This window comes from Paenibacillus sp. NPDC058071, from assembly GCF_042885235.1.
In the GTDB taxonomy this organism is placed as follows: domain Bacteria; phylum Bacillota; class Bacilli; order Paenibacillales; family Paenibacillaceae; genus Pristimantibacillus.
Genome location: NZ_JBHVSK010000001.1, coordinates 1 through 57,671, shown reverse-complemented (window position 1 = coordinate 57,671; position 57,671 = coordinate 1). Strand labels below are relative to the sequence as shown.

Sequence of the window (57,671 nt, the reverse complement as noted above, 5' to 3'; positions counted from 1 at the left end):
TTCTCATAGTCGATGCCATGATCCTCCAGCGTCCGTATGAAAGCATCCGTCCGCTCGATGGAAACGGTCATCCGCTCCCCGGCGTTCAGAAACATAATGTTACGGTGGCCGAGCCCGATTAAATAATCGCAAATATCGCGTATGATTTGCTCATTGTCGTTATTGACCGTCAACACATTCTGAAGGCCTTCATTAATAATTTTACCGACCGTTACAAACGGCAGCTGATTCTGATGCAGCAGTTGAATCCGCTTGTCTTCTGCCGTCGGACCGAGCACGATTGCTCCGTCGATCGGATAGCTTGCCAGGGAAGGTGTCTTTACTTCTTCTGCGGCGATCATATCGAGGAGTACGCGGTAACCATAACGGGAAGCTTCCAATATAACACCATTAATAAATTGATTATGAAAGACACTGAAGAAAAAATTGCCGTGTGGAATGGTCAATCCGATTGCCATCGTTTTCTTGGTCACCAAGCTCCGTGCAATATGATTGGGCACATAATTTAATTCCTTCGAAATTCTCAGCACTTTCTCGGTCACTTTTTTGCTGGTCGGCCTCTTCTGGCTGAAAACGTTCGATACCGTTCCTTTCGACACGCCCGCCATGCGGGCAACATCGTCAATCTTCGCCATACTACCGTTCACAACTCCTCAAACCGTGTGTCAACGGCAAACGGGAAGCGATCCTCCTTGCGGATTGCCGATTCCCGTCGTCCGTTTATTTTCCCGGTTACATGCCTGCAGCGTCCTCAGTCGGTACGCCTTTCAACTGCAATTCCTCAGCGTAATGGCATGCTACAAAATGATTATAACCGATATCCCTTAAATCTGGTACTTCTTGGGTACATTTCTCCGTCCGATATCTGCAGCGCGGATGGAAATGGCAGCCGCTTGGAGGATTAGCCGGATTCGGCACCTCTCCCTCCAAAATGATCCGCTCCTTCTTCACTTCAGGATCAGGATGCGGAACGGCCGACATCAGCGCTTCCGTGTAAGGATGTCTCGGTTGTCCGAAAAGCGATTCGCTCGAGGCGAGCTCGACGATTCGGCCAAGGTGCATAACCGCCACGCGGTCGGAAATATTTTGCACGATCGAAAGATCGTGAGAGATGAAAATATACGTAATTTTGTATTGATCCTGCAAATCCTTCAGCAGGTTAATGATTTGCGCTTGGATCGATACGTCCAGGGCCGACACCGCTTCATCGCAAACAATCAATCTAGGTTGCGTGATAAGCGCTCTGGCAATGGCGATACGCTGACGCTGACCGCCTGAAAACGCATGCGGGAACCGCTTTAAGAAGCCGGCATTCAAGCCGGTCTTCTCGGCAATCTCGGTCACTTTCGCTTCGATCTCCGCCCGGCTCAGCTTAAAGTTGGCAATCAGCGGCTCGGCAATAATGTCGAATACGCTCATTCGCGGACTAAGCGAAGAATAGGGGTCCTGGAAAATCATCTGTATATCTTTGCGGTAAGTTTTTGTTTCCTTCTTATTCATTTGAAGGAAATTGACCTCTTCGCCGCCCTCCGCATGATAGATGACCTCACCGGAGGAGGCGCTTACGCCTCTGACGATACAGCGGCCGAGCGTCGTTTTGCCGCAGCCCGATTCGCCGACGATACTGAGCGTCTCCCCTTCCAGCAATTCGAACGAAATGTTGTTCAGTATTTGGACTTGTTTTGGCTTTTGAAACAAAGCTTTTTTGGATTTCACCTGAAAGCTTTTGTTCATTTTAGTCACTTGAAGTATAGGTTTGCTCATTTCGCTGCCGCTCCTTCCCCTTGGTCCGAGTACAGGAAGCATCTAACGGTATGATCGTCGGATACTTGCGTGTTTGGTACCGCTCTCGTGTTGCACACGCCTTCGATCCGATCTTTACAGCGATCATAGAAACCGCACATCGGCGGCATGTCGATCGGCAGCGGAACGGAGCCTTCAATGGAATCGAGCCGTTTGGTTTTGCCGCCGCCAAGCCTTGGCATCGACTTCATCAACCCTTTAGTATACGGATGCTTCGGATTGGCGAAAATTTCTTTTACCGGCGCTTGCTCTACGATTTTGCCCAAGTACATGACGGCAACTTCGTCACACATTTCCGCAATAATGCCGAGGTCATGCGTTACGAGCAGAATGGCCATGCCGTACTCCGCCTGGAGGCTCTTCATCAGCTCTAGAACCTGCGCTTGAATCGTTACGTCGAGCGCTGTTGTCGGTTCGTCCGCGATCAGTATTTCCGGGTTGCAGGACAGCGCCATCGAGATCATCGCGCGCTGCCTCATCCCGCCGGAAAACTCGTGCGGAAATTGATCAAATCGCTTCTCCTGGTCGGAAATGCCCACTTTCGCGAGCATTTCCAGCGCGATTTGCTTGGCTTTCTTTTTGTCCTTCGTTTGGTGGATGCGGATCGCTTCCACAATTTGATTGCCGATTGTATACATTGGCGAGAAAGCAGTCATCGGCTCTTGGAAGATCATCGAGATTTTGCGTCCCCGAATGGAGCGGATTTGCTTGCCCGTCGGCTTCAGCGACAACAGGTTCGTGCCGTTCAGCTCAGGCTCCGTTGGCGAATGATATTCAACATTCCCCGTCGTTACGCATTCCTTCGGATTGATGCTAATAATCGAGCGGCTGGTCAAACTCTTGCCGCAGCCCGATTCGCCGACCAGACCGAGTGTCTTGCCTTTATAAATATTAAAATCGACCCCGTCTACCGCGTTCATAATCCCATTATCCATTTTGATCTTGATTTTGAGATCTTTTACAGATAAGATGGGTTGCTCTTGCTGAGCAGCTTGAGTCATGCTAATCCCTCGCTTGCTTATGATTTAGTCGATTATAATCGATTATTTTTTGTATGGATCCGCAGCGTCGCGCATGCCGTCGCCAAGGAAGTTGAAAGCCAAAACCGTCAAGATGACTGCACCAAGCGGGATCAGTTTCCATGGATAAAGGGCAACGTTTTCAATTTTTTGGGCTTCTTGGAGCAATACGCCCCAGCTCGTTGCCGGCGAACGCACGCCGAGACCTAGAAAGCTCATCGCCGTTTCGCCAAGAATCATTGCTGGAATAGCTAGTGTAGTGGAAACAACCAAATAACTCATAAATCCTGGCAAAAGATGCTTCACGATTATTTTTGTATTGCCCACACCGGCGATTCTCGCCGCGACGATATAATCTTCGTTTTTAAGCGAAATAAATTTACCCCGTACTACACGGGCCAAGTCGGTCCAACCGATTAAGGCCATAATGATGACAATGTATAAATACATCGTAACGACCGGTATCCGCGGCGGAATGGCGGCCGATAAAGCCATCCACAAAGGCAGCGTCGGGAACGATCGAATGATTTCAATAATCCGTTGAATAAGCGAATCGATCCAGCCGCCGAAGTAGCCGGAAATGCCGCCGATCATCAAGCCGAGTACAAAGCTGATGCCAACGCCGACGAGCGGGATGCTTAGCGAGATTTGACTGCCGAGTACAATCCGGGAGAACATGTCGCGGCCCATGCCGTCCGTTCCGAGCAAGAAGATGCGGCCCGGCTGTTCTACGCCGAATAAATGAATATCCGTAGGGATGAGACCGAGAAATTTATACGACTCCCCTTTAACGAAAAATTGCAGTTTATACTTCTGACTAGTATCCGGCACGAAAATTTTGCGCATCGTTTCCGGGTCGCGTTCCGATTTCAATTCATAGACGAAAGGCTGAATATGAAACTTGCCGTCTGCATCGATGAAGCGAACACCCATTGGAGAAGCGTTTACATATTTACTGTCGTAGCTTTGCAGACTGTAAGGCGCGATAAACTGCGCGAGCAAGGCTACAAGGTAAAGCGTCGCTAAAATATACATGCTGAATCGGGCCAACTTATGTTTCTTGAACCTTTGATAGATCAACTTCCACTGCGAGCTGTAATCGGTATCCTTTAACGGAGCTCCGTTCAGCGCCAACTTTTGCGGTTTGAATAATGATAGTAGTGTTCTCATTGTTTACGATCCCCTGAACTCTGTACGGATTTTTGGATCAAGCCATGCGAGCAAGATGTCGGAAATGAGTGTTCCGAGTACGGTCAGCATTGCCATGAACAGCAGCCAAGATCCCGCCAGATACATGTCCTGACCAAGCAAGGCGTTGTGCATGACCGGCCCTTGAATCGGAAGATTGAGTACGATTGCTGTGATAGTCGCACCAGTAAAGATGGAAGAAAGCGACCAGCCCAGCGTACTGGCAATCGGGTTCAATGCGGCACGCGTCGGATATTTGAACAAAATGCGCATTTCCGACAAGCCTTTCGCTCTCGCCGTTACTACGTTCGGGCGGTTCAGTTCGTCGAGCATTTGTCCGCGCATAATCCGAATCAGATCAGCCGTACCGGAAAGACCAATAACGATAACCGGAATGATCATATGCTGCATGAGATCTTTCACCTTGTCCCAGGACCACGGCGCATTGACATACTCCGGCGAGAACAAGCCGAGCAGCGGATCGCCAAACCATTTGTAGGACAAGAACATTAGGAGAATCGCCAGAAGGAAGTTCGGTGTTGCCATGCCTATAAAGCTAATGCCGGAGAAGAAATAATCGCCCGCCGAATATTGCTTGACGGCGGTATAGATGCCTACCGGTATCGCAATGATGTAATGGAAGAGCATTGTGACGATCGAGACGACTAGCGTCAGTCCCATATACTGCTTAACGACATCGAGAACCGGCTTATTGTAATTGAACGAGAAGCCGAAGTCGCCCTGTACAATAATTTTCTTCATCCAAACGTAATATTGTTCGTAGATCGGACGATCCAGTCCGAGATTCGCCCGCATCTCATCCATCTCAGCCTGCGTCATAATGTCGCCGGAAGCGGACATTTTAGCCGAATACGACGAAACATAATCGCCTGGCGGCAGCTGGATAATGTAGAAGACGATGAACGAGATAATGAAAACAACCGGTATCGCCAACAAAATGCGCTTTAAAATGTATTGAAGCATCTCAATTTCTCTCCTCTGCAAACCGCTTGAATCATAGAAGGGAAGCAGTGACAGGGAAGTGTTCCCCTCCCCGCCGCTGCCTCCTTCGATTCATTTGTTATTGCTTAATGAAAAACTGTGCCGGGTGACCGTGACCAAGTCCGCGATACTCATCGGACCAGATTCTGTCGCCAGGGATGTTGCGCAAATTGTTCGAAGCAGTAACGAGTACCGGCGTAGGACCGGCGTAACCGATTACCCATTGGTTCTTCTGGTGAAGCTTCACAATTTCGTTGCCAAGCTCGTTGATTTCGTCAAACGATTTGCTTGCTTTGATTTTGTTCCAGATGTTCAAAATTTCAGCAACGTCGCCTTCAGGCTTCACGCCTTCTTTGCCGGCGGATTGCGAGTACAGGCCGTAATGACCGAACCAAGGTGTAATGACGCGAAGCGGAACCATTGTGTCCGGACGGAAAGCTACGTTAACGACCGAGATGTTTTCCGTTGTAATCGGCACTTTGTTTGCGTATTTCATGTCGAAATGCGTACCGCCGTCTACGACTTTCACGTTCGTTTTCAGACCCATGTCCTCGAAGTACTTTTTCAGCAATTCAAGGAATGGAGCTGTGTCTGTTGTCGACTCGATAACAGTCAGCGTTAGGTCGGAACCGTCAGCGTTTGTACGGAAGCCGTCCTTGTCACGGTTCGTCAGGCCAAGCTCATCAAGAATTTGGTTGGCGCGCTCTGGATCATATTTCGTCCATTGCTCTGCCCAGCCTTCTTGATAGCCTTGTACGCCTTTCGGCACAGACGCTTGGACTGCTTCAGCCAATCCGTTGGAGACGATTTCCGATACTTGCGTACGATCTACACCGATCGAAAGCGCTTCCCGGAAACGGATGTCTTGGAACAACTTGCGCAGGTTCGGGTCTTCTGTCGTTTGGTTCAGCTGAATGCCAGCGCTAGACCAAGTCGGCTGTGTCCAAGGGATAAGGCGGTAGTTTCCTTTTTTCTCGTTTTCTTTCAGTACTGTAAAGTCTTTCGCGTCGAACGTGACGAGGTTGTAGTCGCCTGCCATCGTACCGAGCGTTTTTTGGCTAGGGTCTTGAATTTTCGTAGCTACGATACGGTCGAGGTAAGGAAGCTGCTTGCCAGTCTCATCCGTTTTCCAGTAGTACGGGTTACGTTCCATAACGAATTGGTCGCCGTTTGCATCGTTAGTCGGCACCCATGCGCGAAGCGTTGGGATTTGATGGTGCAACCAGTCATAGTAACCGGTTTCAGTCAGGAACACTTTAGGATCCTCATAGCCCCATTGTTTCGTAATTTCCAGCGTCTTAGCATCGCCTACGAATTCCGGAAGAATCGTTTCGTGGAAATGCTTCGGAGCGAAGAACCATTTGTTATCGATCGCTACGCGCTCCAGGAACATTACGCTTGGATATTTATGTGTAACCGTGAATGTGTAATCGTCGACTTTCTTCACTTCGGCCATCGCCTTGTCGCCAGTTACCGGATCAACCGAGTAATAAGCGTCATAGACTTTTTTACCGAACGTTTCTTTCTTCAGCATGTGCTCCCAGTAGAAGATCACGTCGTCAGCTGTGAAAGGAACGCCGTCCGACCATTTCATGCCTTCGCGAAGATGAATCGTAAATACGGTCGAGTCTTCGTTCACTTCATAACCTTTTGCTACGTTCGGTTCAACCTTGTTGCCCTCTTTGTTAAAGCGGAACAGTGCTTCCTCTGTTGGTTGGCCGATGCCCCATTTGTCCGGAACGCCCATCCAAGGCATTTTCCAGTCGCCGCCGTATTGGCCGAGTTCTTCAATGACCGGCTCGATCATGATGTCTTCTTGCTTCGGCATACGCTCTTCGAGCGCCGGGAGCGCACCTTCGCTTACGCGCTTCGCGAGCATTGGCGCTTCTTTCGCACCGTCGTCAGTTACAGCCGGCTTGTTCGTTGATGAGTTTTTGGAGCCGTCAGCCGGAGCGTTGGAGCCTGAGTTCGAGCAACCTGCAGCAATAACGGATATAGCAAGAGTAAGAACGAGCAAAAGCTTACTTCTTTTCAAGTTAACCCCTCCATGAATGATTTATCATTTCTCTGTTTCCCCTGCTGCCTTGCGAAAGTTGTATCTTCACCTCCTTGATTTATTAAACCGGTTTAATTCCAGGGTAAAAATGGTTTGTTGCTTTCTCTGAAGTAGGACCCCGACGAATTAAACCGGTTTAATAGATTTCCAAGTTAAGCGCTTAATGTAAACGCTTTATTTGTATGATACATGGCTTCTCTCTTTCGCGCAACACCTATTTTGCATTCTTGCCAAATATTTTTTTAATGAACTGCGCCCCGCCTCGCTTTCCGGTTAATCGGTTTAATCTCTATCTGTCGCCCCGTGCTTGTCCTCCTTTCAGAACAACCAGAGTCAAATCCCATTCTAAATGCCAATTGTAAGAACGGTATTTTCTTGATGTGGATATTATGTAAAAAAAGCGGGTTTTTCCGTATTCGGAAAAACCCGCCATTGTTACATTTATTATTTGCGGTTAGACTTCAGCTCCGTACGGAACCGGAATTTCGAATCTTCCCCGTACCACATCGGGAAGTTCGTACCCCAAATATTGTTGTGCAGATTGAAATGGAAACCGCCGTCCAGCGAGACGAAGGAATTATCAAATTGCAGCAGACGCTTCTGCCCTGGCGCGACGAGCGCCGAATCGAGCGCTTCGATCGTTGCAGATCCATCCGTTCCTTCGTAGCTCACGCCGCGGTTCAACGCATGCAGGTTACGGTTTCCGTCTTTTACGACGCGCAGCGGCGAAATAGGCGCACCTAACTTGTCCATCGTCCATAGATTCGGATTGTCGACGTTGAGAGCGCAAGCAAACCAGCTCGCTTCAGGCAGACGATTCGCCTCTTTTCCGAACCATTGCAGCGAAACGTCGATCGTACCCGTTTCTTTGAATTGATAGATCAATTCCAGCTCCTTCGGCGCTCCGTACAGCTCATTCGCTTCCACAGGCATGCGGAGCTGCAGCGCAAAGCGGCCGTCGCTCAACTGACGGATATCCGTCAGCACAGGCTTGTAGATCTTATTGCTAGGCAGCGGACGAACGAATTCGAAGCCCGGCTTGCTGAAATCGGCATCCGACCATGGATGCGTGAAAGGAAGATTTTGCATGTAGGTACGGAAATAACGGCCATAATCCTCCGTTCCGAACGTCTCGTAAGCATACGCGCCGAACGAATGGCTTTCGTCCGCCCAACGTTTGCCGTTGCCGTCAACGAGAAGTGCAAGCGATCCGTCTCCAGCGAACGACAGCTGGAAGCCGCCTGCCGTGTACGTCTCATGCGGCAATACCGGACTGCCCGACTCTTCTGTACGGACAGGCTTCAATTGCTCGAACGCTTTTGCAGCTTCCGCTTGTTTCTGTTCATCTAGATAAGAGACGGCCGAATCCACATAGGCTCTTTGCTCTTCCCACGAACGCTCTATCAGGGAATAAGTCCGTTTAGCCGTCTCGGATGCAAACAGACCGCTGGAGTGCTTATCGAACTCATCCATTGCAAACGCGCCGATATAACCGAATTTAGCAGGCATATCGTCCACGTCGATATCGTCGACAACTCGTGCCGCATTGAAATCCTTTTTCGCATAGTTGCGGAAATCAGGCAGCCATTTCTTTACATCCAAGCCCCAAGTATGCTCGGCAACGAGCAGCAAGTCATCGCTCATCGCCTTGTATTCCGCGCTCGATTCCAGCAGTGTTCCTTCGGATACCCATTTGTCGCGCAGGCGCAGCAATTCACGGAATCTTGCAACCTTCATCGGATCGGTGCCTACGCCATGAATCCACGTATCCCCCAATTCCTCACGAACGATAGGCAGTGTGGAGCGTACCGTCTCCAGGCTCGCGGCAAACGCATCTAGCGAAGAGGCTACGATGTCGGCATCCGGATAACGCGCTTGGATTTCCTGGAACTGCTCTTCGATCTCCTGGACGGTCGGTGGGCCGCAGTTGTCTCCGGTATGAGCGAATATCAAAATATCGTCGATGCCGTTGACTTCGACAGCTTCACCGTAAGTGCCTGCATAGTTGACGATGATCTCGCTGCCGTCGTCCGCCTGCCAGCGGAACAATTTCGGCACGTCGGGACGCATCGAGGCGGGATTGACTCCCAAATGCATATATTTAATGCCCGCTTGCTGCATATAAGGAACCATGGATAAGGTATGGCCCGGAACGTCGGTCATTTTCGACGCAATGGTCTGTTTGCCGAATTGCTTGTCCAGCTCTTGGCTGATCGACAGCCCGTAACGGAACAAAGCCGGGTCCATCAGCTCTGTATGCGTTGTGAACGGCAAACCATGCCATACGATATGGCCTCTGCGAATAGCCTTCTCCATTTTTCCCTTGTCTTCTGCGGACGCATTTTCCAAGTAATGACGAATCAGCCATGAGCCCGTCGTCCATACAAATTGAGCTTGACCGCCCTCGGCTTCCAGCCGGTCGGCCAATTCGATTGCTTTCGGAATGTACTCTTCCATATATTGCTTCAGCACATGTGCCGCCAAATTCGTAAACCCGATGTCTAGATGCGTCTTAAAGACGACATGCACTTTTTTTCTGTTATTCATTTGATGTCTTCCTCCGTTAGTATGATTTCCCAGCCGCATGAAGCTTTCTCTCCCCATCCTGTTGTACAGCCATGCCGGCCTTTTGCCCGATTGCAACGGATGCCGAAAGCGCGCTCCCGGCGACGGGAACGGCTTTCGGCACTTTTGCATTGGATAAGCTTATTGGGATATTCGCGTTCTAATCCAGAACGACGTCATTCGTTAAACCGTATTTCTCCTGCGGTCCGGTAGGTCCGTACGCCAGCAGCGGCTGCCCGAAAAAGGAGCCTTCGTTCGGATTGCCCCACCGGTACACCGACAGGCTGTCCGGATTCGTATAGTCTTTATCCAGCCATGTCGGCCACGCATTGCCGAGACCGTTGCCGGTCTCTAAATTCGGATAGTATTGGAACGCTTGCACATTGTTCCATGTATCCCATGCCGTGCCTTGGTTTGTCACATCGATCAATTGAGCGACAACCAACTCTTTGTACACATGGTTGCCCGCATCCTTCCACATCCCGTGAGATCCGAAAGCCGAGTAACCGACCGGATGCGTACCGTTCACTTTCGTCACATCATCCCAACGATAAGTCGTGCCGAACGAATGCGCTCCATAAAACACCTGTACCGGCTTCACGTAATTCGTGCCGTTGTCGGTAAATTTGGCCAGACGGACGGTTATCCGTTCCCAATCGCCGACGTGATCGCCCGCTTCCGTTCCAAGCACCGTTTTGCCCAGATCGTACGGACTGAATTGGAAATACACCAGATCGACGTTGTTGTATTCCTTCTCTACCCAGAACGAGTAAATCGGGGCATTAGCCAAATCTCCCGAGAAATACGGAAGCTTAAGATTGTAAGGAACAAGCGGTGTTTTCGTCTTAATTTCATATTTGCCCGAATTCGCGTTCAAATACCTGTCCACGTATGGAAATGTATATTCGACGGAAGAAGGGAAATATTTCTCGCCCTGCGCGAACCAAATGCGCGGCGCAAAGGTTTCGAGCAGCTCCCGCTTGGAAGTGTCGCTATATGCGTTGCCGGCTACGGCAACGGACGTCGCGTCGAGCGGTGAGATCGCTTCTACCCTAAGGCTTGTTGTCTTGTCGTTGAAGTCGTCCAGGTAGATCGTGTCTGCTGTAACAACCTTTGACGCGCCTTTAAAATTGTAATCATTGTAGAGCGTTACTTTGTAGCCCGGCGCTACGCGGAGCGAAGAAATGTTATCGTTTCCGACGCCGGCCTGCAGATCAGCCCAATCGTACTCGCCAACATCAAAGGTTTGCTCGAACCCTCCGTACGGAGCGTTCGCATAGACCGTCACCGGCAGGTGAGGACCGCCGATCACTTCGACCTTTATGCTCGATGTTGCGTCGTTGAAGTCGTCCAGCCATCCCGCATCCTTCGTCAGCATCTTCTGATCGCCGTTGAAGTTGGAATCTCTGTAAAGCGTTACGCGGTATCCTGGCGCGACCCGAACGGATGATACTTTGTCGTTGCCGACCGTAGAAAGCTGATTGACATTGTAAAAGCCTGGCGATAATTCTTGCGATACGCCGGTAAAGTCGCCGTCCCTGTAAATCGTTACAGGTCCTGCCGCATTGGCTTGCTTGGGCAGCGGCAAAGATGCGGATGCCGCCAAAAGCGAAGCTAACAATACCCATTTGAGTGTTCTCATCATCGGTCTCCTCTACGGAAATGTTATGTCTTCGAATTCCATTGCGGGTCGCTCTAAGTTGTCCAATCGACTTACCTTTACGAAATATCAAACAAAAAATGACAGCGCTTTCTTCTGAATCTCCTCCCCTGCGACAAAGTATCGCTTGCACATTCTCAGACTAATATATGTTACTGATATATACAATCCCTATTTCCGTTGTTTTTCAATGATTTTATTTAAATAATTTATGAAATACAGCTTTATTGTTGATTATTTTCAATAAAACTTGATATAAACTTAATTATGTCACTGATATATAAAAAGACTTCCGACGTCATTTTAACGAGCGCCGGAAGTCTTTTTATGCGTCAAAACTTATCCATTTCGCTGCTTGACTGAGGCCCGTTCCACGATCTCCGTGTTCACCTTAATCGTGACCGCCCCTTCGCGCGAATTTTCCATCCGCTTGAACAATAGGCTTACTGCCGCTTGGCCGAGCTGCTCAGTCGTCTGCCTGGCTGTTGTTAGCGGCACAGGCAGCAGACTGGCGAGCTGAATATCGGAAAATCCGATGATCGACAAGTCGTCCGGCACCTTTTTACCAAGCTCGAACGCTGTATAAAGACAAGAAGTAGCCAAGTAATCGTCTGCGCATAAGACGGCGGTAAGCGCCGGGTTTTGAGAAAGATACGAGGCAATCTGCGGATTGGAGCCGCCGAGACGCTCCATATAATCTTCAGAGCAATTCAGGCAAATGTTGCGGCCGTTCACCGGCAGCGCATGATCTAGCAGCGCTTGCACATATCCGCGATAGCGGTCTTCCCGGCTTGTAACACCGTCAAAGCCCATCGAGATATAGCCGATTTCCTGATGCCCTTTCTCGATTAAATATTGCGTCAAATTGTAGGCGCCTTGATAATGGTCGTGATAAACGCAATCGATCTGGACTTCGCGAAAGATGCGGTCGATAATGACCAGCGGATAATGCAGCAGGTTCAACTCCAGCACTTTCTCGCTGCATTGCGTCCTTCCCCTCGGATACAAAATGATTCCGTCTACCCCGTCGTCGTATAGCGCCTGCAAACTATCGCTTTCGTCCTCTTTGCTCTTCGTCATGCGAACGATAAGGTGGCAATCGGACTTGCGAGCCTCACGCTCGGCGGAAACAATTATTCTCGCGATATAATCGTCCATATTAGGAAAGACGAGCGCAATTCTTCTGAGCGGCTTTTGGACCGCCGCAGCCTCCTTCGAGAGAGCGGTTTCCTGCCAATCGTGTCCGTCATAATCGCCGGAAACGAATGTGCCCCTGCGGGCGAGACGGTACACGATGCCTTCCTTCTCCAATATTTGCAAGGCAAGCTTCGCGGTCATGCGGCTGACGCCGTACAGCTTCGCGATCTCTCCTTCGGACGGAACGGGTTCATGCGGCCGCAGCTTGCGGTTCGCAATTTCTTCCATCACCCTTTTCGCCGTTTGCACATAAAGAAGCGGCTTGCGCTCCGCCTCCCGAGGCTCCTTATCCATGCGGTCCTTCACTCCTTGTCCCCGGCGTTTCTTAGCCGAGCTCGGCGTTCAATCGCTCAACCAGTTCAATCAGCTGCAACGGCTCGCCGATTGTGTAGTCCGGACGTTCCGATTCGTCGGCCGGCGTATGCGGATAACGCGGCGTCCAGTTTTGGAATACGCTCTTAATGCCGAGAGCATTCGCCCCTTTAACGTCTCTGCTCAAGTTGTTGCCGACCATTACGGTGCGGGCAAAATCCGCTTCGGACAAATCAAGAGAACCGATTGCCGCCTTGAACATGCGCGGGCTCGGCTTCTCCACTTTCAGCGGCTCCGAAATAATCATCGTCGTAAAATAGTCGATTAGGCCATGCTGAATAAACACGTTTTTGAATGATTGCACTAATCCGTCCGCTACCAGCGCGATCGTATAGCCTTTCTCGTGAAGCGTTTGCAGCATTTCTTTCGCACCAGGAATGAGATCAGCGCTTACAACAACGCCTTCCTCATCCCGAATTTCCGTCGATTCGTCAACAAGCGTATCCCCGCTATCCAAAAATACAATCAGTTTCTTCTCACTCATGTTTTTCAGCTCCGTCTCTTAGGGTTATTTACTGCCTTAGAGCGCCCGTAGATTCCCTGACGACCATTTCCGGCTGCATGACGATTCGTTGCTTGATTTCATCCGGTTCCGACTGGCCGATCAGCAAACCGAACGCCAGCTTGACCATCTGGTCGATAGGCTGTGCGATCGTCGTAAGCGTCGGATTCGTTACCGTCGATAAAATCGTGTCGTCAAAGCCGATGACCGACATTTGGTCCGGCACTCGCAATCTTGCTTCTTTAGCCGCTTGCAGCGCTCCGATCGCAAGCATATCGTTGCAGCAAAAAAGCGCCGTTGGCCGTTGATCGAACTTCAAAAGCGCAGCCGCGGCCCGCTTTCCATCCTTAATGCTAGACTCGCAGGAAAGAATGCTGTCCTCGCTAAGCGTTATACCTGCTTCGAACAAGCCGAAGCGAAAGCCTCGCACACGCTCCAAGCTGCTGGTCACTTTCATGTTCTCGGCCAATACCGCCATTCGAACATGACCTTTCTCCAACAAATGCTTTGCGGCCAGCGCGCCTCCCCGGAAATCGTCAGTAACGACGCTATGAACGCCGATGGACGACGCTTCCCGCGCAATCATAACGATTGGCAACGACTTCTCCGCCAGCTGCGATAAAATATCGCCGTTTTCCATCCCCGTACCGATGAGAATGCCGTCCACGTTCTTCTGTTCCAGAAGGCGTATATATTTCTCGACTCTTTCGTCGCGATTATCCGTGCTGCACACAATGACGCTATAACCTTCCGAATGGGCCAAATCTTCAACCGATCTGGCGATTTCGGAGAAAAAGGGGTTGGATACGTCGGGAATAAGCAGCCCAATTGTATACGTTTTCTTTCCCATCAACGCAGAAGCGATGACGCTAGGCTGATAGTTCAGCCGCTCCATCACTTTTAATATTTCGTCGCGTCGTTTCTTGCTTACTTTCCCTTTGCCGTTAATCGCGTTGGAGACGGTAGCGATTGAAACGCCCGCCTCCTTCGCGACATCATATATCGTGGTCGCTTTCATGGACAACCTCATTAATATCGCATAGTTAAGGGTTTAACCTAAAACCCTTACTTGGTCAATTATCCGATTATTCCGTTCACTTTGCAACAATTAATCGCGTTCGCGCCGTGAAACGGCAATCGTTAAACCGGCTTTACAATCCACTCGTGATCGGGATCGTTACGGAACTTCCAAACGCGAGTCGGACCGGCCATAACGTTCAAATAATAGACCTGATAGCCCGGAGGCGCCGATACCGGGTGGTAGCCCTTCGGCACGAGTACGACTTCGCCGTCACGGACGGCAAGCGTTTCGTCAAGCGAACGGTCATCCGTATAGACGCGCTGCACAGCAAAGCCCTGCTCCGGCTGAACATGATAGTAATACGTTTCCTCAAGGAACGATTCTTCCGGCAAGTTATCCTGATCGTGCTTATGCGGCGGATAGCTGGACCAGTGACCTTGCGGCGTAAACACTTCAACGACCAGCAGGCTGTCCGCAGCTTTTTGCTCCGGCAAAATGTTATGAATATAACGCTGCGTAACCCCTTCTCCCCGCACCTCTACGCCGACGTCCGACGGAGCGATGAGCCGGGAAGGAAGATTGCCCTTGCCCGGCGCCTTGCACACTGCCAGTTCCAGAGCTGTATTGGCCTTTACTTCGAAACGGTTGTCGTTCGGCACGTATACGGAATAAGGCGGAATTTGTTCGAACACGCTCATACGTTGTCCGATATTGGACCAGGAGCCGTCCGCCGTCGACACATCGGCTTTGCCGCTAAGCAGGACGAGACATACCTCGTCGCCGCCTGTTTCTTGGCTAAGCGCTTCTCCTTCGTTCAAACGGTACACTTCAAATCCGACATAGTCCCAGCCCGCAGATTGAGGCGTCACAGATACAACGGGAACGTCCGCGGAAGCCGGCTGCTTAGGGCTGACAATCAGTTTATTCATAACTTAAGCTCACGGCCTTTCTTTCCATATTTAAATCAATAATTGCTATAAGAGCTATTAGATTTCCGACAATTTAACAGGACGGTTTTCTTGCAACGACAGCTTTGCTGCGCGGGCAATTCTTTCCGCCTGCCAGCCGTCTTCGCCCGTAACCGCTACAGCGTCGCCGCGAACCAGGCTGTTGATGAATTGTTCTGTCTCTTCGATATAAGCAACATTGTAGCGCTCCAGGAAGAAGTGAAGCGGTTTGTCGCTGACAATGCCTTCTGCTGTGCTTAGTACAGCCGTATTAGGGAAATCGTTTCCAGCCACAGAGGAACCTTTGGAGCCGAATGCTTCCACTCGTTGGTCGTAGCCGTATACAGCTTTCCGGCTGCAGTCGATAACGCCAAGCGCGCCGTTAGCGAACTTGAGCGATACGGTTGCCGTGTCGACGTCGCCATGAACGGCGAATACCGGATCGACGAGCACGCTGCCTTGCGCGTATACTTCTTCAACTTCGCTGCCAGACAAAAATCTAGCCATGTCGAAGTCGTGAATCATCATATCCATGAAGATGCCGCCCGACACTTTAATGTAAGCTTCTGGCGGTGGAGCCGGGTCGCGGGACGTAATCTTGATCAGATGCGCATCGCCGATCGCTCCCGATTGGATATGCTCGCGCACGCGTTTGAAGTTGTGGTCGAAACGGCGGTTGAAACCGACTTGCAGCTGAACGCCAGCGTTGCGTACCGCTTCGATCGCTTCTTCCGTCTGCTTAATATCCATGCTCAGCGGCTTCTCGCAGAAAATATGCTTGCCTTGCGCTGCGGCTTGTTTGATTAACGGTACATGCGTATCGGTCGAGGAGCAAATGAAAACGGCGTCGATGTCCGGGTTGTTCAAAATCTCCTCGCTGTTTTTCGTAACGATGGCGATGCCTCTTGCTTGTGCCCATTCCTCTAGCTCAGGGCCTGCGAACAAATCGCTGATAGCCGCAATTTCCGCTTGAGGATGTCTTAATAAATTGTCGGCGTGGATTTTGCCAATTCGGCCTGCGCCGATAATACCGATTTTAACTTTGTTCATGCTCGTCCGCCTCTCTCTATTTCCGCGCTATTCCCGCGCTGCCGAACAGCCGCATTTTGTCGCGTGCCGCCGCTTTAATCGCCTCGCGTGCCGGATTCAAATAATGCCGTGGATCGTAAGTTTCAGGATTCGCCGCAAGGTACTCCCCTACCGCTTTAGTAAATGCGATCTGATTATCGGTATTGACGTTGATTTTGGCTGTTCCGGCCGCAATCGCCTGCCGAATTTCGTCATCAGGCAAGCCGCTGCCGCCGTGCAGCACGAGCGGAAGCCCTGTGCGCTCACGAATTTCTTTCATGCGGTCCAAGCCGAGCTTCGGCTGTCCCCGGTAAGGTCCGTGAACCGAGCCAAGCGCCGGAGCGATGCAATCGATGCCCGTCTCGCGCACCATCAGCACGCAATCCTCCGTCTCTGCGTAGGACGCTTCTGCCTCAAGTACTTCCAGATCATCCTCACGTCCGCCGATTCGGCCAAGCTCCGCTTCAACCGACGCGCCCAGCACGTGAGCAACATCCGTCACCCGCTTCGTAATCTCGATGTTTTCCTCCAACGAATGGTGCGAGGCGTCGATCATGACGGACGTAAAGCCCGCTTTCAGCGCCCGGATGCATACGTCGTAGGAAGAGCCGTGATCCAGATGCAGAGCAACCGGAACGGTGATGTTGTAATGCTCGATTAACGAATTGACCATGCCGGTGATGAACGGCAAGCCGCCCATATAAGGGATGTAGGCTTCGCTCACGCCGAGAATGATTGGAGAAGCTTCCTCCTGCGCGGTCGTTAGAAACGCTTGCGTAAACTCCAGATTGTTCAAGTTGAATTGACCGACGGCGTAGCCGCCCGCATTCGCATCGCGTAGCATGCCGGTCATCGAAACCAATGCCATAATGGGTATTCCCCTTCCTAGCTATGTGAAGCTGTTCGGCCGCCTTTCGGCGGCCTTCCGATTACCAGCGAGTTGTTACCATTTTTTTACGAGTGAAGAACTCTACGCCGTCCGTGCCATTGGCATGAAGATCGCCGTAGAACGATTTTTTCCAGCCCGAGAACGGGAAGAATGCCATTGGCGCCGGTACGCCGAGGTTAACGCCGAGCATGCCCGCGTCGATCGTTTCGCGGAATTGACGCATGTTAGCGCCGCTGCGAGTGAACAGGCAAGCGCCGTTCGCGAACTCGGAGCGGTTAGCCACTTCAATTGCTTCTTCCAGCGTTTCAACGCGCATAACGGACAATACGGGTGCGAAAATTTCGTCTTTCCAAATTTTCATTTCGCTGCTAACGCGGTCGAAGATTGTAGGACCAACGAAGTAGCCTTTCGATTGAGTCGCATCGTCTTTACGGCCGTCGCGTACGAGTACGCCGCCTTCCGACTCGCCGGACTCGATATAACCAAGCGTTCTTTCTTTGTGCGGAGCGCGGATAACCGGTCCGAGGAACGTTCCTTCTTCAAGGCCGTTGCCGATTGTAATGCTGTCAGCTGCAGCCGACAAGCGGTCAACCAGTTCATCAGCAACATCGCCGACAGCGACTACAACGGCGCAAGCCATGCAGCGCTCGCCTGCGGAGCCGAATGCTGCATTGACGATTTCTTTAACCGTCAGATCGAGATCGGCGTCAGGCATAACGATGGAGTGGTTTTTCGCGCCAGCCAGTGCTTGCACGCGTTTGCCGTGAGCTGTACCCGTCGTGTAGACGTACTCGGCAACCGGCTGCGAGCCAACGAACGAAATCGCTTGAATGTTCGGATGCTTCAGAATGCCGTTAACGACATCATGCGCGCCATGAACGATGTTCAGCACGCCTGCAGGCAAGCCTGCTTCGTGGAACAGCTCAGCAAGACGGTTCGCCAGCAATGGCGTACGCTCAGACGGCTTCAGCACGAATGTGTTGCCGACAGCGATCGCAAGCGGGAACATCCAGCAAGGAACCATCATTGGGAAGTTGAACGGCGTGATGCCGCCGACAACGCCGATTGGATAACGGTACATGCCCGACTCCAGGTTGGAAGCGATGTCTGGAAGCTGCTTGCCCATCATGAGATTTGGTGCGCCAGCTGCGAACTCGACGCACTCGATACCGCGTTGTACTTCGCCGCGAGCTTCTGCAAAGCTTTTGCCATTCTCGATCGTGATCAATTTGGCCAGCTCGTCCCAGTTATCAACCAACAATTGCTGGTATTTGAACAAAACGCGAGCGCGGCGCGGAACCGGCGTACGGCTCCACTTTTCAAATGCTTTACGCGCCGTTTGAACGGCTGCGTCTACGTCCTCGTTTGTGGAAAGCGGCACCTCTGCGATTACTTCTTCCGTTGCCGGGTTATACACGTTGTCATATTGCGTTGCGGACGAATCTACCCATTGTCCGCCGATCCAGTTTTTCAACTTCGTTGTCATTGCAATCCCTCGTTTCGATTCTTTTGTTTCGTTCATAAGATGTGTGCTTGTATTTACGTTAGTTTGCGACAATTTCGCCGCGATTGCATTTCTCGATGTATTCTTCAACTTGCTGGACAGAAGGCATCGCGTCCGAACAGCTATGGCTGGAAATGACGATGCATGCCGCCGCGCTGCCGAACTCCATGCTTTTCTCGATCGACAGACCGGACATCAGGCCGTGAATGAAGCCTGCTGCGTACGAATCGCCCGCTCCAAACGTTTTAACCACTTGTGCCGGGTACGATTTCGCGCGCTGTTCTGCGCCATCGGCCGTATAAGCGATCGAGCCGCCTTTGCCGTGCTTAATGATGACGATTTTAGCGAAATGATCGAACCACTTCGAAGCTGTGAAACGGTCGCTATGGTCCGGATTATGCTCAAAACGTTCCATGCTGTCGAATTCTTCTCTCGTGCCGATAATGATGTCGCTCTTCGAGGCAGCCAGGTTGTAATAGACAGCTGTTTCTTCAGCCGACTTCCACGTATATGGACGGTAGTCGATGTCGAGAATAACTGTCGTGCCGTGCTTGCGAGCGTAATCGAGCGCCAGCAGAACAGCTTCGCGCGACGGGCTTGCAGCAAGCGCTGTACCCGAGACGAGCAGCGCCTTGCTGTTCGCAATCAGTTCCTCGTTTACTTCCAGCGAGTTCAAAAGCAAGTCAGCGACGTTGTCACGGTACATCAGAATGCTGCAGTCGGATGGACTTTTAATTTCGGTAAAAGCAAGGCCGGTTACCGCACCTGTTTTATCCGTCACCACATTGCTGGTGTCCATGCCTTCGTTCTCCAAATAACTCTTAATAAAACGACCCATTTGATCGTCGGCGATTTTGCCGATGAACGCCGTTTTATGGCCAAGGCGGCTCATCCCGATAGCGATGTTCGCCGGCGATCCGCCGACATACTTCGTGAACGTCATCGTTTGCTCCATCGGACGGTTGATCTCGTTGGCGTTCAAATCGATGCACAGCCGGCCGATGGCCGTAAAGTCAAACTTCCTTCCGGAAGGAAAATAGTTAGCCGTCATATTATGCGCGCTCCTTCCGCTCCGCAATAGCGTTTAAATGTTGTAATGCTTTCTCTGCATATTCGCGAGCCGGACATACAGCGGGATCCTGTTCGCCTTCAAGAAGCGCCCAGCCGTTATACTTCCGGTCGATCAGTTCGCCGATAATCGGTTCGAAATCGATGTTGCCATCCCCCGGCACTGTAAATACGCCGTTGCGGATGCAGGTGACGAAATCGGAACCTGCCGCTTTTTCTTTTTCCAATCTGTCGACGCGAACGTCCTTCAGATGAACGTAGGCAACGCGAGCGTAATGCTTGCGCAGCAAGCTGACTGGGTCCGCACCGCCGTAAAGCGCATGTCCGGAATCGAACAGCAGGTAGACCGACTCAGGATCCGTCAGCTCCATCAGCTTGTCGATTTCTTCCGGCGTTTCAATCGCAGTACCGCCGTGGTGGTGATACGTCAGCTTCAGACCGTATTCTTGTGCAATGCGTCCTGCTGCGTTCAAACCTTCTACTAAACTCGCCCAACCCGCCTCGTCGAGCGGAATAATTTCCTTCTCGTTCGGCGTGCGGCGCGGATCGAAGTGCAGCGATCCGCCAACCTCGCAGGTACTGATTACTTTACTGCCCATATGCTGCAAAAATTTCGCATGGTCACGGAAAGCTTCCAGCTCTTGCTCACGGTAAGCCGGATCGGAGAACAGAACCGATTTCCACTGCGAGACGAGTTGAATGTTGCGCTTCGACAGCTCTGCTTTCAACACCTCAACGTCGGTCGGGAACTTGCGTCCCATCTCCGTGCCTGTCAGACCGAGCGACTGGATATCGTCAAAAATTTGTTCGTAAGTCGTGTTGTCGCCATGCTCTTTCACGTCTTCTCCGACCCAGTTGATCGGATGAACGCCCAATTGAAACGGAAACTTCGACATTCACTTTTCCTCCTCTATACGCTCGTGCTAGTAAACTCTGGCTTCAGACAGCTTTTCATTCATCGCTTGATGGGCGTCGGTTACTTTCTTGCTCTCGGACACCGCCGGAACACCGACATTCCACCACGATTCATAGCCGCTTGTATTCGTTCCCGCCAAAACCGGAATTTCGATCAGCGTGGTACGCGTTTCAGCCTTCGCCGCGATCAAAGCGTCCCGCAATTGCTCGGCGTTCTCAGCTCTATACGTTGCTGCGCCCAGCGCCTTCGCATGCGCCGAGAAATCGATTGGAAGCGATTCTCCCGTATAACGGCCGGTCGACGCTTCTTTATAGCGGAATTCGTTGCCGAAGCCGTCGCTGCCATTGCCGCGCTGCAAGTTGTGAATGCATTGATATCCGTGATTATCAAATAATAGAATGGTGAACTTGCGTCCTTCTTGCAAGCTGGTCACGAGTTCGGAATGAAGCATCAGGTAGCTGCCGTCGCCTACAACCGCATAGACTTCGCGATCCGGTTCAGCCAACGCCGCACCGAACGCGCCGCTTACTTCGTAGCCCATACAGGAGAAGCCATACTCCATGTGGTAGCCGTGAGGACCAGCTGCGCGCCACAGGCGATGCAAGTCGCCCGGCAAACTGCCCGCCGCGCAGACGATAACGGCTTCTTCACCGATCGTCTCGTTGATGACGCCGAGCGCACGAGTTTGAACGAAGCCATCCTCGCGTTCCAGCGCATACAAGCGGTCAACTTCCGCTTTCCATTCGGCGTTCAACTCCGCTACTTCGCCAGTCTCGTAAGACGTCGAGTAACCTGAGTTTTGAAGCGCTTCGCTTAACAGCTTGATGGACTCTTTCGCGTCGCCGGCGAGCGATGCGCCGTCCAGCTTCACTCCGTCCATCCGATTGATGTTCAAGTTAAGGAACGCTGCTTCTTCGGCGAACGCCCATTTGGAGGACGTCGTGAAATCCGAATACCGCGTACCAATGCCGATAATAAGATCGGCTTGACGAGCAAGGCGGTTAGCCGCGATCGAACCGGTTACGCCAACGCCGCCGACGTTTTGCGGATTCGCCCAATGAAGCGAGCCTTTACCTGCCTGAGTCTCCGCTACCGGAATGCCGAATTGCTCTGCAAATTTGGCGAGTTCAGCCGAAGCCTCCGAGTATTTCACGCCGCCGCCGGCAATAATCAGCGGTTTGCGCTTCGATGCGACAAGTGCGAGCGCGCGGCTCAGCGACTCGGCAGAAGGCTGCTGGCGCTCGATATAGTGAACGCGTTTCTCGAAGAAGGATACTGGATAATCATAGGCTTCCGCCTGTACGTCCTGCGGCAGCGCAAGCGTAACCGCTCCCGTCTCCGCTGGATCAGTCAATACGCGCAGCGCATTGATCGCCGAGCTCATCAGCTGTTCTGGACGAACGATGCGGTCCCAGAATTTGCTGACCGGCTTAAAGCTGTCAGCCGCCGAAATCGTATAATCGTGACCAACCTCCAGCTGCTGCAATACCGGATCCGGCTGTCTTGTTGCGAAGTTGTCGCCTGGAAGCAGCAACAGCGGAATGCGGTTAACCGAAGCTGTGCCAGCTGCAGTGACCATATTCAATGCACCCGGTCCAATGGACGTCGTGCAAGCATAAATTTGTCTACGATTCAATTGTTTCGCGTAGGCAGTGGCAGCGTGCGCCATCCCCTGCTCGTTCTTCCCTTGTACAAACTCCAAGCTGCCCGGACTTCTCTCCAGCGCTTCGCCGATGCCTGTTACGTTACCGTGGCCGAAAATGCCCATAACACCCTTCACAAACTTCGTTTCAACGCCGTCAAAGGAAACGTACTGCTGATCTAGAAATTTCAATAAGGCTTGTGCCATTGTTAAACGAATCGTTTTCATCGTATCCTCCTCGCTATATCAGTAAAGCGCTTCTAGTAATACCGCTTTCATTTTCTTTACATTTCATTTATAATAACAGGTAAAGCGCTTAATCAAATCTTACAACGAACGAATAGGGAAATCAATCATTATTTCGAGGAGGAATTTATTTTATGTCCGTTTCCGCACAGCAGACGCCACACTGGGATACTGTTCTCCGCGTCTCTCCGATTTTGCTCATGGATCGTCTGGAGCCGTTTGATCCGATTCGAGTCGGCGTAACCGTTTTTGAAGCGACTGCTCCGTCGCCGTCGTTCGATCGGACCATCGTCGTCGATCCTGAGAAATATGCCATGGTCATTGAATACGCGATTTATTGGGATTACGACATTCAGCATATTTACGACTTGGAGCATGTATGGATCTATCTGGATCACGAAGGCCAGGTGGCCAACTGCGAAGCAAGCTTCCACGGACAATATAAAATCGGACTGCTGCGGGATCGCAGCAATCTGTCTGAGGACGGTCGCGTGAAGCTGTTCTCGCAGCCAGGCAAGCACGCCATGTCTCCGTTGGAAGAATTGTTCCGTCTACTGCCGAACGTCGAAAGCTGCTGTCAAGCTGAAGCCGGCGTTGACGGCGTTTTGGAAAACGAGCTGTTCCGCGGCCAATTCAAGTTCGGCGAACAAATCGACCAAATCGCGGAAGACCATCTGCGTACGTTCTGCTTCCAGCCAAGCTTCGACTACATTCCTTTCGAATGGAAACCTGGTACGTTCGTAACTTGGGATGAGCTGCGTGCGGAAATTCCGGGGCGGATGAAAGCTTTGCTGGCTACTTTGCAGTAGAAAATCGGATGATAGAGCAAAAAAAAACACGGAACGCCGTTGGCGCACCGTGTTTTTTTGCGTTTGAGGATTAGGGATGCTGTTGCTGCTGCTGCTGCTGATGCTGTTGCTGTTGCTGTTGCTGTTGCTGCTGCTCTACTGCAGCTAGTGCGCTCTACTGGCTGCTACTGACTGCGAATGTGAAACTCCCAGCCCAGCCAGCGCAAATTTTGCAGTAGCAAATCGCAGTATATTGGAATTAGGAACAACTCCAGACTTCTGGAACGAAATAATCGGCTCGGCTTAAACTATAAATCAGTGCTGACGGAAAAAGAAAGAACAGCGGAGGAACAGAGAATTCTGGAGAAACGAAAGTGGTCGCATTTAAAGCCAGATATTCACCGAAGTATACTTAAAACAAAGGGCTTTTACAGTAACGGAGAAACTCCCTGTCCCACAGCGCTCCCGCTCACTTGTAGTCAAGCACTGATTCCGTTTTAAAGCGGAATAACTGCATAAACGCATTTATTCCCTTCAGTTCTACCGACTTTCCGAGAAATAAATGCTGAAACGCAGTTATTTCCTTCACACTTCTATACCAAAGGATAATTCATCAAGAATAACTGCATTTTGGCAGTTATTCTTCCGTTTTCCTATTCTAGCGCTACAATAACTGCAAAAATGCAGTTATTTCTTCCAGAAACTGAAGCAGTGGTGGATGGGGTCCCACCTCTACGCTGAAAGATACGAGAGGTGACAAAAAGCTAGCAAGTATTCATTCTTCATTTTACTTAACGACGACGGACGGAGGCTTACTATATGGATATGGATTGTTTAGGCTGCAGAATCGCGAACGGCATAGAGGCGGGCGTACAAATCGTATATGAAAACGAAAAGATTGCCTGCATACTTGATATCGCTCCATTTAACGAGGGACATCTGCTCATACTGCCGAAAAAACATGTACTCGATGTCGAGGAATTGGATGACGAGACAGCCTCTGCCGTGATGAAAGCGTCGCAAAAGCTTTCCACTGCGCTGAAAAGCCTGTTTCGGCCAGACGGCATTACCATCTGTCAAAACGGCGGCAAATTTAACGATTTGCATCATTGTCATATGCATCTCATTCCTCGCTACGAAAGAGATGGATTCACCTGGAGCGAACCGCTCCATGCCCACGGGGCGGAGAAAAGACTCCGCGAGACGAAGGATAAATTGACGGGCTGGCTTGCCCATTCCTGATCTTTTCGCGCGCTTCTCCCAGCGCACGTTAAGGCGCCGAAGGCGCCGTGCGTCAGGACGCAGCACGATGGCGGCGATCGCACACCATCTAAAAAGCCGCGATCTGCGGAACCTCTTTTTAGGGAGGTTCCGCAGATCGCGGCTTTCTTATTACTCTACTTTATTGTCCGCGACCGTTACGTCGCTGCAAGCCGTTAGCCGAATGGCCGACAGTATGCCTGAGTGATCAGCAGCCTCAGTCGCTTTTGCAGAAGCGGCATCTGCTGTGGTCGCAATAGAAATTGTTCCGGTATCCGGACTTTTGCTCGCTTGCTCCCGTTCCGGCCTATCCTCGCCCCATACCACCGTATTCCCCTCAAACGTCAGTCCTTTGACGCTTTTCGCGTCCAAGACGAGCGTTGCCTCTTCCATCTCGAACCGGTTGTCCAAAATACGAATGCCGGTGTGCACCGGATTCCGCTCATCGACCTCCTCGTTCTCCGACAGCAGAGAAATGACCGCCAGCTCCTCCGTCCCGCAGCCGATAAAGCGGTTATACCTCACGGTCAGATCACGGACCGGCCCCGATTCAAACCAGTCAGCGGCATCGCCTGCTACAAGCACCCCGCTCATCCGCATCCGCTCGAACGTATTCCGCTCTACGACGGCCTTCCGCCCGCTCGTCACCAAAACGCCCCTTGTCGGGATGCGGGCGAAATGATTGTCCGTAACGACTACTTCCGGCGTCCAAGTCACGTTCTCAATGACATCGCCTTCCTTGATCCTGTCCGGTTTATTCCCTGAAAAGGTCAACAGCATATCCCGAAGGCCGATCATTTCGGCTCGTTCTACCCGATCTCTTCCTGCGCACACGAGCGAATGCGCCTTCACCCATTCGATTTCGTCGCCCGCTTCGAACGCGACAAAGCCGTACGTTTGCGGATGCATAAATCGGACAAGCGCCTGATTCGAAGCTGGAAAATCGATTATCCGAAGATAAGTGCCGTGTACATTGATTGCGTCATCATGCGCTCCGGCGAATCGGCTGCCGTCCACTTCTACCGTTCCTTTGCAGCCGGATAAATGGACAAAATCGGCGAATGCTGCAGCCGTTCTGCCCGTTTCCGCACGCGGCGACAAATCGATCCGCCGGAACGTCAAATTTTCGCTAAACTGACCGACAATTCCGAGTCCGTGCATAAAATGAACGCCGACCTCTTCCAAGCGGATATCCCGGCTGCGGTTAATGAACATCCCCACTTGATCGCGAATGCCGTCGCGAGATTGCACGACCCAGCCTTCTGCAAGCCGCGGAAGCCGCTCGCCGTACAACCGGATGCGTCCCGGCTCAAGCTCCTCGGCACGATCGGCTTCCTTGACAAAGTTATCGACGCGCCATGTCGTATTGCGTGCAGGGTCGCATAGCTGCACCGGTCCGTCGTCGAAGCGCCAGCCGTCGCCGGTCCAGAACAACCTGCCTCCGCTAATTTCATAGTGCGAGTCCGAGTGAACGCGGAAATCGGCATACCCTTCTCCCTGCTCATCCACTGTCATTTCTGTCACGGTCGGACGGGCGAAATCGGTGTGCAAACGTTGAATGACAACACGCTCGCAGCCGTCGAGCGCAAACATCGTCATTTTACCATGGAAGACAAATAGTGCTCCGCTGCCGTCAAGCGTAAAATCAGTTAAACCTTTCATATGAACGGCAATTGTTTTCGTGACATCGGGATTTTCCGATTCGCTCGCCGTATTTGTAATATAGTACAATGCCCTCGTTGCCTGCTCGGGATAAAAATCGTATCGTCCCGGCCGCACAACCAGCTTGACCGGTCCCGAAGCGGCAGCCGCTGCTTCCAGCGCCTGCCTCATAGCCGGCACGGCGTCCTGTCCGGTATCGGGAATGATGCCGAATTGATCGAATTGCAGTTCGGTAATCTCATTATTGCGCGTACTTGTCACGTTATGCTCCAGTCCTCTCCCCAGATGGTAATAATGCTCCGCCCGTAAGGCGGAGCATTCGCACAGCTGACGTTGCCGTTCAACCGCTTACTTGTTAAATTGTGCCATGGCTTCTGTCACTTCTGCAATTGCTTTTTGCAATCCTTTTGCTTCGTACCCTTTCAGTACCTCTTTCCACATCACGACCGGATCGTCGTTGCCGAGGATTACCCGCTTGAAATCATCGTCGAAGTTGATCGTCGACAGCTTATCTTTCGCCGGCGTGCTGAGCGTATAGATTTCGAATGCAGTTGGGATTGGTTCGGTATTTTCTTTCATCCATTTCAGCTCATCCTGTACAAATTGCACCGTTTCGTCGCCGAATGCAGCGCGGTTCGCCGCATTGTCTTCCAGAATCGCCGCGTTCCGCCAAGCAGCCAGCTGCGAAACGATGTCCATAGACGGATAGAGCTTTTTCAAATCGGTACCTTCTGGACGCGTAATCGTATAAGTGCCGTCGCTGGTTTTCGTGTAATCCTTGCCTTCGATGCCGTAATCGAACAGCTCCTTGCCTTCCGGCGAGAGCAGCCAGTCGTAAATACGCAAAATGCGTTCCAGCTTCTTGTCGTCGACATTCGCATTAATCATGCTTTCCGACCACCACGGGCTGTTGACGTTGCGGTATTTGACGCCGTTCGCGTCAGCCCATGGATGCAACACTTTTACATGGTCGAAGAAGTTTAGGCCCGGGTTATTTTTCTCCCATTCCGCTTTAATGCCCGATGAGCCAAATACGCTGTTCGTAGCGAAGGAAAGAGCACCCGCTTTGTTCTGATAAAACTTCTGATTGCTTTCTCCCGCTTTCGCAACCGCGAAGTCCGGATCGAGCGCTTTCTCTTTATAGAGAGCTCGCGCTTGGCGCAGCACCTCATCCATTTTCGCAGACGTATAGAAAGGCTTCCATTGTCCGTCTTCCTTCACCCATCCCTTGTTGCCGAATTCCGGGAACGTAGGCGCAAATACGTTTTTGAAATAACCAAACGTGTTCATAACGATACCTGTCGTATCGTTTTTGTTATTGCCGTCCGGATCTTTTTCGGCAAACGCTTTCAGCATCGCTTTAAATTCATCAAAGTTTTGCGGATCGGAAATGCCCAGCTTCTCCATCCAGTCTTTGCGGACAAATACCGCTCCGTCAACAGCCCATACTGCCCACATATCGTCACGCGGGAACGTCATGCGAGGAATCGCATAAAGCTTGCCGTCGCGTTTGATGCCGTCAATGCCTTCCGTTTGCATCGCGTCTTTCAGGTTTGGATAAGCGCTCAAGTCTTCCGGCAGCGCCTTGATCAGGTCTTGATTGACCCATTCGTTGTAAACGGCAGGCGTATCGCTGGTCAAGCTGTGCGTAATGATATCCGGCAATTGATCGGAAGCCGCCCATACCTGCGATTTTTCTTTATAGTTGTCCCAGCCGATGTCAATTGGCTTAAATGTCACGTTGAAATCGCTTTCGATCTTTTTCACCACATCGTCATGCGGCTCGAAGCCGACGCCGATCCCCCACCAAGATAACGATATATTCATATGCTCCTTGTAAGGACCGTCTACGGATGAACCTTCCGCTGACTGATTGATGTTCTCCGCTTTGTTGCCGGACCCGCATCCCGCCAGAAGCGACAGGATGAGGGCCGACGACAAGCCGACTGATGCAAGAAACTTCATTTTTTTCATGTCTCATATCCCCTTGTTGTCTTATTTTATAATAAAAGCAAGAAAGCTTCTATTACCCTTTTATGGAACCGATCATAACGCCCTTCGCGAAATGCTTTTGCATAAACGGATAGAGGCAAACGATCGGCAGTACGCTGACGACGAGCACCGCCATTTTCAGCATTTCCGGATGAAGGCCGCTGCTGCTTTGGACAACGATGCTGGTTGAAATGCTTGACAGCACCTGCTGATAGTTCGTCAGCAGCTCTCTTAACAGCGCTTGAAGCGGCAGCAAATTGACATTCGTCATAAACAGTACGCCGTGCCACCATTCATTCCAACGATCCACCGCATAGAACAGCGTAATGGTCGCCACCATCGGCATCGAAATCGGCAATACGATTTTGTACAGGATTTGAATGTCGTTGGCTCCGTCGATTTTGGCCGATTCTTCCAAACCGACAGGAAGCGTGCGGAAAAACGATATACAAATAATGAGGTAAAACGTGTTGATGGCAACCGGTAAAATCATGACGAACAAATTGTTGATCAAATGCAGGTTTTTCATCGTCAAGTAAAACGGAATGAGACCTCCGTTGAAAAACATCGTGAAGATGATACCCGACATGACAATCTTTTTACCTGGAAAACCGCCTTTGGACAGGACGTAGGCGCCGGTCAGCGTCACGAACAGGTTGACGAGGGTGCCCACGACCGTTACGAACAGCGTGACGAGGAACGCTTTCAGAAAGCGAGGCTCGTTGAAAATATAGCTGTACGCCGAGAAATCGAACGCCGTCGGAATCAGATAGACGACTTGCTTCGAGACGGCTACCGATGTGCTGAAAGACATCAGGAATACGTTGTAGAACGGGAAAATTGTACATATCGTCAACAGCATCAATACAGCATGAATGATGAGATCGGGGACGCTTATTTTTTTACGCTTCGCGGAAGGCCGTTGTACGACTTTATCGCTCTTTGGTTGTTGGACCGCTTCCATTACACGAGTCCCTCCTCGCCTAATTTTTTAACCACAAAGTTAGCTGTATAAAGCAGTGCGAAATTGAGAATTGCTTTGAAAAGGCCGACTGCCGTCGATACGCCGAAGCTTGCGCCCTCCGCAAAGGTTGAGCGGTACACGTACGTATCAATAATATCTCCGGTGCTGTATACAGCCGCGTTATACAAGTTGAATACTTGTTCGAACCCGCCGTTCATCGTGCTGCCAACAGCCAGAATGAGCAAGATCGCCGCTGTTCCCCGAATGGAAGGCCAGGTGATGGCGCGCAGCTGCTGGAATCGGTTTGCACCGTCCACTCTTGCGGCTTCGTATAGCTCCGGGTTGATCCCGGCGATAGCGGCCAAATAAATAATCGCGCTCCAGCCGACCTCTTTCCAAATATTCGAGAGAAAAATAAGCGGCCGGAACAGGTCCGGGTCTGTCAAAAACGGATGCTTCTCGTAGCCTAAAAAAGCAATCAGCTGATTCAAAACGCCCTCGGCGCTTAAAAAGTTGAACATGATGCCGCTTACAATGACCCACGAAATAAAATGCGGGAACGTGTAAACCGTCTGATAAACCCGCTTCAGCCTCCGCCCAGCCACTTCGTTAATAAGCAGCGCAAGAACGATTGCCGCAGGAAACTCCAGCGCGATGCGTCCGATACTGATAATGATTGTGTTGCGGAACGCCCGCCAGAAATCGCTTTGGCCGATCACTTCCCTGAAGTTGTCGAGCCCGATCCACGGACTGTTCAGAATGCCTTCTCGAATGTGATATTCCTTGAAGGCGAGCACGACGCCGTACATCGGTACATACTGAAAGATGATGAAGTAAAGTACGGTCGGAAGGAGCAACAAGTACAAGTATCTATTTTTGTACAGTTCCTTTCCTAATCTGAGCTTCATGATGGTTTCTCCTCCTAACAGTTGCGAAAAACGTTTCGATGAGGTTCATTATCCGCTCTGAAAGGGTTTTCAGGTATGTACGCGTTTTATCGAAATGTATTGAAATTGAAACCGCTCACAAAAAAAGAAAACCTCCCTAAGGAGATTTTCTAAAATAAATCCATATTGGTCTAAAATAAAGACATAGCATTATTCAGGCGTATGCCCTTCCCTGTATTGCGTCGGCGTTTGAGCGGTCAATTTTTTAAACAATCGCGTAAAATAAAAATAGTCGCGGTAGCCGATTTGCTCGGCAATTTCCTGTACGTTCGCGTCGCTTCGGACCAGCAGCTCGCAAGCATGATCGATGCGCAGGCGCGCCACGTAGGCTGTCAGCGTCTCGCCCGTCTCCTTCTTGAACAGCTGGCTAATGTAGCTTGGATTCAAGAAGAAACGGCTGGACAGCTGCTGCAGCGACAAATCGCTTGCGAAATTTTCGGTTACATACTGCAAAATCGGATTAAAGGCTTGATTTCTCGATTCCGTGACAGGAAACGCCTGCTGCTGAGATAAGCTGGCGTCAGCCATTCGGCTCAGTTCCTCCAGCATGGCGAATATGTCTGCAAACGTGCGGACTAATTGCTCGTAGCCGTACAGAATCGTCTCCTTCCGCTCCAAGTCGTACAGCAGCGATGCCGTCAAATTGTAAACTTTGAAGGCGTGACGTATATTCAGCTCCCCAGCGGCGAACAGTTCGCCGATTTGAACGAGCGACTCTTTAACCCCCTTGCCGTCTTTCCCTTCCGCCGCGGCGCGCAGCACAGCCAATCGGCCGTTCAACTCGCCCTCTCCCGCATTTCGCAGCCTGCTGACGCCAGTCGTGCCGGACACGAAGGATTGGTATGCAGCCGTATCCGCTTCCTGGAGCGCATTCGTTAGCGCTTGCCACTCCATCGTTTCGCTGCCGATCCCGATGCCGGACAAACCTTCAGGCAGAGCGGAACGCCATACGGGCAGCATGGACTCGGCTTGCTCGCGACTCATCATATAGGCGGCCTTGGCTGTACCAGTAACCAGCCTGACGATTCCGCTCTCCGGTAACGGCAGCTTCTCGGAGCCGAGAGCGACCACCGGAACGATGCCTTTCCGTATCCAGTCAAGCACGCCGGCCTCGCCGAGCGTCTTCAGCAGCCTCTCCTGCCGTTCGCCTTCCGGCTCGTCCAGCAGCCGTTGAAGCAGCTGTTCCTTGTCTGGTTTTGCGCCGCCGTCCAGCATTCCTTTCAGCTTGAGCAACACGCCGGCAATTTCCATCTCATCGAACGGTTTCAAGCAGTAGGCAACCGCGCCATACGACAGCGCCTTCTGCGCATAGGCGAACTCGGCGTAACCGCTGACCACGACGAACCGGATCGGCCGGTCCAGCGATTTTCCGCGGCGAATCAGTTCCAATCCGTTCATTTCGGGCATTCGAATGTCGGTAAAGACAACGTCCGGCTGACGCTCGCGAATCACGTCCAGCGCTTCGCCGCCGCTCGTCGCTTGTCCAACCACTTCAAAGCCGTACTGCCCCCAGTCGATTAAATCCTTCAAACTTTCGATGACCCAGCTTTCGTCGTCCACGATCAATGCTCTATACATGATTGTCTTCTCTCCTTTGACCGAACCTTAATCGGACTAACGTGCCTTGTCCAAGCTCACTATCGATTTCCATACCGTACGACTGGCCAAACATCAGCCTGATTCGGTTGTTCACGTTGACCATGCCAATGCTTCTGCGCATCTCCTCAGCTTCGCTGTAACCTGCAGGCGGTTGAGCGAGCATGGCGCGTATGTCCATGAGCCGTTCGGCTTCCATGCCCACCCCGTCGTCCTTAACTTCGATCACCAGCGTGCCTGCTTCGTCAATGAAACCTGCAATTTCGAGCGAGCAGCGCTTCAAGGTCGTCTCGATGCCGTGATAAACGGCGTTTTCGACGAGCGGTTGAAGAATCATTTTCGGAACGGTACGTTTGAGCGCATCATCTGTAAAACGGTACGTCGCCTCGAACCGGTCGGCAAAGCGAATTTGCTGAATTTGCACATACGATTTAATCATCAGCAATTCCTGCTGCAGCTCAATGACATCGGTGCCTTTCACGCTATACCGGAAAATGCTGGACAGCGAACGCGTCATCTTCTTAATTTTATCTTGTCCCTCAACGGCTGCCATACCCGTTATCGCTTCGAGCGTATTGTACAGAAAATGCGGATTGATCTGGCTTCTCAGAAAAGCGAGCTCTGACTTTTGGCGGGCCAGTTCCGTTCCGTACAGTTGCGTATTCGTCTCAAGCAGCTTTTGCGACAAGCTTTCGATTTCGCCCAGCATTCGGTTGAACTCGTAAGCCATCGTGCTGATTTCCATGTAGCCTTTCAGCGACAGCCGCTTGCCGAAGCTTAATTGGCCGCCTTGCTGAACGGTCGTCATGAACAGAATCATTTTTTTGAGCGGGCGCAAAATATTGTTAATAATAACGACAAACGGAATGGCCAGCAGCAGCAGACCAATGGCCAATATAATAAGCTCTTGCTTGCGGATCACCGCGAGATCGCGCAGCAATTCGTTTTTGGGCGCAACGCTCATAATGGAGGCGTCAATGGCCGGTATATCGACCGTTTGGACAACAAATTGCTTGCCCTGCCACCAGACGCTCCGGTCGTCGCTTTGTTTTCCGGGAAATTGCATCTCCGGCAGACTGCTGCCGGTCTCTGCGTCCGTATTGCTCGTAATGACTTTGAAGTAGCGGTCCAGCAAATAAATTTGCGTATTCGTTTGCTTGGTCGCATACTCCCTTTCGCCTACAAGCGCACGCGGACTGATAATAAAATAAAGCGTGCCCAGCTTGTCGTTAAACCGCTCGCCTTGCTGCACGTATGAAATCGTTGTCGCAAAGACGAGTCCGGTGCTCGTGCCATAAAGCGGACCAAACGGCTGCATCCCAACATAGTAAGCGTTTACTTTACCGGGCAACTGGTTGTTGAGCCGATCAGCGTACACGCCCCCTCCGTTAATATCGACATTTAGCCCGTTATCGCCGGCGATGACAATATCGAGAATGCCGTCCTTCAGCTCCTTCTGGCTGGAAAGCAGCACGTTCAGCTTCTTGAACAGCTCGAAGCGCGCGAGCGGGTCTGTCTCAACAAGATAGCTCTGGACTTCCGGATCGTATGAAATCGTTTGCATGATCCGGAACAGTACATCTTTGTTAGACGTCACATTGCGCTTTATCTCCGAAATCGTTTGCTCGACATACTCCTCATGGCTGCGGGTGATTACGCCGGACATCGTCGTGTACGAATGGTAAATAATAACGAGTATGACGAGAACGGCCGAAGCGGCCAACATTAGCAGCTGCGACCGGATCGACAATTTTCTTAGAAAAGTCATGTTGATTCATCCCCACAGACATATTGGCGAAACATATCGCCTATTATCGTCCCGGGAAGCGCATACGTCAAGACTTGACTAACGTATGCAAAAAAGCGCCCCCTTTGCGGGAGGCGCCGAATCCGCATAGTACTAATACTTCTTGCGTTTTAGTCGATTTCAGCTCAAAGCCGAAATTTGTGCTTGACTTGAATGAGAGGAAAGCGCTGCGGGACAAAGGATTCTTCCGATCGCCATAGCGGCAACTACCGTTTCTTCAGCATCCCTCTGACCCTCCACTTTTTCTCCTTTTCCGTCTATCGCTGATTTAGGTTTAATCCTGTAACTCTTTTGTTTCGATCAATTTATTCACTTTCCACCCAAAGTCATCTAAGTCTGCAACAACAAGGTGAATGCTGCGAAATGTTTTATTTTTGACGGAACCGTCGCCATAATAGATCGTGTAGCTCTCTTTTGTCGTTACCTCGTAACGGTCGTCTGCCTTTTTCATTACGTCCTCAACTTCGTAGCTAAGCAATTCTTCAGTAATTCCTTTTTTCTTAAGATACAAAATATAACTCGACTGTTCGTTATACACGTCACCCGAAGGATCTATGAATGGCTCGACGATCGAAAAATCGGAGGCGTTTACCGCTTCAATGCTTTTGTAACCGTAATCGCTCATAAACGAAGCAATCTCCTTTTCCGCACCCGTGAATTCATTGGCGGAGGAAGCCGGTGTCAATTGAATGACAATTTGGTGCATATAGCTTTTCATATCTTTCGTTACTTTCATATCGGAGAAATCCATGACGATCATTCGAATCAACCCATCTTGAATCTTGTAGTCGGACATCCAAGTATTGGTTTGCTCCGGCTGGATTTGGAGATTGCCATACAACTCGTCAACGATGCTTCGCGAATCGCCAGTAGGATTGAGATAGCGGACAACCGATCTCGCCAGTCTAAAAAAATCGGAGGAAACCTCATCGTTTGAGCTTTGCATGACGCTTGCTGTATCGATACCGTTTGGCCCGAAATGCACAGCAACGGAAGAGTCACCCATTTTCGCTGAATAGCTGTTTGGAGCTGCATCTCCGAAATCGGTCCAGTTTAAAATGCGCATTGTCGAACCTTCTTCCATGAGAAAGGAATTCACATCGACTCGAAATCGTTCCAATAGTTCCTCTTCTGTCAACGGGTTCTCGCTGGTTGCTGCGGCATCGTCATCCTGCAAGCGTTCAGCCGCTGAGTCGGAACTTCGAAGCTCGTTAGAGCGGCTGGCTGATGAGTCTGAGGTCCTGAGCTCCTTGCTTTTAGCAATTGCCCGATTCAAATAATCATTCGCTTCCGACGTGGGACGCAAACGTTTGGCTTCCTTAAAATATTCGACCGACTGTTCAAACTGGTCGTTGATGTAGGCGTCCTTTCCTTTTTGCATCAACGTGTCGTAATCCGTATCGTTATCGTTCCCGGAGCATCCCGCAATAAGAAGAAGGACAACGGATAACCAGAGGAAGCTGCGTACGCCTCTCATTCGTTACCGCCCTTCTTTTCTTTTTCATTTTCTTTTTCTTGTGCCGATCTCACTTTATTTATTTTTTGCTCGGCTCTGTCTTTCATGTCTTTACTTCCCAACAATTTCGCCTGCGTATAGGCATATTCGGCATGTTTATACTGCCGCTCCGCCTCAAGCGCATTGCCTGCAACCCAGAATTGCTCAGCACTTTGTGCATAGTTGATCAGAATAGCAGGATCGATATCGGCTATTTTACTGTACAAATTTTTACGGGTATCGCCTTCCAATTGATCGGCCAAATACAAACTGTAGTACATAGACGATTTCGATTTTAATTGCTCGGCCTTATCCGCCTTCATCTCTGAAAGCTTAAGCAGGTCGCCTGATTCCTGCAGCAATACGGCGGTATCAACGAGCGCGAACGCGTATTCCAAATAAATTTGTCCATTTTTCGGTTCATTCTTTTGCTTCTCGTCATACCATTTTTTTACCGTTTGAATCAATTGCTTTTTGCTGTTCTCCAACGCCTTATTCGCTTGGTTCGCTTGTGTTTTCGCAGCGGTTAGATTGCGGTTTGCCTGATCTAATTTCTTCTTGACGGTTGCCGGAGCGCCGCCAAACACAAAAACAGGTACATCTTGTCCAAATCTTCCTTTTGCCGTCGTTCGACCTATGTAATAATGCACACCCATCACGTAGCTGCCGTAAGCGATTTTTCCGCTGTCCGGATTTTTGACTAAAATATTGGTGCTGCTGCTTCCAGTCCAGCCCGGATGATTAACCGCTGCATTCGGGCTGAAAGCGCTGCCCCATACATAGAACGGGTCGCGTGAATTAATTTCTCCCGATATATAAAACACGGGTTCGCTATTGATGGCCGACTGATAATTGGCCTCCGCCGTTTTTACTTTCGATAATGCCGCCCCATACGCCTTCAATGACGAAGAATAGGCATTTCTCGCCTTTGTTTCCGCATCGCTAAGTTTGCGGCTTGAGTACGCCGGATACGGTATCGTACTGAAGGAAAACGGCAATTTTTCCGCAGCTTCTCTAAGCGACACCATCTTGGTCCCGGCAATTTCCACCGTTTTCAGCGTAACGCTCTCCCTTCCGCTGTTGATTATCGCTTTATCGCTTCCAGCGATCGACCAATTAACGCCAAACGCTTCCATAACGGCCCGTAGAGGGATAAATGTTTCGCCGTTTACGACTTGCGGCGTTGCGGTGGTGATGACGAGTTCACCATTGACCATCATCAGTTTTCCTTGCAGCAGCAGATGATTGTTCACTGCTTTCTCCTCAGAAACAACAGACGAACCTTGCTCCGTCGCTTCTTGGCTGTCTGCTCCATTTTCCGCGGATACGCCTGCAGAAAACAGTGTCCCTGTAAGGAGTATAAATGCGAGTCCCACTATCCCCAGTTTTCTTCCTATTGCTGTCATGCCGAACACTCTCCTTAGTCATGCGTGTAAGCAAAATACCGCCTGTTCAATTCGACATTGTAGCAAAGCAGCGCATTGCAATACGCTGTTGTAAATAAAAAAACGTTGTCGTTCAACCAACGACAACGTTTCTCCTTATTCAACTTCCGTATTCTTTAAGTGGCTCAAACTTTAAATCAGTGCTTGACGGAAAAAGTGAGAAAAGCGAAGGGGCAGAGGGATTCTCGAGAAACGATAGTGTTCGCCTTTAAAGCCCCGATTCCTACTACAAACTACGATTAAATAAAGGAATCGGGCTTTAACAGCGATCGCAAGAACCCTCTACCCCGCAGCGTTCCCTCTCATTGGAAGTCAAGCTCTGATTTCAGTTTTTAGCCCTTAAAATACATTTCCATCATCTTGGACAAAAAATGTTTAACTCGATCCCGAAGCCAGAGCGGCGACAGCAGCTCTACCCAATGCCGTTCTGAAAAGATCCAGAACAAAGCGCTCTCGGCATGTGCGACCGTGCATTCGTAGACGAGCCACTCTTCATCGGCTTCGATCATCCGGTGAACCGGAAATTTCGCTTTAAAATATGATTCAATAAAGGGTCTCATTCGCAGCTTGATCACGGTGCTGTTTTCGCCATAATGCATAAAAAAAGCGTAATTCGCGAATTCACCTGGTTTAAAATAATCGTTCCCATGCTGACTTATGGCAAATGACTCAGTGGTCGCTTCGCAACTCATGATTTGATCGATTCGAAAAATATTCCCTTCCACCCGCTTCGCTCCGACCGGTTCAGCGATTAAATAATAATAGCCTTCGTCATAGATAAGCGAATAAGGCTGCACTTCGAAATACTGCGTTTCCTTGTGGATGGTCCTATAGACAATTCGCATGGTTTGCTGTCTGACGATGCACTGGAACGACTTATCAATCAACTCAAACACCGGCCGCTCTAAAATCGGCTTGTAATGAAAGCGGTAGCTGCTTGCAAACTTCCTCAGCTTTTTTTGCTGTTCTGCCGAAAATGAACCGATAATAAAGCTTTCAGCTTGCTGCATCTCCTCGCTGCATAGTCCCCTGCTCCCATACAAAGTCATTAACGTAATTAATGCGCTGCTGAAACGACTGCTTGCGTCTGTTTCATCCACACCGACCAGCTTATAACTTTTTTGCGAGCGTTTGTAGGCAATTTCGTATGGCTGATGCATCAGTTCGTTCCGAATGATAGCGATATCTTTCTTGATCGTCTCGGCATGTTTGCCATATGTAGCGCATAACTCTTGCACAGACAGCTCCTCGCCGTCAAGCAGTCGCAATAAGATTTGCACGACGCGGCTTAATGAGTTCGTGGATTCCATCACCGTTACTTCCCATCTCCCGAAATACTCTCCGTTTTTTTCGCCAATATTTCCTTCATTGTCTGCTCCGCATCGGCCAACCCTTGTTTAATGGGCTTGCGGCCGCGAAGCATCGCTTCCATCTCCCTGCCCAGAGCCGCCTCGAATGAGGTCGCGTAAGGCACACGGACCGGGTAGCGCTCCGCCAGCAGTTGGGCTTGCGCAGCCGCTTGGACGGGATTCCGTTCCAGAAACGCCTGGTGACTGTCCAACTTTTCAACACTAACACGAACGGGCAAATACCCCGTTTGCTCCGACCAATAAGCGCTGTTTTCGGATTCGGTCAAATAAGTCATGTAGGCCCAGGCGCCAAGCTTCGCTTCTTCCGAGGCGGAGTTGAACAGGGTCAAATTAGCACCTTGAATATAGGCGACGCTAACCTTGCCTTTCGGCAAAACGGCCGTCGACCATTCAAAGCTATCGCCTACCGCCTTGCCTACAAACGGAATTCCGGCAGACGAGCCGACATACATAGCCACATCACCACGGCCAAACGGTACCGACATATATTGGTCCTCTCCGGCGAGCCGCGCAATTCCTTCCTCCAGCATGTCCTTGACGAAAGCAACGCCCGCATACCCTTCCGGTGTATGAAAAGCGGGCTGCTTCGCAGACGGATCGAAAAACTCGCCCCCCGCCTGCCAGACGTAATTGGAAAGCTCCATAAAAATCGCATTTTCAAAGCCGGTGCCTGTAACTTTGCCCGCTCCTCCAGGCTTCGTCATCGTCAGCTTGCGCGCCGCTTCATTCCATTCCTCCCATGTGGAAGGTACGCTGATGCCGACTGCCTCCAGCATCGTTTTATTGTAGTAAAGAATCTGTACGCTTTTGTTAAACGGCAAGCTGTAATAACGTCCGTCCCACTTGTTTTCTGCTCGAAAAGCCGGATAAATATCATTAATGCGCGCTTGGTCCCATCCTACTAGCGGATCTTCCATGTATAGACTTAAACTTTGAACCAAACCGGCTTGAACGAACTCGTCGTTCCACTCGGCATAAGTTTGAGCGATCACGGGAAGATCGCCTGAACGGGCTGCGGCGGCAAGCTTCTGCTGGAGCACGCTGTAATTCCCTTGATTTACAAGCTTTATATGTACATCTGTGGAAGTAGCGTTAAAACGTTCTGTCAGCTGCTGCAGCGTTTTTTCCAAATCGCCGCTCATCGCATGCCAGAAAACAACGTCTACCGGCTCTTCTGTTTGCCGATTGCCAGCTGCATCTTTGCTTGCCGAACAGCCGGAAAGGCCAACTAGCACCAAAATCAACAGCAATATCTTTATGTGTTTTATATTCATGCTGCAATGTAGCTCCTTAGAGTAATTGAAAAAAAAATCAATGTCTTTTTTCCCGTTTGATCGGACTGTTCAAAACGAGGCTTATTCTTTTAGAAAGCAACCCAAATAAAATAATAATAGGCAAAACCGTCATCACTGAGGCTGCCATCAACAGCTCGTATGCCGTGCCGGCTTCATGGCTGAACGCCTGCAAGCCGGCCTGCAGCGTCCTCATTTCAACACGATTCGTAACCATCACTGGCCACATAAACGCATTCCAGCTTGCGATAGCTTTCAACATCATCAGCATATGAATCACAGGCACAGATAATGGAAGCAGCACTTTGGTCAAATAGTAAAATGGACCAACACCGTCTGCGCGTGCTGCATAATCGTATTGCCGCGGAATGGAAGAAAAATGTTGTACGAGCATAAATACCGATACGCCGTTCGTCAGCCAAGGCACAATCATCGCCTCATACCGGTCAATCCACCCCAGCCGCATAGCGGTCAAATAGTTTGGTAGAAGAAGCAGTTCTTCCGGCAAAAACATGGAAGCGATGAATAAGGCGAAAATCGTTTTTTTGCCGTAAAAATGTAGTTTGGCAAAGGCGAAGGCGGCAAATACAGTGATTGCCGTCCCGCCTATCGCGCTTACTGCCGTAACGAACAAACTATTTCCCATATAGGTTAAAAATGGCATGCTTTCGAAAACAGTCATATAGTTTTCCCAAACCGGACGGGCGGGCAGCCACACAAACCGGAACACTTCTTTGCCTGATTTCAAGGAAGTCGATATCATCCAAAAAAAGGGCATTGCCATTAATCCGGCGCTTGCAACTAGTGCGGCATCAAGCAAATATCCGCTTAGTTTTCGGCTGAAGGCGTGCATTCGCAAGTCGAACATCCCCATTCTCAGTAAAAGTTCCTGCCCATTCGTTTGCGAAACAGCCAGAACTGCCAAAGCGACATGCTGAACATGACCGCAAAAAGGATGTAAGCGGCGGCTGATGCGATGCCGTAATTCGACTGTCCATAAAATTTCTCATACACATAAAACATGACCGTCATCGCGCTGTCCATCGGTCCCGAACCGCCGCCAAATAAAGCATAAGCTTCGTCGAACGTTTTTCCGGCATGTACGATCGCATTGACGACACAAAATAATAGCGTAGGCGCAAGTAAAGGCAATGTTACCTTGGTCCAGCGAGACCAAACCGTCACCCCGTCTGCGCGGGCCGCTCTCTCGAATTCGGATGGAATGCTTTGCAGCCCGATCCATAACAAGAGGACGTTATAACCGAGACTTCTCCAAATGATAAATAGAATAAGCGCAGGAAGAGCCCATTCGGAAGAAGTCAGCCATGAGACGGCCGGCAATCCGATACGACTCAGTCCCGTATTTATCAATCCGTATTCCGTATGATACAGCCACCGCCAAGCCAGAGAGGCGGCAACCACAGAGGTAACAAGAGGAAGAAAATAGGCGGACTGGACGTAGCGCTTCAAATGAATTCGCGCCCGCAGACCGCTGGCAATGACTAACGCAAGTAGAAGCGAAACGGGCACGACACCCGCAATCACTATCAACGTATTTTTCATTGCAGCGTGGAACAGCGGATCGCTCCATACGATTTTATAATTGCCGATACCGCGCTCGGCTTCAGCTCCGTAGATGAATTCGCCGTTCACGTTTAAGCTTTCGTCGAACGTATAATAGACCGGATAAATACAAAACAAACCAATAACAATAGCGGCTGGAAGCAAATAAAGCAACGCATGCAATGTACTGCTCCAAGTCGGTTTCCCGTTCATCGTCGTCCCTCGAAAGCTGCAAGTATGCCTGACCAACTTGGCAAGCTCTCCAGTCTAAGTCCAGACTTGCGGTCAAACGGATGCCGCTTTTCCTTTATAGCACCAAGCTGAACAGTTTGTCCCACGATTACGTCCGTATCTTTAGCGCACACCCAGTTGATTGTCGATTCGCCAGGACCATTAATCTTTACCAGTAAGTCTCTGCCCGATAACTGGACTGATCTGACTTCACCCGAGATCAAAGCTTCATCTCGTGTTGTCATCATCCAATCCTCTGGACGAACTCCGACGACGAATGCCTCCTCTGCCATCAATAAATTGATGGGAGGATGACCGAGCAGCATAGCTGTCTCTACACATTGCGGGCAATCGTATAAATTGTTGGGCTTGCCATATTGAAGCAATCTGCCGCCCGACATCACCATAATCGAATCGGATAGGCTAAGCGCTTCTTCTTGATCATGCGTAACGAAAAGCGTCGTAATACCTGATTCTCGCTGAATACGGCGCAGCTCGTCCCGCAATTCGAAACGCAACTGGCTGTCTATACTCGAAAAAGGCTCGTCCATCAGCAAGACGTCCGGCTGTTTGACGAGCGCTCTCGCAATAGCCGCTCGCTGCTGCTGTCCTCCTGATAGCTGCCGCGGCTTGCGCTCCAACAAATGCTCGATGCGCAGCATTTCAGCGACCGATTTGATTTGTTTTGCTTTCTCCGCTTTCGTTCCTTTTCTCGCTGACAAAGGAAATCCGATATTTTCATAGACCGTCATATGCGGATAAAGCGAGTACTGTTGAAAGACCATGCCGACATTGCGCTTTTCCGTCTTTTTCGCATTGACAAGCTCGTCGTCAAATCGAATTTCGCCGCCTGATAAATCAACCAAACCCGCAATCGCCAGCAGTGTAGTGCTCTTTCCGCAACCGCTTGGCCCGAGCAAAGATACAAACGATCCGCTAGGGATCGTTGCGGTCAATCCCTCGATGGCGGGATCTCCCCCGTAGGATACGGTCAAGTCCGTCAATTGAAGCTCCAGCTGTTCTGCACCTCCAGGCCCCTTACCTTTATGTATTAAACTATTTTTTTGATAGGCATAAAAGTTACTTTTTTCCTGCCAAATCGTATTATATCGGACAAATGCAAGTATGAATATACCGATTCTTTCCATATGCGCAGAAAAACAAGTGAAGTCTACTTATACCCGCTTAAGGCAATCCACTTTGTTCTATAATCTCGCATGGTTTCAGAAAAACGAAACGACCTCTTCCCGGTAAAATACCGAGAAGAGGTCGTAGAAAAACGCAAACCTAGCAGCATAAAGTGTGGACACAGCCCTATTTAATACGTATAAACAAGCTCCTTGCCGCTCGCCCACAACAGCTCGTTGTCAGGCAGCCACCCGAGCAGCGTACCCGCTCCGGCAAACGTGATCGAGCGGTCTTTTCGGTCATACACCCAAATCCTCTTCCCGCTCGTCTGGTAGGCGGCATAACGGGAGTCCGGCGACCATTGTGCCCCGGCAATCAGGTAGTAATCTTCGTAGCCTTCCTTCATTTTCTCATGAGCGAACAGATCGGCAATCATTTGCTTGGTTACTCGTTCGTCTTTTAAAGGAACGCTGCTCTTGTTCGTCAGATCAAATACCAGCTTGCCCAGTGGATTGTCCGGACCAGTTCCCGCAGGCAAAATAATTCGCCGATTGTCCTGCCATTCGATCGGATACATAAACAAAAAGCCGTCGCTATGGCTCAGGTAGACAGCTCTCGAGCGACTGAATATCGTTTGTCCTTTATCGTTCAGAACGATAAGATCGGCATCCGGTCCCAAATACTCGTCGCTCGCCATCAACACGGCAATTTTCTTGCCATCTGGGGACGACGACATGCCATAGACCGGCCTCTTGAAGGAACGAAGCTTGCTCAGCGCCTGACGCCCTGTCGTGTTTGCTTTGTATAATGTTTTATTTCCGCTCACCATGTAAGTGTAACCGTTGTAAAACCGGTCCGAGAACATATCTTTATAGCCGTAATCGTTGTCGTACCCTGCAGGCGGCTCCGCCGGCGAGCGGAGTTTTAACACTTCACCGTTTGCGGGTTTATACAGTTGATGCTCTTCCTTGTCGTAAAAAAGATAAGAATCGATCGTGTTCTTGTCGGCTGAACGAATCGGCTTGATCCAGCCGGTGCGCCACGCCGGAACGAACTTGCTCTCGCCCTTCGGCCATTTTTTCAACGTTAATCTGGGCTCTATGCCTTCGTATTGAACCGTCACCTGATTTCGCTGCGGATTGTCGTCGTTGCTGAAATAACCGCCCGAAACCGTCTTCGCGTCGTCTAAATCGAAAGCGAACGAAAAGATTTTATCCTCCGATACAAGGTGAAACCGGATTTGCAGGAAAGTCGAAGAAATCCAATCCAGATTGTAGTTCAGCTGCTCCTCTTTGCTTTTGACCAAACTTTTATTAATGGCCTGTTCGACCGAATTCCGATCCATGTCGGCGTTTGCCCTAACTTGGACAACCTTGTCCCCGCCATCGTCTGTCTCCAGCCGCTGGATATACAAATACGGCGTCTCTTCGGGCAATGGAGCAGCCGTCTCCCTCAATTGGATCGCCGCACCCGGCGTACCGCCCGGAGATTCCAAGCCATTAGCCAGCATCCCAGACGCTTCAATCGGTGCCGCAGTTACGGAGTCACGGCTTTCCGGCACCCTTCCGTCCGTTTCGCTGCATCCTGCCAGCAATATCGCCATAATCGCAATGAATAGGATTGGACGCATCTAACTCCTCTCCACCTCTCCGCTTGTTTATTGATATCTAGGTATTTTGTTTGTATGAAAGTATACACTAGACGATCCAAAGGTGGAAAAATGTTGCAAAACAAGCAGCAAACAAACCGGCTAGAAAATAGCGGTCCGGTTTAATGAAACCGCTGTTAAAGCAAAAAGCGCAAGCTTCAGTGTGGTGATACCCTGAAAGCTTGCGCTGATTTTATACATGTATTCAACAATCTTTGCGATTAATTGCCAGGAGCATACTCTTCGTCAATAATCAAAATGGGTTTAATGACAGCACCCGACAGAGAATCGCTCGACGCGTCGTTAATATTTTCGAATTTATAATATTTCACCAATTGATCAAATGAGAATGCGCCAGCTTCGAAAAACTCAATCAGCTGCGGGATCGACAACTGCGGAATGCTGTTGCCCATCAGAACGCCTTTGATCGAACGGTTAACTCCAGCCAAGTCGTTAAACGTATAAATTTCTACAGGATTTTTGGAAGCACCAACTGGTGCAGCTACACCGCCGCTGGCCAGCACTTCGATGGATGTCCGAATTACTTGCGGCACGCCTGTCGTATCTACGGTGTAGTTGACGCCGTTGCCGTCTGTCAGTTTATTGATTTCCGATTGCACATCCTGTGTTTTGCTGTTAATGACATGCGTCGCCCCTAGCTGTTTTGCCGTTTCAAGGCGGCTGTCATGAATATCGATACCGATAATTTTCGTGCAGCCGGAAATTTTGGCCGCCATCATCGCCGCAAGACCGACCGCTCCGGTGCCGAATACGGCTACGCTGGAGCCTGGTTCAGGCTTCAGACCGTTCAGAATCGTGCCGCTGCCAGTCAAGAATCCGCAGCCAAGCGGACCGACTAGACGCAAATCGACGCTTTTCTTCACCTTGGTCAGATTGCGTTCACGCGCCAGCGTATACGTGCTGAATGAGGATTGGCTAAAGTAAAAATTAACCGGAGTGCCGTCTTCCCGATGGAAAAAGTACGATTCATCCTCGCGGGTACCTCTCATGTTCAAGTTATTCCACTCGACGCATGACGCGGGAACACCCGTCAGGCAGTTTTTACAATGTCCGCAATAATCGAATGAGAGAACAACATGATCGCCGGGCTCGAAGCCTTGCACGGCTTGGCCTACTCTTTCCACAATGCCTGAGCCTTCATGGCCGAGGACAATCGGGAATTGCAGCGGCGTATCGCCTCTGCGTACGACATCGTCGGAGTGACATATGCCGGAGGCAACCATTTTAACTAAAATTTCGTCATCGCGCATTTGACCAAGCGTTAGTTCTTCTATCACATAAGGAGCTTTCTGTTCATTAACGACAGCTGCTTTAATTTTCATATCCGATCCCTCTCTCTATGGATAATGAGTGACACCCGAAATGATCAGTTTCGGCATTACGCCACAGCCTTTTTCTCGCGAGGAATGCACACAAGACCGCGGACGGTTTGTGTTTAATTAGGCCTGTGCAATTGATAAAAACGTTTTCTTGCTTATAATAAAATTAAATGTCAGCTTATTCAATCGACAGCGGAAGCGAATGTGTTGAACCATCGACAATTCGACGGCATTTGTGCAAACGATGCCAAAATCCAAACAAAAGGAGCGAGATTGTTGAATTACAGTTCACGCCGCCAGAAGAGTCAGCATCAAACCATAACGCTGCTCAAACAGGCTCTGATCGATCTTATATTAGAAAATGGCACAATCGATAATATTACAGTAAGTGAAATTGCCGGCAAAGCGGATTTGAATCGCGGAACGTTCTATACCCATTTCAAGGATAAAAACGAGCTGTTGGAAGCGTTGTTCATTGACGCTATCGTCGGAAATAAACAAGCGCTCACGGAGCCTTATAAGCAAGTTCGCAGAGTAGCGCTGGACGGTGTTGTTCCGTCAACGAAATTAATATTTGACCATATCGAAAAAAATAAAAAATTGTTTAAAGCGCTTGATCTCATTAACGAGATGCCCAATTTATACGAGCGATTAGAATCAATGTACCGGCAATTGTTCACCGAAGATATCTACATTGAACGGGCGAATGGCAACTCGGACACGGATTACGAGATGATGGTCAGCTACGAAAGCAATTCGACGCTGGGCGTGATTAAATACTGGGTGAGAGGAAACTTCAAATATTCCGCGGACTATATGTGCGAACAGTTAACGACTTTTTATGCGTACCCCGTTACGGCTCTCGTATTTAAACATCGCGTTTGAACGCAAAAAAGAACGGCCTCCTTCTGCGGAGGGCCGTTCTTTTTCCTTATATAAGCTTATGCTTGTACCATTTCTTTCCTCGGAAGCGCCACAGAAAGATAAGGCCTCTTATGCCCCATTCACAGTTCATGGCGATGAAGACGCCCATAATGCCCATTCCAAACGGAATGGCTAGCAAGTAGCCGAGAATGACGCGGAACAGCCACATGCTGAGCATCGAGGAAATCGAAGTGAATTTCGAATCGCCTGCCGCCCGAAGCGCCGACGGCAATACAAAGCTTACCGGCCATAGCGCGACTTGGCATATCGCCGTCAAGAGAAGCAGCGCAAATATATCGTCGACAATTTCGGCCGGAGGATTAAACAATCCGACCAGCGGCTGGAAAAACGGGAAGAAGATTAGACCGCTCAGCAGCAACAGTATAGAGCCCAGCCACAGAAAAGATCGAATAAACTTCTTCGCGTCGTCTACGTGACCGCGGCCGATGCATTGGCCGACTACAGTAACGATCGTAAGCGACAACGCCGCTGCCGGCACTTGAAAGAAACCGGCCAGCGTATTTGCAATGGCATTCGTCGCGATCGCGTAAGTGCCCAGGCTGACGATAAAGACTTGGGTGAGCAGCTTGCCGCCGTTAAAAAACATTTGCTCAGCGGCAAACGGCAGACCGATAAACATAATTTTTCGCAGCATGGAGAACGGCACGTGGAACAGCTCTCGTAACCGGATATGAAGCGTATGGTCCATGCGGAACAAATAATAGAGCGCGCAAGCAGCGCCTGCGAATCGGGCGATATTGATCGCGATCGTCATCCCCATGACGCCCATATTCAGCATCGCAACAAAAAGGATATTCAATAACACGTACAACAAATTCATAATGAGCGAGAGCGCCAGCGACGCCCGGCTTTTCCCTACTCCCCGAAGAGCACCGCAGATCGCTTGTACGACCGCCAAGCCGACAAAGGAAATGCCGCTGCCGATCAAATAGACCTTTGCGCTGCTCATTACCTCCCCCGACGCCGAGCCAAACAGTATTTGCAGCAGTGGATGATGGAATGAAATAATGAGCATGCCAATGACTAAAGCGAGCAGCGAAACGGCGGCTATGCTGCTGCTCGTTGCCCGCGAAACCATCAGCCCGTTCCCGCTTCCCTTGTACTGCGCAACGACGACTGTCCCGCCGGTCGCTACAGCGACGAATACGTTAATGAGAAAGACGTTCAATGAATCGACCATATTGACGGCACTGACCGCCGCCACTCCCGAAGAGCTTATCATTGCCGTATTGACCAAATTCAGCCCGACGATAAACAACTGGTCGATCAGAATAGGAAAGTAGAGAGCGAATATTTGCCGATAATCCATCGTTTCGCCCGTAAAATATTTATTTAGACAGGCTTCCGTCCATGCCTTAAACCGAAGCAGCATCCGCCATCACATTCTTTTCATCGTAGTAGAGTTCCGTTCATACTTGTCAGTTTGGAGGATACTACTCTAATGGCTTTCTGTCAACAAAACGAGGTAAATACTGGTTAAAGGAAAATGCCCTAGCTGCCGGACGGGTAATTCTATGGTTGGAGTGCCTCCTGGTCAATAACGATTTCAGCCAAAAGCTCATCCAGCGTACTTTTCTTTGCTACCAATTCTTTCTCATTAAATAAGAGGTAAACGGGATACTGTTTGAGGTTTAACTTTGTTGCCTGTCTCTTGCCTTCTTCCGTGTTCGTATCGTATACCATGGCCCGAGCATATTGAAATAATGCCTTAGAACATATATCCACTCTGATTATATTCCAATTATAAGGAGGTGAATATGGATCATTTGCAGATTCTAACAATGACAGGCTCGCAATCGGAAACAAAAAATAGACGAAAAAGAAGCTTGACTTTCAATCGATTACTTTGTTATTAATTATATAGACCGATTGCTATAATTATAATCGAAGAGGTGTTCACGAATGCGGCAAAATCGAACGCGAGACGCCATCATTCACTGCGCAGCCCAATTGTTTCATAAGCAAGGCTACCACGGAACGGGCTTAAGTCAGATAATTAAAGATAGCTCTTGCCCGAAAGGCTCCTTGTATTATTATTTTCCGGAGGGGAAGGAACAATTGGCACTGGCTTGTATTGAACATACACACCAGCTAGTTGCAGAGAAATGGGAAGCGATATTCAAGCAAACGGACAATCCGGGTATAGCGGTGGAAACGTTCATCGCCACGATGGTCGACGAAGCGGAAGCTTCCGGCTTTGATTGCTTCTTCCCTGTCGGGTCCTGGGTCGCCGTAGAGGCCTCAGGAGTCAGCAATCAACTGCAGGAAGCTTGCCAGAACGTCGTCAACCGTTGGCACTTCTTCCTATCCGAGCAGCTTCGGAAAGCTGGACTGCCCGATTCTGCTGCCGAAGAAGCGGCGCTTACCGTCCTTTCTCTAACGGAAGGCGCGCTTCATATCGCTTTAATCTATCGCGATCCGAAGCCGTTCTTGAACGCCTCCAAGCATTCTAAATTACTGATCGATCATTTGCTTGCAACCCACAAGCAACAAAACAACTAGTTTATCGGAGGCAGAACAAGACATGCAAGCACAAGCATCTTCCGCAGGTCCGGCACAAACCGGCCAAACCTATAAAGTCGTGCCGATCATGTTGGCGCTAATGATCAGCGGTTTTATCGGGATGTTTAACGAAACGTCGCTCAACGTTGCGCTTACAAAATTGATGGATATTTTGCAAATTACGCCAGCCACCGCACAGTGGCTGACGACCGGTTATTTACTTACGCTTGGTATACTGGTGCCTGTATCCGGGCTGCTGCTCCAATGGTTCACGACGAGGCAGCTGTTTATAGCGTCAGCCATCTTTTCTATTATCGGCACGCTGACGGCGGCGCTGTCGCCGAACTTTGAAATGCTCCTCATTGCGCGCGTCATCCAAGCGATCGGCACCGGCTTGATGCTTCCGCTCATGTTCAATACCATTTTGGTTATCTTTCCGCCTGAGAAGCGCGGATCCGCCATGGGGATCATCGGTCTCGTCATTATGTTCGCACCGGCCGTAGGCCCAACGATTGCCGGTCTTCTTATCCAACAGCTAAGCTGGCATTGGATATTCTGGTTGTCGCTGCCGTTTCTCGTCATCGCCTTGCTTTGCGGCATTTTGTTCATGAAGAACGTCTCGACGATTACGAAGCCGCCCATCGACCTTATGTCTATACTTCTTTCAACAATTGGTTTTGGCGGCATCGTCTTCGGCTTTAGCAGCGCCGGCGAAGGAGAAGGCGGCTGGACAAGCCCTAAGGTAGTGATCTCGATTGTCATCGGTGTTGCCGCGTTGATTCTGTTCTCCATTCGTCAATTTAGAATGGAGAGGCCGATGATCAACCTGCGCGCCTTCAAGTATCCGATGTTCTCGATCGGACTGCTTTCCGTCTTTATTACGATGATGATTATTTTATCGTCGATGCTCGTGCTCCCCATTTATTTACAAAATGGATTCGGCATGTCGGCGTTCGAAGCCGGACTTCTCATGCTTCCTGGCGGCATCATCAACGGAATTATGTCGCCGATTATGGGACGCCTGTTCGATAAATACGGACCGAAGTGGCTCGTTATCCCTGGCTTTCTCATTGCAGCCGCGGCGCTCTGGTTCTTCTCCGGCATTACGCCGGCATCGGCGTCGTTCCTTATTATCGTGCTTCACTCCACGTTGTTTATCGGCTTATCGATGATTATGATGCCGGCTCAAACGAATGGTCTTAATCAGCTGCCGCCGCAATTTTATCCGGACGGCACTGCGATTATGAATACGCTACAGCAGATGGCCGGTGCAATCGGCACCGCCATTGCGGTGAGTATCATGTCCGCCGGTACTGAACATTATATGAAAACGTCCGCCAACCCGAACCCGATTGAAGGATTAACCGCGGGCGTGCAAAATGCCTTTATGTTTGGCGCTATTACCGCCTTAATCGGCTTCATCGTCGCCTTTTTCATCAAGCGCGTCGTGGTCAATAAGAAATAAAGAGAAAGGAGTCCATGCCTCGCGGCATGGACTCCTTTCTCTTTAGAGAGCGCGTTATTATTCCGCTGCATGAGTTTTAATCAACGGCGTGAATCGCGCCTTCGTTTGCGCAGCCAACTGCCCCGGCGCGAGCTCCATTTGGCAGCCGATTTTCCCCGCACTGACCGCAATTGTATCCTGCGCCTCCGCGCTGCTGTCGATAAAGGTGGGATATAGCTTTTTCATCCCGATCGGAGAGCATCCGCCGCGCACATAGCCAGTCGATTGCAGCAGCTCCTTGACCGGCAGCATCTCTATCTTTTTCGCCCCTGCCGCTCTTGCCGCGTTTTTCAAATCAAGCTCCTCCGCTACCGGAATGACAAATACATACAAACTTGCGCCTTGATGTGCGACAAGCGTCTTGAACACCTGATTCGGTTGTTTGCCGATTTTCACTGCAACGGCCTCGCCGTGAATTTGTCCGTCCTCGTTATCGTAATGATGAATGCGGTATGGCACCTTCGCCCGCTCCAGCATCCGCATCGCATTCGTTTTCGTTTCAGCCATCCGGCCTTCCATCTCCAATCCTTCATCCCTTGATCTTTTGCACTGCTACAAGGATAACAGGAGATGGAGAGGAACGCTATCGCGGACGCAAATTAAGGATGCAGTAATCATGCCGTTCCCGAAAACCCCCGTTTATTCGGCCTTTGGCCACATGCCTGTAAATTCTTGATCACGATAGGCAAAATAATCGCCCAATACGTTCTCTTTGTCGTCCAAAAATAGCTGATCGGCAATCGCCGCTACGATTTTCGGAACTCCGCAACGCATGCCGGATAAGGCCGATGCCGATATGCCGCAGCTGATAAGCGCCGAGTAGTTAAAGCTGAATAGGCCATGTAACAGCGATGCGCCTTCTTCATCGCGAGCTGTGAAGGCGAATCCCGGGGTTAAGTAAGGGTGCGCATCTAAAATATCGCTGGCGATGCTTTCAGGGGCGGCATACCGATCGCCCCACCTCGCGATATGCCGCTCCACCAGCTTCAGCTCGGGACGCAGCGACGGATCGGTCAGCAGCCCCGTGCTGACGATGATAAAATCGAAGTTTTGTGTCCCTTGCGCCGTCACGACTTCGACGCTCCCATCGTCCGCTTGTGCCACGTTTAACCATGGCGATCCAATATGCAAGCGAAAGCCGGACCATGAGGAAGCCCGCTCGAACGTATCGTTGGTCGGCGGTTGATTATGCTTGAAGAAGTGTACCATCGCCGCATATTTGTCGCCATCGGGAAGCGACGGATACCGCTCAATCATGCCGGACGCTTCCATTTGCCGAATCGGGTTAATGCGTGGCATCTCCTTTCGCCTAACGAAAACATGCGCTTCCGCCACTCCTTCGGACAGCGCGTAATTCGCATTGTCGAACGCCGATGCTCCCCCGCCCAAAACGGCGACACGCTTCCCTTTCAGCGATCCAAAGTCAATGTCCTTCGACGCATGCGCATAAAGCGAGGACGGCAGCCGATCGGCTATCATCGGCGGTACATGCCATTCCCCGCCACCCTGAATCCCCGTCGCCAGCACCACTTTCCGGGCGAGCACCGTCTCAGAGGACGAACCCTCGCCGTCCAAATGAAGCCGGTAAAGCCCTTGTTCGACCGGTTCGATCAGTCTTAGTCTTGTTCCGTTGCAAACAGGCAGGCCCAGCACGCTGCGATACCAGCGCAAATAGCTCATCCAGTCGCCTCGGTTAATTTTATCGACTCGCTCCCAGCCCTCGGGACCGAATTGCGCCTCCCACCAGGACCGATACGTAAGCGAAGGAATGCCGAGATCGATGGAGGTCAAATGCTTTGGCGTCCGCAGCGTCACCATCCGGGCGTACGTCACCCAAGGTCCTTCTAGTCCTTCCTTATTCTCGTCGATAACAAGAATGTTCGAAATTCTTTCCTTCATCAGTCCGAAAGCAATGGCGAGTCCGCTCTGCCCGCCTCCTACGACGACCGTATCGTATACGCGGCCTTCGGTATGGGCGCGGGGGAACACCCAGTTGGCGCCGCCGTAAGCCAAGTAGGACAAATCCGTTTTCACCCTATCGTTCAACGCTTCTATGCTCATCGTCCTCATACCTTTCAGCAATAGGAGATTATAAACGGTTCGATTCGCTTGGATGTCAGACTATATAACATTACTTACTTCCATCTTAGCTGGACCGTTTGAACGGATGAAGGCGGATTCAGTTATTTTGTTTGTCATGCCTAACGATTACGGATCTAATTGTTCATGGTTACGATAAAAGCAGCAGACACGCCTCACCTTTACACCGTTTCTAGTTGAATCAAGTGGCCTAGTTGTCTGGTGATATTGACGGAGATTTCATGGCGTGGTAAAAAGTTAAGCCGCAATTTCAGGCAAACCTGAAATTAAAAAAGGCTGCTCAGGAAAATGATTACTCACTGAGACAGCCTTTTTGGGCAATTCATGAATCCGGACGAATTTCATCGGACATTAACAACCGCTGTTTAAGAGCATCCATTTGTGCCTCCGCACCTGGGTGCCCTTAAACAGCCTATTTCGAATGATGTATAGTAATATTCGCTACACCTTAATGCTCAAATAGCTTTCTACCTCTTGCCAAGGAATGCTGAATCCTTTGCCTTTGGCGCAAAAGATCGAGGTCGACGTGTATTCCGGATCGGCATCCTTATTGTAACCTTTATCCGCAATGACTTTATCTGTCTGATGGCAGCGCTTGTAGCCTCCCGGCCGCAGCGAAAGACTGCCCTTCCCGCGCGTAAAGGCGGCAAATTCCAAACCGTAGTTGAGGAACGTCGACACTGGTACGGCCGCCGTAATCATCGTCTGGTCGCCGTCCGTCTCCGGCGGATCGAACACGCCGCTCGCTTGTTGAATATCGGACATAATTTTGCCGATATGATCGAGGCTCGCTTTTATTTTCACCGCATACACCGGCTCAAGCAGCACATTATCCGCTTTCTCTAGTCCTTGCCTGAGCGCGCGCAGCGCCGCTTCGCGGAAATCGCCGCCGCTTGTGTGCATGTTATGCGACTTTCCCGTTAATAACGTTACCTTCAGATCGGTGACCGGCGAGCCAGTCAACAGGCCGTGATGGTCCTTTTCGGTCAAATATTGGCCGATCGCATTCTGGAAGCCGCTCGCCAAATCGTTCGGATGGCAGCGATTCATGAAAGTCAGCCCGCCCCCCCGTGGTCCCGGCTCAAGCAGAAGATGCACCTCCGCCAAGTGGCCGAGCGGCTCGAAATGCCCGTAGCCGAAAACGGAATTATCGATCGTTTCTTTATACAGCACTTCCGGCGTCCCAAATGAGACAGCCATATCGAAACGGTCTGCCAATACCTGCTCCAACACTTCCAGCTGGATCGTTCCCATAACGTGAACGTGCAGCTCTTGGAGCGCTTCGTTCCACGAAACGGCAAGCGACGGATCTTCCGCATCCAGCAGTTGAAAGCGGCGCAGCGCTTCACGGTCAGGGATCGACCGGTCATACAGCACTTTCGACTGCAGCACAGGCATAAGCTCGTATTGCGCGTGCACGCCGCCTTCGCCGACAGCGAAGCCCGCTTCCGCCGAAGTCAAGCCGGTCACCGCGAACAGCTTTCCTGCCTCTGCTTGATCTGCCGACGTATACTTGTCGCCGCTATAAAGACGAATTGACGTCACCTTATCCCGCCGTTGTTCACCGTTTCGATCTTCATATACGATCTCATCCCGCACGCGCAGCGTTCCTTGCGTCGCTTTCATAAATGTTACTCTTGTCCCCTGCTTGTCGTGCCTAATTTTATAGACCCGAGCCGCAAATGGAGCCCCCTGATCGCGGCTAGCGTAAGTCCATTCGGTCAGCCGTTCCATCGATTCGGCAATTCCTACATCGAGCAAAGCAGAACCGGACATGACCGGGAATAATTGCCGCTCTTTTATGAGCCGGCTAATCGTTAAACGCGCCAATGTCTCGTCGGCTTTGCCGTCCAAATAAGCCTCAAGCAGCTCTTCGTCGCGTTCCGCTGCAGCGGACAGCAGCTCATCGGGATAGCCCGTCCCTCCGGCGGGTACGGCATCAGGGCTCAGCTGCTTGCGAATTTGCGCTAGGACGGCGTCCGCGTCCGCGCCTTCGCGATCCGTTTTATTAATAAAGAAAAAAACGGGAATACAGTGCTTTTTGAGCAGCTCCCACACCGTCTCTGTATGACCTTCGATACCCTCAGCCGCGCTAATAATAACAACGGCGTAATCCATCGCTTGCAGGGAACGCTCCATTTCCGCTGAAAAATCGACGTGCCCAGGCGTATCAATCAAATCATACGTGCGGTTATTTATGAGCATCGAGGCTTGATCGGCGAATATAGTAATGCCGCGAGCCTTCTCCAGGTCGTGAATGTCGAGAAAAGCGTCTTTATGGTCGACTCTGCCTCGATTGCGGATACTGTTTGCCCGATACAGCAGCTGCTCGGCAAACGTCGTTTTACCGGCGTCGACGTGGGCCAGCAGGCCGACCGTAATCGGCGCATGCCCCATCATAGCGCCGCAGTGAAGCGGTTCGACAGCGTTCCTAGCTTCTCGATACGAATCTTCACTTCATCGTCCGGCTGCAAATACACTTGCTTATCCTCCGGGAGGCCAAGTACGACGCCTTCCGGCGTGCCAGTTAAAATAACATCGCCCGACTCAAGCGTCATGTGATGGGACAGATAGCTGACGATCTCGTCGCAATGAAAAATCATATCGGATGTATTGGAATTTTGCCGCAGCTCGCCGTTCACTTCCGTTTGTATAGACAAGCGGTTCGGGTCACCGACCTCATCCGAAGTAACAAGATACGGGCCGAGCGGGCAAAAGCCGTCGCCGCTCTTGCCGAGCAGCCACTGCGAGGTGCGTGTTTGCAGCTCCCGGGCTGAGAGATCGTTGGCTGCAGCGTATCCGGCGACATAGCCGAGTGCATCCTTTTTCGAGACGCGCTGCGCTTTTTCGCCGATAACGATCGCAAGCTCCGCCTCGTAATCCAGCTTTTTTGTCGTCGCAGGAATAGTTACAACGGACAAATGGCCGGCAAGCGCATTATTGAACTTATTGAACAATATCGGGTATTCCGGTATCGCTGCATTCGTTTCTTCGGCATGCTTGCGATAGTTCAATCCGACGCAGATCAGCTTCTGCGGCGCGGGCACGCAAGGCGCCCATTCCGCCGTTTCTTCCGCTACTAGGTAACGATGGTCGGCTACCGTCGGCAATGACGCCACATAAGCATCCAACCGCTTTAACGCGTCCTTTCCGCCTCTCAGCAGCTCCATCATTTCTGTTGGGATGCCCCTGCCTGTCCCGTCTGCCGGCTTAACCGCCAGCGCTTTTTCGATATCAATTAAGCCGCGGTCCGTCGCCACGCACAGTCTGTATCCCGAATCTGTTTTTATCGTTGCCAGCTTCATCGTCGTTTCTTCCTCCCGTTACTGCGTTTATTTGGGCAAGCCATTTCAATAATCCAGTACTTTTATTTGAGTTCATCCCTATTGGTTATTCTCACATGCGGCCCATAGGAAGACAGCTCCACCAAGTTATCATCCGGATCGCGAATATAGACCGATTGCATTGGCCCTAGCGCCCCTGTCCGTTCCACCGGCCCGAGCACCGGCTCGATGCAATGCTCCTTCAGCTGACGCAGCACCTCTTGCAGCGAATCGTTCACAATGAGGCAAAAATCTGCCGAGCCTGGCATTGGCTTGTCAGCCTTCGGGTCGATCTCGTGGCCGACTTCCTGAAAATTAATTTTTTGCAGCCCGAACTTCGCCGCTTTGCGCCCTTGGCCGAATGTCTGAATGTCCATGCCGAGCACATCGCCGTAGAAACGAACGGACTCGTCGATGCTCTTTACCGTCAACACCAAATGATCCAGTCTTTCAATCCTCATGCTTATCCCCCTTAGTAGGACGGTCTTGTCTATGCTGTCTTCTTTGCTGTCTTCATTAGCTCTTGCAACTAGACTTACAACCAGTATAAGCCATCCGGAGCCGCTCTTTCCATGAAAGCTTATAAATGCAACTGAGTAAAGAATGAGGTATATTTCCACGATAGCCGACCCATGCTACAATATGGATAAAACGCTTGTCCATTCCAAACGATGAAGGAGTGACATTAATGGCTATCGACATTTATTTGAATTTTAAAGGAAATACCCGTGAAGCGGTGCTTTTTTACGCGGATGTGTTCGGTACACAGCCCGATAATCTGCTCACATTCGGAGACGTCCCGCAGGACCCGAACCATCCTTTGCCGGAAGAAGCTCGCGATTGGATTATGCATGCAAGGATTAATATTCACGGCAGCACCGTCATGTTTTCTGATGTGCTCCCGAACATGCAGTTTTCGCAAGGAAACAACATTACGCTATCGCTTGGCTTTACCGATCTTCAAACGTTTAACAACACGTTTGACCGGCTGAAGGAAGGCGGCGAAGTCGGGATGGAACCGCAGGAAACATTCTGGAGTAAGCGTTATGGGAATCTGACCGACCGTTTTGGCATCGGCTGGCAGTTTAATTTTAACGAAGAATAGAGCTAGCGCCGCGCTGCCGTTATTGCTGCTCCATCGTCACAAATTGCCCTTCAATTGCCCGGTCGGCTTCGCAAGTTTCGTTCGATCAATCGCACAAATGGTTTTTTTAGTGTAAAATAAAAGCTATTACGAATTAGGAGCTGCATCGCATGGCAAACGAAGAAGTAATTTTGACGCAAGAAGGCATGAATAAGCTCGAGGAGGAGCTTGAGGAGCTCAAGACAGTTAAGCGGGCTGAGCTGGCTCAACGTTTGAAGGTCGCCATTAGCTACGGCGATTTGAAGGAGAACAGCGAATATCATTCGGCGAAGGACGACCAGGCGTTCATGGAGACGCGTATCGTTCAAATCGAACGGATGCTGAAAAAAGCCAGAGTCGTTGAAAGCACCGACAATTCAAAAGTGCAAATCGGGTCCGTTGTCGTGTTGAACGATATCGAAATGTCCGAGCATATTGAATATAGGCTAGTTGGTCCAGCCGAAGCCGACGTGTTCAACAATAAAATTTCGTATGAAAGCCCGCTAGGCAGCGCACTGCTCGGCAAAACAGCGGGAGACACTGTCAAAGTGGCCGCTCCGATCGGCGAAATCAGGTACGAAGTGCTGGAAATTAAAAACGTTTAATGTTTGAAAAAGGCGCAAATCCACATTAGGATTTGCGCCTTTTTCAAACATTGGGGTCATGTGTACCTCTGTCAAGAAAGTAGACACGCTCATTATGCAACCTGGTGCTACTCGTAATACCGTTTTACACATAAATATGGGGTCATGTAATTAATAGAAGAATGACGGCGAATCCGGTTGTAGCCAAACTCTACTCCTGTAAGACGGAAACCCGTCTTACAGACGCATATCCGGCCCTAAATTCACCTCTCTCGCATGTATTTTCTCCTTTGTAAGGTTCCTTCGAGCCTTACAGCACGGTCGCAGGCTCATTTTCTCCTCTGTAAGGCGCTTTCGAGCCTTACAGCACGGTCGCAGGCTCATTTTCTCCTCTGTA

The 57,671-nt window shown here is 50.5% G+C and carries 46 protein-coding genes (1 of these 46 running past the window's edge); 7 read left to right on the top strand and 39 right to left on the bottom strand.

The genetic code is table 11. The annotated features are described in order from the left end of the window. From ACFVTB_RS00230 to iolD, 18 genes are all read right to left on the bottom strand, one after another. A protein-coding gene (locus ACFVTB_RS00230) for a LacI family DNA-binding transcriptional regulator (protein ID WP_387743409.1) crosses the window boundary here: on the bottom strand, window positions 1–635 show its 5' portion. 391 nt of this gene lie to the left of the window's left edge; only the first 635 of its 1,026 coding nucleotides appear in the window; its start codon is at window positions 633–635; its stop codon lies beyond the left edge, outside the window. Between the two features lie 97 nt (window positions 636–732). Then, complete coding sequence (locus ACFVTB_RS00225; protein ID WP_387743406.1) at window positions 733–1,764, bottom strand: ABC transporter ATP-binding protein; 1,032 nt, start codon at window positions 1,762–1,764, stop codon at window positions 733–735. Further along, complete coding sequence (locus tag ACFVTB_RS00220; protein ID WP_387743403.1) at window positions 1,761–2,804, bottom strand: ABC transporter ATP-binding protein; 1,044 nt, start codon at window positions 2,802–2,804, stop codon at window positions 1,761–1,763. Before ACFVTB_RS00220 ends, ACFVTB_RS00225 begins: the two co-directional genes overlap by 4 nt. Window positions 2,805–2,846: 42 nt before the next feature. After that, on the bottom strand, window positions 2,847–3,992 hold the full coding sequence (locus tag ACFVTB_RS00215; protein ID WP_387743401.1) for an ABC transporter permease: 1,146 nt from the start codon (window positions 3,990–3,992) through the stop codon (window positions 2,847–2,849). 3 nt (window positions 3,993–3,995) lie between these two features. After that, window positions 3,996–4,994 (bottom strand): ABC transporter permease, encoded by a 999-nt coding sequence (locus ACFVTB_RS00210; protein WP_387743398.1) that lies wholly within the window; start codon window positions 4,992–4,994, stop codon window positions 3,996–3,998. Window positions 4,995–5,091: 97 nt separating this feature from the next. Continuing rightward, window positions 5,092–7,047, bottom strand: coding sequence for an ABC transporter substrate-binding protein (locus ACFVTB_RS00205; protein WP_387743395.1), 1,956 nt, complete (start codon window positions 7,045–7,047; stop codon window positions 5,092–5,094). Between the two features lie 465 nt (window positions 7,048–7,512). Beyond that, window positions 7,513–9,615, bottom strand: coding sequence for a DUF5054 domain-containing protein (locus ACFVTB_RS00200; protein ID WP_387743393.1), 2,103 nt, complete (start codon window positions 9,613–9,615; stop codon window positions 7,513–7,515). A gap of 178 nt (window positions 9,616–9,793) precedes the next feature. Next, window positions 9,794–11,278: a Vps62-related protein gene (locus ACFVTB_RS00195; RefSeq protein ID WP_387743390.1), complete on the bottom strand. Its 1,485-nt coding sequence runs from the start codon at window positions 11,276–11,278 to the stop codon at window positions 9,794–9,796. Between the two features lie 354 nt (window positions 11,279–11,632). Continuing rightward, window positions 11,633–12,784 (bottom strand): GntR family transcriptional regulator, encoded by a 1,152-nt coding sequence (locus tag ACFVTB_RS00190; protein ID WP_387743388.1) that lies wholly within the window; start codon window positions 12,782–12,784, stop codon window positions 11,633–11,635. Window positions 12,785–12,815: 31 nt separating this feature from the next. Beyond that, a complete protein-coding gene (locus ACFVTB_RS00185) occupies window positions 12,816–13,346 on the bottom strand; it encodes an HAD family hydrolase (RefSeq protein ID WP_387743385.1) in 531 nt (176 codons plus the stop codon). A gap of 28 nt (window positions 13,347–13,374) precedes the next feature. Further along, a complete protein-coding gene (locus tag ACFVTB_RS00180) occupies window positions 13,375–14,382 on the bottom strand; it encodes a LacI family DNA-binding transcriptional regulator (RefSeq protein WP_387743382.1) in 1,008 nt (335 codons plus the stop codon). A gap of 122 nt (window positions 14,383–14,504) precedes the next feature. Beyond that, complete coding sequence (gene iolB, locus ACFVTB_RS00175; protein ID WP_387743379.1) at window positions 14,505–15,314, bottom strand: 5-deoxy-glucuronate isomerase; 810 nt, start codon at window positions 15,312–15,314, stop codon at window positions 14,505–14,507. Between the two features lie 57 nt (window positions 15,315–15,371). After that, on the bottom strand, window positions 15,372–16,382 hold the full coding sequence (gene iolG / locus ACFVTB_RS00170; protein ID WP_387743376.1) for an inositol 2-dehydrogenase: 1,011 nt from the start codon (window positions 16,380–16,382) through the stop codon (window positions 15,372–15,374). A gap of 16 nt (window positions 16,383–16,398) precedes the next feature. Then, the gene (gene fba, locus ACFVTB_RS00165; RefSeq protein ID WP_387743373.1) at window positions 16,399–17,268 is read right to left on the bottom strand and encodes a class II fructose-1,6-bisphosphate aldolase; all 870 of its coding nucleotides are present in this window, start codon (window positions 17,266–17,268) and stop codon (window positions 16,399–16,401) included. Window positions 17,269–17,329: 61 nt separating this feature from the next. Then, the gene (locus ACFVTB_RS00160) at window positions 17,330–18,775 is read right to left on the bottom strand and encodes a CoA-acylating methylmalonate-semialdehyde dehydrogenase (RefSeq protein WP_387743370.1); all 1,446 of its coding nucleotides are present in this window, start codon (window positions 18,773–18,775) and stop codon (window positions 17,330–17,332) included. 58 nt (window positions 18,776–18,833) lie between these two features. Beyond that, entirely contained in the window at window positions 18,834–19,844 is a 1,011-nt protein-coding gene (gene iolC / locus ACFVTB_RS00155) for a 5-dehydro-2-deoxygluconokinase (RefSeq protein ID WP_387743367.1), read from the bottom strand. Window position 19,845: 1 nt separating this feature from the next. Next, a complete protein-coding gene (gene iolE, locus ACFVTB_RS00150) occupies window positions 19,846–20,757 on the bottom strand; it encodes a myo-inosose-2 dehydratase (protein ID WP_387743365.1) in 912 nt (303 codons plus the stop codon). A gap of 27 nt (window positions 20,758–20,784) precedes the next feature. Beyond that, a complete protein-coding gene (gene iolD / locus ACFVTB_RS00145; protein WP_387743362.1) occupies window positions 20,785–22,647 on the bottom strand; it encodes a 3D-(3,5/4)-trihydroxycyclohexane-1,2-dione acylhydrolase (decyclizing) in 1,863 nt (620 codons plus the stop codon). 152 nt (window positions 22,648–22,799) lie between these two features. Here iolD and ACFVTB_RS00140 point away from each other — a divergent pair, with 152 nt between their 5' ends. Both ACFVTB_RS00140 and ACFVTB_RS00135 read left to right on the top strand, forming a co-directional pair. After that, window positions 22,800–23,474: a hypothetical protein gene (locus ACFVTB_RS00140; RefSeq protein WP_387743360.1), complete on the top strand. Its 675-nt coding sequence runs from the start codon at window positions 22,800–22,802 to the stop codon at window positions 23,472–23,474. An 804-nt stretch (window positions 23,475–24,278) separates the two neighbouring features. Then, window positions 24,279–24,695, top strand: a complete 417-nt coding sequence (locus ACFVTB_RS00135) for an HIT family protein (RefSeq protein ID WP_387744866.1) — start codon at window positions 24,279–24,281, stop codon at window positions 24,693–24,695. Between the two features lie 150 nt (window positions 24,696–24,845). Here ACFVTB_RS00135 and ACFVTB_RS00130 read toward each other — a convergent pair whose 3' ends face one another. From ACFVTB_RS00130 to ACFVTB_RS00060, 15 genes are all read right to left on the bottom strand, one after another. Continuing rightward, on the bottom strand, window positions 24,846–26,636 hold the full coding sequence (locus tag ACFVTB_RS00130) for an alpha-1,3-galactosidase-related protein (protein ID WP_387743358.1): 1,791 nt from the start codon (window positions 26,634–26,636) through the stop codon (window positions 24,846–24,848). Window positions 26,637–26,723: 87 nt separating this feature from the next. Then, the gene (locus tag ACFVTB_RS00125) at window positions 26,724–28,349 is read right to left on the bottom strand and encodes a type 2 periplasmic-binding domain-containing protein (RefSeq protein WP_387743356.1); all 1,626 of its coding nucleotides are present in this window, start codon (window positions 28,347–28,349) and stop codon (window positions 26,724–26,726) included. Between the two features lie 52 nt (window positions 28,350–28,401). Then, window positions 28,402–29,331: a carbohydrate ABC transporter permease gene (locus tag ACFVTB_RS00120; protein WP_387743353.1), complete on the bottom strand. Its 930-nt coding sequence runs from the start codon at window positions 29,329–29,331 to the stop codon at window positions 28,402–28,404. Then, window positions 29,331–30,239: an ABC transporter permease gene (locus ACFVTB_RS00115; RefSeq protein ID WP_387743350.1), complete on the bottom strand. Its 909-nt coding sequence runs from the start codon at window positions 30,237–30,239 to the stop codon at window positions 29,331–29,333. Before ACFVTB_RS00115 ends, ACFVTB_RS00120 begins: the two co-directional genes overlap by 1 nt. 189 nt (window positions 30,240–30,428) lie before the next feature. Continuing rightward, the gene (locus tag ACFVTB_RS00110; protein ID WP_387743348.1) at window positions 30,429–31,856 is read right to left on the bottom strand and encodes a response regulator transcription factor; all 1,428 of its coding nucleotides are present in this window, start codon (window positions 31,854–31,856) and stop codon (window positions 30,429–30,431) included. Further along, a complete protein-coding gene (locus ACFVTB_RS00105; protein ID WP_387743345.1) occupies window positions 31,849–33,642 on the bottom strand; it encodes a sensor histidine kinase in 1,794 nt (597 codons plus the stop codon). The genes ACFVTB_RS00110 and ACFVTB_RS00105 overlap by 8 nt, the downstream gene beginning before the upstream one ends. A 313-nt stretch (window positions 33,643–33,955) precedes the next feature. Further along, window positions 33,956–35,158 (bottom strand): TcaA NTF2-like domain-containing protein, encoded by a 1,203-nt coding sequence (locus ACFVTB_RS00100; RefSeq protein WP_387743343.1) that lies wholly within the window; start codon window positions 35,156–35,158, stop codon window positions 33,956–33,958. Further along, window positions 35,155–36,582, bottom strand: a complete 1,428-nt coding sequence (locus ACFVTB_RS00095; RefSeq protein WP_387743340.1) for a stalk domain-containing protein — start codon at window positions 36,580–36,582, stop codon at window positions 35,155–35,157. Before ACFVTB_RS00095 ends, ACFVTB_RS00100 begins: the two co-directional genes overlap by 4 nt. A 371-nt stretch (window positions 36,583–36,953) precedes the next feature. Then, window positions 36,954–37,931, bottom strand: a complete 978-nt coding sequence (locus ACFVTB_RS00090) for a helix-turn-helix transcriptional regulator (protein WP_387743338.1) — start codon at window positions 37,929–37,931, stop codon at window positions 36,954–36,956. A gap of 5 nt (window positions 37,932–37,936) precedes the next feature. Next, complete coding sequence (locus tag ACFVTB_RS00085) at window positions 37,937–39,265, bottom strand: ABC transporter substrate-binding protein (RefSeq protein WP_387743335.1); 1,329 nt, start codon at window positions 39,263–39,265, stop codon at window positions 37,937–37,939. 37 nt (window positions 39,266–39,302) lie between these two features. Then, window positions 39,303–40,157: a carbohydrate ABC transporter permease gene (locus tag ACFVTB_RS00080; RefSeq protein ID WP_387743332.1), complete on the bottom strand. Its 855-nt coding sequence runs from the start codon at window positions 40,155–40,157 to the stop codon at window positions 39,303–39,305. A 2-nt stretch (window positions 40,158–40,159) separates the two neighbouring features. Continuing rightward, window positions 40,160–41,059 (bottom strand): carbohydrate ABC transporter permease, encoded by a 900-nt coding sequence (locus tag ACFVTB_RS00075; RefSeq protein WP_387743330.1) that lies wholly within the window; start codon window positions 41,057–41,059, stop codon window positions 40,160–40,162. Continuing rightward, window positions 41,056–42,081, bottom strand: coding sequence for an ABC transporter ATP-binding protein (locus ACFVTB_RS00070; RefSeq protein WP_387743327.1), 1,026 nt, complete (start codon window positions 42,079–42,081; stop codon window positions 41,056–41,058). Before ACFVTB_RS00070 ends, ACFVTB_RS00075 begins: the two co-directional genes overlap by 4 nt. 314 nt (window positions 42,082–42,395) lie before the next feature. Further along, the gene (locus tag ACFVTB_RS00065; protein WP_387743324.1) at window positions 42,396–43,835 is read right to left on the bottom strand and encodes a hypothetical protein; all 1,440 of its coding nucleotides are present in this window, start codon (window positions 43,833–43,835) and stop codon (window positions 42,396–42,398) included. A 239-nt stretch (window positions 43,836–44,074) separates the two neighbouring features. Beyond that, window positions 44,075–45,196, bottom strand: a complete 1,122-nt coding sequence (locus ACFVTB_RS00060; RefSeq protein WP_387743321.1) for an NAD(P)-dependent alcohol dehydrogenase — start codon at window positions 45,194–45,196, stop codon at window positions 44,075–44,077. A gap of 273 nt (window positions 45,197–45,469) precedes the next feature. On the opposite strand from ACFVTB_RS00060, the gene ACFVTB_RS00055 reads away from it, so the two are divergent. Then, the gene (locus ACFVTB_RS00055) at window positions 45,470–46,078 is read left to right on the top strand and encodes a TetR/AcrR family transcriptional regulator (RefSeq protein ID WP_387743319.1); all 609 of its coding nucleotides are present in this window, start codon (window positions 45,470–45,472) and stop codon (window positions 46,076–46,078) included. 46 nt (window positions 46,079–46,124) lie between these two features. Here the strand turns inward: ACFVTB_RS00055 and ACFVTB_RS00050 are convergent, their stop codons facing one another. Then, window positions 46,125–47,510 carry an MATE family efflux transporter gene (locus ACFVTB_RS00050; protein WP_387743316.1) on the bottom strand — a complete coding sequence of 462 codons (1,386 nt, stop codon included), beginning with the start codon at window positions 47,508–47,510 and terminating at the stop codon, window positions 46,125–46,127. 530 nt (window positions 47,511–48,040) lie between these two features. Here ACFVTB_RS00050 and ACFVTB_RS00045 point away from each other — a divergent pair. Continuing rightward, window positions 48,041–48,640 (top strand): TetR/AcrR family transcriptional regulator, encoded by a 600-nt coding sequence (locus tag ACFVTB_RS00045; protein WP_387743314.1) that lies wholly within the window; start codon window positions 48,041–48,043, stop codon window positions 48,638–48,640. Between the two features lie 22 nt (window positions 48,641–48,662). Continuing rightward, window positions 48,663–50,105: a DHA2 family efflux MFS transporter permease subunit gene (locus ACFVTB_RS00040; protein WP_387743311.1), complete on the top strand. Its 1,443-nt coding sequence runs from the start codon at window positions 48,663–48,665 to the stop codon at window positions 50,103–50,105. A 57-nt stretch (window positions 50,106–50,162) separates the two neighbouring features. Here ACFVTB_RS00040 and ybaK read toward each other — a convergent pair whose 3' ends face one another. The 5 genes from ybaK to ACFVTB_RS00015 all read right to left on the bottom strand — a co-directional run bounded on the left by ybaK (window position 50,163) and on the right by ACFVTB_RS00015 (window position 56,028). Then, window positions 50,163–50,651, bottom strand: a complete 489-nt coding sequence (ybaK, locus tag ACFVTB_RS00035; RefSeq protein WP_387743308.1) for a Cys-tRNA(Pro) deacylase — start codon at window positions 50,649–50,651, stop codon at window positions 50,163–50,165. Window positions 50,652–50,783: 132 nt separating this feature from the next. Further along, window positions 50,784–52,205, bottom strand: coding sequence for an NAD(P)-binding domain-containing protein (locus tag ACFVTB_RS00030; RefSeq protein WP_387743306.1), 1,422 nt, complete (start codon window positions 52,203–52,205; stop codon window positions 50,784–50,786). A gap of 480 nt (window positions 52,206–52,685) precedes the next feature. Further along, on the bottom strand, window positions 52,686–54,644 hold the full coding sequence (locus ACFVTB_RS00025; RefSeq protein WP_387743304.1) for a GTP-binding protein: 1,959 nt from the start codon (window positions 54,642–54,644) through the stop codon (window positions 52,686–52,688). After that, window positions 54,641–55,549 (bottom strand): fumarylacetoacetate hydrolase family protein, encoded by a 909-nt coding sequence (locus tag ACFVTB_RS00020; protein ID WP_387743302.1) that lies wholly within the window; start codon window positions 55,547–55,549, stop codon window positions 54,641–54,643. The genes ACFVTB_RS00025 and ACFVTB_RS00020 overlap by 4 nt, the downstream gene beginning before the upstream one ends. Before the next feature lie 62 nt (window positions 55,550–55,611). Beyond that, window positions 55,612–56,028, bottom strand: coding sequence for a VOC family protein (locus tag ACFVTB_RS00015; RefSeq protein ID WP_387743299.1), 417 nt, complete (start codon window positions 56,026–56,028; stop codon window positions 55,612–55,614). Window positions 56,029–56,255: 227 nt separating this feature from the next. Between ACFVTB_RS00015 and ACFVTB_RS00010 the strand changes: the two genes are divergently transcribed. Together ACFVTB_RS00010 and greA are read left to right on the top strand one after the other, a co-directional pair. Beyond that, the gene (locus tag ACFVTB_RS00010) at window positions 56,256–56,672 is read left to right on the top strand and encodes a VOC family protein (RefSeq protein WP_387743297.1); all 417 of its coding nucleotides are present in this window, start codon (window positions 56,256–56,258) and stop codon (window positions 56,670–56,672) included. Between the two features lie 149 nt (window positions 56,673–56,821). Then, the gene (gene greA, locus ACFVTB_RS00005; protein ID WP_387743294.1) at window positions 56,822–57,295 is read left to right on the top strand and encodes a transcription elongation factor GreA; all 474 of its coding nucleotides are present in this window, start codon (window positions 56,822–56,824) and stop codon (window positions 57,293–57,295) included. The last annotated feature ends 376 nt before the right edge of the window (window positions 57,296–57,671 follow it).

Excerpts from the sequence above, each read along its gene's own strand:
- ACFVTB_RS00220 (WP_387743403.1), bottom strand. The coding sequence starts at position 2,804 with ATGACTCAAGCTGCTCAGCAAGAGCAACCCATCTTATCTGTAAAAGAT.
- ACFVTB_RS00120 (WP_387743353.1), bottom strand. The coding sequence starts at position 29,331 with ATGGAAGCGGTCCAACAACCAAAGAGCGATAAAGTCGTACAACGGCCT.
- ACFVTB_RS00110 (WP_387743348.1), bottom strand. The coding sequence starts at position 31,856 with ATGTATAGAGCATTGATCGTGGACGACGAAAGCTGGGTCATCGAAAGT.
- ACFVTB_RS00115 (WP_387743350.1), bottom strand. The coding sequence starts at position 30,239 with ATGAAGCTCAGATTAGGAAAGGAACTGTACAAAAATAGATACTTGTAC.
- ACFVTB_RS00060 (WP_387743321.1), bottom strand. The coding sequence starts at position 45,196 with ATGAAAATTAAAGCAGCTGTCGTTAATGAACAGAAAGCTCCTTATGTG.
- ACFVTB_RS00030 (WP_387743306.1), bottom strand. The coding sequence starts at position 52,205 with ATGAGCATAGAAGCGTTGAACGATAGGGTGAAAACGGATTTGTCCTAC.
- ACFVTB_RS00045 (WP_387743314.1), top strand. The coding sequence starts at position 48,041 with ATGCGGCAAAATCGAACGCGAGACGCCATCATTCACTGCGCAGCCCAA.
- greA (WP_387743294.1), top strand. The coding sequence starts at position 56,822 with ATGGCAAACGAAGAAGTAATTTTGACGCAAGAAGGCATGAATAAGCTC.
- ACFVTB_RS00050 (WP_387743316.1), bottom strand. The coding sequence starts at position 47,510 with ATGCTGCTTCGGTTTAAGGCATGGACGGAAGCCTGTCTAAATAAATAT.
- ACFVTB_RS00090 (WP_387743338.1), bottom strand. The coding sequence starts at position 37,931 with ATGGAATCCACGAACTCATTAAGCCGCGTCGTGCAAATCTTATTGCGA.
- ACFVTB_RS00100 (WP_387743343.1), bottom strand. The coding sequence starts at position 35,158 with ATGAGAGGCGTACGCAGCTTCCTCTGGTTATCCGTTGTCCTTCTTCTT.
- iolD (WP_387743362.1), bottom strand. The coding sequence starts at position 22,647 with ATGAAAACGATTCGTTTAACAATGGCACAAGCCTTATTGAAATTTCTA.
- ACFVTB_RS00185 (WP_387743385.1), bottom strand. The coding sequence starts at position 13,346 with ATGAGTGAGAAGAAACTGATTGTATTTTTGGATAGCGGGGATACGCTT.
- ACFVTB_RS00080 (WP_387743332.1), bottom strand. The coding sequence starts at position 40,157 with ATGGGGATGTTCGACTTGCGAATGCACGCCTTCAGCCGAAAACTAAGC.
- fba (WP_387743373.1), bottom strand. The coding sequence starts at position 17,268 with ATGGCATTGGTTTCGATGACCGGCATGCTACGCGATGCGAATGCGGGC.
- ACFVTB_RS00020 (WP_387743302.1), bottom strand. The coding sequence starts at position 55,549 with ATGAAGCTGGCAACGATAAAAACAGATTCGGGATACAGACTGTGCGTG.
- ACFVTB_RS00215 (WP_387743401.1), bottom strand. The coding sequence starts at position 3,992 with ATGAGAACACTACTATCATTATTCAAACCGCAAAAGTTGGCGCTGAAC.
- iolC (WP_387743367.1), bottom strand. The coding sequence starts at position 19,844 with ATGACGGCTAACTATTTTCCTTCCGGAAGGAAGTTTGACTTTACGGCC.
- ACFVTB_RS00225 (WP_387743406.1), bottom strand. The coding sequence starts at position 1,764 with ATGAGCAAACCTATACTTCAAGTGACTAAAATGAACAAAAGCTTTCAG.
- ACFVTB_RS00135 (WP_387744866.1), top strand. The coding sequence starts at position 24,279 with ATGGATTGTTTAGGCTGCAGAATCGCGAACGGCATAGAGGCGGGCGTA.
- ACFVTB_RS00095 (WP_387743340.1), bottom strand. The coding sequence starts at position 36,582 with ATGACAGCAATAGGAAGAAAACTGGGGATAGTGGGACTCGCATTTATA.
- ACFVTB_RS00040 (WP_387743311.1), top strand. The coding sequence starts at position 48,663 with ATGCAAGCACAAGCATCTTCCGCAGGTCCGGCACAAACCGGCCAAACC.
- ACFVTB_RS00180 (WP_387743382.1), bottom strand. The coding sequence starts at position 14,382 with ATGAAAGCGACCACGATATATGATGTCGCGAAGGAGGCGGGCGTTTCA.
- iolG (WP_387743376.1), bottom strand. The coding sequence starts at position 16,382 with ATGAACAAAGTTAAAATCGGTATTATCGGCGCAGGCCGAATTGGCAAA.
- ACFVTB_RS00085 (WP_387743335.1), bottom strand. The coding sequence starts at position 39,265 with ATGAATATAAAACACATAAAGATATTGCTGTTGATTTTGGTGCTAGTT.
- ACFVTB_RS00010 (WP_387743297.1), top strand. The coding sequence starts at position 56,256 with ATGGCTATCGACATTTATTTGAATTTTAAAGGAAATACCCGTGAAGCG.
- ACFVTB_RS00065 (WP_387743324.1), bottom strand. The coding sequence starts at position 43,835 with ATGCGTCCAATCCTATTCATTGCGATTATGGCGATATTGCTGGCAGGA.
- iolB (WP_387743379.1), bottom strand. The coding sequence starts at position 15,314 with ATGAATAAACTGATTGTCAGCCCTAAGCAGCCGGCTTCCGCGGACGTT.
- ACFVTB_RS00210 (WP_387743398.1), bottom strand. The coding sequence starts at position 4,994 with ATGCTTCAATACATTTTAAAGCGCATTTTGTTGGCGATACCGGTTGTT.
- ACFVTB_RS00105 (WP_387743345.1), bottom strand. The coding sequence starts at position 33,642 with ATGACTTTTCTAAGAAAATTGTCGATCCGGTCGCAGCTGCTAATGTTG.
- ACFVTB_RS00075 (WP_387743330.1), bottom strand. The coding sequence starts at position 41,059 with ATGAACGGGAAACCGACTTGGAGCAGTACATTGCATGCGTTGCTTTAT.
- ACFVTB_RS00125 (WP_387743356.1), bottom strand. The coding sequence starts at position 28,349 with ATGAAAAAAATGAAGTTTCTTGCATCAGTCGGCTTGTCGTCGGCCCTC.
- ACFVTB_RS00015 (WP_387743299.1), bottom strand. The coding sequence starts at position 56,028 with ATGAGGATTGAAAGACTGGATCATTTGGTGTTGACGGTAAAGAGCATC.
- ybaK (WP_387743308.1), bottom strand. The coding sequence starts at position 50,651 with ATGGCTGAAACGAAAACGAATGCGATGCGGATGCTGGAGCGGGCGAAG.
- ACFVTB_RS00195 (WP_387743390.1), bottom strand. The coding sequence starts at position 11,278 with ATGATGAGAACACTCAAATGGGTATTGTTAGCTTCGCTTTTGGCGGCA.
- ACFVTB_RS00160 (WP_387743370.1), bottom strand. The coding sequence starts at position 18,775 with ATGACAACGAAGTTGAAAAACTGGATCGGCGGACAATGGGTAGATTCG.
- iolE (WP_387743365.1), bottom strand. The coding sequence starts at position 20,757 with ATGTCGAAGTTTCCGTTTCAATTGGGCGTTCATCCGATCAACTGGGTC.
- ACFVTB_RS00025 (WP_387743304.1), bottom strand. The coding sequence starts at position 54,644 with ATGATGGGGCATGCGCCGATTACGGTCGGCCTGCTGGCCCACGTCGAC.
- ACFVTB_RS00140 (WP_387743360.1), top strand. The coding sequence starts at position 22,800 with ATGTCCGTTTCCGCACAGCAGACGCCACACTGGGATACTGTTCTCCGC.
- ACFVTB_RS00200 (WP_387743393.1), bottom strand. The coding sequence starts at position 9,615 with ATGAATAACAGAAAAAAAGTGCATGTCGTCTTTAAGACGCATCTAGAC.
- ACFVTB_RS00190 (WP_387743388.1), bottom strand. The coding sequence starts at position 12,784 with ATGGATAAGGAGCCTCGGGAGGCGGAGCGCAAGCCGCTTCTTTATGTG.